Raw genomic sequence first — 57,671 nt, 5'->3', positions numbered from 1 at the left:
CGCGACGGCGCTGCTATTTATTTCTTCTGTTGGAAAGCCTTTCCATTGAATGGAATTATATGAACACCGATCAGTGTCCCCCTGGTGAGAGCGTACCCAGCGAGGGACATCCGATTCCAGATTTGGATGGGTCCGATCTGCCCACCTTTGTCGTGCGTGATGGCGCGACATTCTTGCTCTGCGCGATCACTGCGCAAGGGCGGCGCAGTTTTCCCCACACGGCTGGCGCACAGCACGCCGAGGTCGGTCCTGAAGGCGTCCTTTACAGCTTCTCGACAGTCCATGTGTCCTCTTCGCAGTCCGTGCCGTACACGATCGGCTATGTAGATTTTCCCGGAGATGTCCGTGTCTTGGCAAAGGTGCGGGGCTCCCATCACGCATTGGGCTGTGACTGTGCCGTTCGCCTTGCCAGCGAGGGTTCCGAATGGTTCGTCGAGCCTGTCGCGGGGGAAGGCCAGTGAGCCGCGCCTTCATCGTGAGCGGCGCGATGATCCCGATGGGGAAACATCGTAATTCAAGCTACGGCGGATTGGCGGTGCCGCCGGTCCGCAAGGCAATGCGAGACGCTGGTCTCGAAGCGAGCGAAATCGACGCCGTGTATTGCGGTCATGCCTTCGGCGGAATGCTTACGGGCCAACGCATCGTCAAGGAGGTGGGGATCGGCGGCGTTCCGATCTTCAACATCGACAATGCGTGTTCGGGCGGTGCCAGCGCCTTGCATCTCGCCTGGAAGAGCGTGTGCAGCGGGGAACATGCTGCGGCGCTCGTAATCGGGGTCGATAAGCTCACCCAGTTCGGTGGGGGCACCTTGCCGCTGGTCGCGGAAGATATCGAAGTGCAGAGCGGCATGGTCATGCCCGCTTTGTATGCGATGCGGGCCCGGCGATACCTGTACGAACGGGGCGTGTCGACCGACGTGCTGGCGCAGGTTAGCGTAAAGGCGCGGCGCCATGGCGCGATGAATCCTTTCGCACAGCTGCGCAAACCGACCAGCGTCGAAGAGGTTCTCGCGTCTCGGATGATTTCCGACCCGCTTACACTGCTGCAATGCTGCCCGACTGGCGACGGCGCGGCCGCGGTCATCGTGGTGAACAACGACATTCGCAAGCGGCTAGCGTTGCCGACGGTGGAAATTAGCGGATCTGTGCTCCACTCCGGAACGCCGACATCGGGCTTCCGCAACATGTTGCAACCGGAGATTACCCGGCACTCCGCGAGCGATGCCTTCGAGCAGGCGGGAATTGGGCCGCAGGACCTGGATGTCGTCGAACTCCACGACGCATTCTCGATAGCAGAGCTTGTATATTATGAAGCGCTAGGGCTCTGCGAAGCCGGTGAATCCGCATCCTTTCTGACCTCGGGCCAGAGCAGTTTCGGCGGCGCCGTCGTCGTCAATCCCAGCGGCGGGCTGCTTTCGAAAGGGCATCCTGTTGGCTGCAGCGGTGTCGCGCAAATTGTCGAACTCTACTGGCAACTGACGGGTCAGGCGGGCGCACGACAGGTGCCGAATGCGCGCGTCGGCATGACGCACGTCACCGGCGGTGGCATAGCTCGCCTCGATCATGGCGCATGTGCCATCCACATCTTGAATGCACTGGACAGAATATGACGGGGAACAGCGACGAAGGACCGGGCACGAGCAGCATCAGCCGCGCCCTCTACCTGTTGGCGCACTTGGCCGACGCGCCGGGCCCGGTAACGGTCAAGCAGGTCAGCGCCGATCTGAAGGTGCCGCCATCTACCGCCCACCGGCTGCTCAACGCGCTCGCCGCTGAAGGGTTTGTAGCCGCGTCGGGCAGCGGCATCTATCGCATCGGGCCGCGCTTCTACCGGATCTCGGCGCGCGTGATCCAGGGCATGTCCCAGGTCACTATCGCCCAGCCCATCGTGGATGCACTGGCCGCAAAGTATAATGAGACGGTTCTGCTTGGACGGTATGTCGCCGCTGATCGGGCGATGAACTTTGTCTACCGTGCTGACGGTAGCCAGATGCTGACCTACCAGATCGATCTTCACCGGCCGCTGTCGTTATATTGGGGAGCGTCTGGCAAGGCGATCCTCGCATTCTTGCCGGAGAATGAAATCGAGCAAATCCTGCTTCGCGAGGCCGCCCCGTCGGTGTCGGGAGAGAAGCCGCCGTCCTTGCGTGCGAGAATGGCGGAACTACGCGAAGTGCGCGAGCGGGGATACGCGATCAGCGAAGGGCAAAAACTGCGCGGTGCGCGAGGCGTCGCCGCTCCGGTCTTCGACGCAAAAGGCGTTTTCGGCTGCCTCTGCATGACCTCTCCACAGGAGCGCATGCCCCACGCCAGTATCGATGCCATCGTTAAGGATATCATGGAAAAGAGCGACGAGATCTCGCGGTTTCTCGGAGCGGCCAGATGAGTTCGCCCGGCCAGCCGCTACATGGTGTACGCGTCCTCGATCTCACCACATTTCTTTCCGGACCTTTTTGCACGCAGATTCTTGCGGACCTTGGTGCCGAGGTGATCAAGGTCGAATCGCCCGACGGCGATTCCAGCCGACACATCCCCCCTCATTTCCTGGACGGGGAAAGCCTGTACTTTCTCGGGATCAACCGAAACAAGCAAAGCGTCTCGCTCGACTTGAAGAAGGATCGCGGGCGGCAGTTGCTGCTGGATCTCGTCGCGAAAGCAGATGTCGTGGTCGAGAACTTCCGGCCCGGCGTCGCGCGCAAGATCGGACTGGACATCGAGACGATCGCGGCCAGCCATCCGCGGTTGATTTGGGCGTCGATCAGCGGCTTCGGTCAGGCCGGGCCGGACAGCACAAAGCCCGCCTACGACATGATCGTGCAGGCGCTGTCGGGCGTGATGAGCATTACCGGGGAGCCGGGCCGACCCGCGGTCAGGCTTGGCATCCCGGCTGGTGACACGGTGGCGGGTCTCTATGCCTGCATCGCCATTTGCGCAGCCCTGCATCGCCGAAATTCTACGGAACGCGCTGAGATTATCGATGTCGCAATGCTCGATTGCCAGCTCGCGATGCTCTCGTATCAAGGTACCTATTCGCTTGTCGCAGGAACGGATCCGGGCCCTCAGGGCGCGGGGCACGATTCGATCCCGACCTATCGAACGTTCAAGGCCCGGGATGGCCGCGAACTGGTCGTGACGGCGAACACCGAAAAGATGTGGCAGGGGCTGTGCAGATCGCTCGATCTGTCAGAGTTGGCGGGTGATGCGCGTTTCGCGACCGCCTCCGACCGACTGAAGAATCGTGTGGAACTGTGGGAGTTGCTGGAGGCGGCATTCCTTGAAAAGGATGCAGTCGAGCATGTCGACAACCTCCAGAGCAACGACGTCCCCGCCGCGCTGATCAAGCGCGTTCCGGAGGCCCTTGACGATGCGCGTGCCGCAAATCGCGGCATGATCGTCGAGATGCAAACGCCCAAGGGGAAGCGGATCGAGGTGGTGGGCAATCCCATCAAGTTCGCCAGTGGCAGGGGCCCGGAGCCGACCTATCCGCCCACCCTCGGCCAGGACAATGTTTCCGTCTTGTCGGCGTGGCTGGATATACCGCGATCCGTCGCGGACGACCTGCTGGCCGACGGTGTGCTGGGGAATGGCTCGGCATGAATGGCCGGGCGCGGCCAGCGATCCCTGTGATCGCGTTCCACGCGCTTGGCCTCGACGGCCATTCGTTCGAGCCGCTTCGGGGAAGCCTGTCGGACGATCGGCCCCTGATTGCGGTCGATCTTCTGGGCCATGGAACGATGCGCGATCGTGCGAGCGATCGCCTTGAGGATCATGTCACCCACGCCGCAGAGCGTATCCGGCAGGTAGCGGACGGCCCGGTCCATCTGTTGGGACATTCGTTCGGCGGCGCGGTCGCGGCACTCGCCTGCCAGCGGCTTCGCGGGGATGGCCATGATATCGCGTCGCTCGCGCTTCTTGCCACGCCTTCGGCGGGAGGAAAACTCTATGCCGATCGCGCCGATGCTACCCGCCTCAACGGTGTCGAAGCGTTCAGGGAAGCCACCCTCGCCCGCTGGTTCGGCGATGCGCCGCCGCCGCACTGGCAGCCGCATATCGACTATGCATCGCGCTCGCTGACCTCCCTGCCCGCCGACGCCATCGCATCGACCTGGCTGGCACTCGCCGCTTTCGGCGATTTCTCCAGTCTGGATTCTCCGCCGGCAACTCTGTGCATCGCCTCTGCGGACGACCTGTCGACGCCGCCCTCGGTGATGTCGGGGATCGTGGATGCGATCAATGGCAACGCGACCGGGGCGGGTGCCGGACTCGAGACGCTGCTGACGGGCGGGCACCTCTTTCCCCTGACCATGGCACCCGATGCCGCTCGATTGCTCGAGGCGCATTGGGTCGCCGTTGAAGGCGCAGACATCGTGCCAGCGGGGGCGCGCGCATGAGCCGGTACAAGGACGGCACCATCCTTGTGGGCGGGCGAAGCATGATCGTGCGCAGGTCGGGAACGCCTGAGGGACAGGCCATATTGCTCCTGCACGCGCTGGGTCTGGACCGGCGCGCATTCGATCCGCTTCGCGATGCGCTTGGCGGATCGCTGGACGTCATTTCCTATGACCATTGCGGCCATGGCAGCCGTGCAGGCGACACGGGCTTCACGCTTCAGGCGCTGGTCGACGATGCGCTGGCCATGATCCGCTGGGTCGACCGGCCGGTTCACCTGCTGGGCCACGCCCTTGGCGGTGTTGTCGCCACGCTTGCGGCAGTGTCCCTGCGCAGTGACGTGCAAAGCCTCACGCTCGTTGCCACCCCGCTCGAATCCATGCCGAGCTTTGCCGAACGGGCACGACAGATCGAAGCTGGTGGCATGGCGGACACCGTCGAACAATCGCTGAAACGGTGGTTCGCCGGCCTTGAAGACCTACCCGCCTACCACAGCGCATTCGCCTATGGGCGCGACGCGATCTCGGCGGTTTCCGCCACAGGATATGCTGATGGCTGGCGGTCGCTAGCAGGGTTCGGACGCCTCCCGCTGGAAGCTACGGAGCTGCCGCCGACGCTCTGCATCGCTGCCGCCGACGATGCCTCGGTCCCGGTCTCGTCGTTCGACGGCGTACTTGCCGGAGGCGCGAAGGCGCGTGACGGGCTTCAGCTCGAAGTGCTGCCGCGTGGCGGGCACATGCTGCCGCTGACCGATCCGGATCGGCTCGCGCGGCAGCTCATGCAATATTGGAAGGTGCCCCAGCAATGAGCGTCACAGCCACCGCGTCGTCCGGATCTCTGCCGCGCGGCCTGCGCGTCGCGGTGACGGGCGGCAGCGCCGGAATCGGGCATGCGATCTGCACCCTGCTGAATGTTCAGGGCGCCACGGTTTTCAATCTCGACCTGAAACAGGGATCGGCGGGCGGCGCGGAAGCCTTTATCCACACCGACCTCCGCTCGTCGGACAGCGTTCGCCAGGCGTTCGAGAAGATCGGGCAGGCTGCGGGAGGTCTCGACGCGCTGGTGAACAACGCCGGTGTCGCGTTCGTTGGCGGCGTCGAAGATGGCAGCGACGAACAATGGCTCGAGCTGCTGAACGTGAACCTGATGGGGTACCGGCGCGCCACCGTCTGTGCATTGCCGCTGCTGCGAACCTCGCGCTCGCCCGCGATCGTCAACATCTCGTCATGCTCGGCCACGTCCGGCATCACCCAACGCGCAGCCTATTCGGCGTCCAAAGGTGCGATTCACAGCATGACGCTTAGTATCGCGGCCGACCTGGTACACGAAGGCATTCGCGTGAACGGCGTCGTCCCCGGCACCGTCGAAACGCCCTTCATGCACGCGCTGATCGACGCGGCGAGCGACCCTGCCGCGCAGCGCCGCGAATATGAGCAGCGACAACCTACGGCAAAGATGGTCGATCCGACCGAGGTCGCGCACGCCGTGTCCTTCCTGATCAACCCCGCATGTAGCTCCGTCACCGGATCGTTCGTCGTGGTGGATGGCGGCCTGGCCTCATTGCGGACGTTACGCAGCTAACAGACTAATTCAAAACGATAAAAGCGAGAGGACCAAGATGACAACCCACCCATTCACCCTGAACCGAACCGGTTCCCGCCGCCACCGGATCGCCCTGATCGACGGGCCGAACATGTCCAGCCTGGGCGCCCGCAGCAAACAGGTTTACGGGACGATCCGGTCGCTGGACGACCTCAAGGCCTTTGTCGTGTCCGCGGGTTCGGATATCGGCGTGGAGGTCGAGACCTTCTCGTCCAACCACATGGGCGAGATTCTTGAATATATCCACGGATCGGCCAATCGGGTCGACGGCTATATCATCAACCCGGCGGGTCTGACGACGATGGGCGAGGCCGTCCGTCACGCGCTTGAGGATACGACCAAACCGGCCATCGAGGTGCATTTCGCGAACATCTCCGGCGCACCGGGAACCCCGCGCGGTCTGGCCAGCGGCAAGTTGATCTCGACCTTCACGCACACCGCGACCGGCCTCTGCATGGGGTTGCGCCAATATAGCTACATCGCCGCTTTGGTGGGCCTGGTGATGGCACTCGACGACAAGGGTTTTCTCGGCGGCGAACTCGCGGACCCGGAGACGGCCTGAGTCCTGCGCATAAGCAGTCCGACGCCGGCCCATGGCTCCGACAGAGAGCTTCGACCGGAACAGCCACAATGCTCGAAGGGTAGGGGGTATCTGAACTATGGGACGGCGACATTTCCTGTTGGTGGGGACGTTCCTCCTCACCATGCTGCTGTACGTGGACCGCGTCGTGATCTCCGCCGCGAAGGAGCAGATCACGGGCGACCTCCAACTGAGCGACACCCAGTTCGGCTGGGTGATCTCCGCGTTCGCGCTCGGTTACGCATTGTTTCAGGTACCCTCCGGCCAGCTTGCCGATCGCATCGGGCCGCGCAAGACGCTGGCTGCGATCGTCGTCCTCTGGTCCGGGTTCACCGCGCTGACCGGGGCAGCCTGGGGCTTTCTCTCCCTGCTGGTGTTCCGCTTTTTGTTCGGCGCGGCGGAAGCCGGCGCGATGCCGGCCTGTGCCAAGGCTGTGTACAGCTGGCTTCCCACCGCCGAACGCGGCATTGCCAACGGCATCAACCTATCGGGTACGCGCGTCGGCGCTGCGCTGGCGCTTCCCGGCCTCGCCTGGATGCTTTCGACCTTTGGGTGGCGGCAAACCTTTGTCATCATGGGCGCAGCCGGCCTGTTATGGGTCTTCGCTTGGTACGTGCTGTTCAGGGATCGGCCTGAAGACCATTTCGGAATGCCCGAAGCGGAAGTCCAGCAGATCGTCGCGGGGCGAACACTTGCCACGCCGCACGCCGATCCGAGCAGGCACGGGTCCGCGTCGCATCAGGGCGGCCTGTGGCTCGTCGTCACGCAGTATTTCGCGTCGTGTTTCACCTTCTTCTTCGCGCTGTCCTGGCTGTTCCCATATCTGCAGAAGACCTACGGTCTGACCACGGTCGAAACCGGCGTCATGACCGCCATCCCTCTGGCGGCCGGCGCGGCAGGCAACTGGCTGGGCGGAGTGGGATCCGATTTCGCGGTACGAAGGACAGGCAGCATCGCATCGCTGCGTTATGTGGCTATCACTGGTTTCGTCCTGGCGGCGATCGGGCTTGTCGGAAGCCTCAATGCCGAAACGGCAATAGTGGCAGTGGCTTTTCTAAGCCTTACCGTGTTCGGTGCCGACATGACCCTCCCGCCATCCTGGGCATTCTGCATCGATGTTGGCGGTGAAAGGGCGGGAACGGTCACCGGTCAGATGAACATGGTCGGTGCATTCGGTGCCTTCGCAACCGGACTTGCCTTTCCCTACTTGTACAGCGCCTTCAATTCAGTGACCCCGTTCTTCCTCACCGCCGTTGCGCTGAACCTCACCGCAGCGATGCTTTGGATGTTCATACGGTCCAGGCGGTCCGGACCCGAAGCTTCCACCAGTTCAGCGTAGAACAGGCATATCACCGGGCAAACGTCGCATCGCGCTCTTGGGTTCTCATCTCCGGGACACGCAGCTCAGCGCCGCAGGGATGGTTGTACATGGACGACGACAGGAAGCTGGAACTCTCGCGGCGGGGACTGCTCGTCGGCAGCGCCGCGGCGGCGGCGGCCACCGCAGTGCCGAGTGCTGGTACTCAAGCGACGCCGCTGCGGCCGAACCCCGCCACGATGCCGGTCTCGTTCGAGGTCAATGGAACGCGTTACGATCTGGACCTGGATACCCGCACGACGCTCCTCGATGCGTTACGCGAGCATTTGAAGCTCACCGGCACGAAGAAGGGATGCGACCATGGCCAGTGCGGTGCCTGCACCGTCCTGGTGAACGGCGAGCGGATAAACGCCTGCCTCAGCCTGGCGGTCCAGCATAGCGGCGACGCGGTGACCACGATCGAGGGGCTGGGCACGATCGAACAGCTGCATCCGATGCAGGCCGCCTTCATCAAACACGATAGCTACCAGTGCGGTTACTGCACCCCTGGGCAGATCTGCTCGGCAGTAGCGGTGCTGGACGAGATCAAGCGCGGCGTTCCGAGCCATGCGCAGGTCGATATCGCGGCCCGGCCAGACCCGAGCGACGCTGAGCTGCGCGAGCGCATGAGCGGCAACATCTGCCGGTGCGGCGCCTATTCCAACATTGTCGAGGCAATGGCGGAAGTCGCTGGTGCACGCACATGAAGGCTTTCACCTACGAGCGGGCCAAGTCGCCGTCGGAGGCTGCCGCAGCCGTCGCCGGCACGCCGGGCGCCAAGTTCCTCGCTGGCGGCACGAACCTGCTCGACCTGATGAAGTTGCAGATCGAGATCCCGACGCATCTGGTCGACCTGCAAGATCTTGGGCTGGACCGGATCGAAAAGACGCCGGAGGGAGGCATGCGGGTCGGTGCGCTCGTGACAAACACCGCGCTGGCTTCGGACCCTCGTGTCCGCCGCGACTATGCGGTGCTCGCACGCGCAATCGTCTCTGGCGCATCCGGTCAGCTCCGCAACAGGGCAACGACTGCTGGCAACCTGCTCCAGCGGACCCGCTGCCCCTATTTCTATGACCCCAACCAGCCGTGCAACAAGCGGCAGCCCGGTTCCGGGTGCGCGGCGATCGGTGGCTTCTCGCGCCAGCTCGGCGTGATCGGCACGTCCGACGCTTGCATCGCGACATATCCTGGCGACATGGCCGTAGCTCTTCGCGTGCTCGATGCGACCATCGAGACGGTCGATCCGCAGGGCGCAACCCGTGCGATTCCGATCGCCGATTTTCACCGGCTATGGGGCGACACGCCCCACATCGAGACCGAGCTGAAACCCGGCGAGCTGATCACTTCGGTCACCCTGCCGCGTCCGCTCGGCGGCCGGCATATATACCAAAAGGTGCGCGATCGGGCGTCCTACGCCTTCGCGCTCATCTCCGTTGCCGCTGTCCTACAGCGGGGCGGAACCGGGCGCGTTGCCGTTGGCGGCGTCGCCCCGAAGCCCTGGCGCGTTCCCGCGGCCGATGCCGCCATCCCGCAGGGGTCCGGCACCGTTGCCGCCAGGCTGATGGCGGGCGCGCGACCGACCGAGGACAACGCATTCAAGGTTCCGCTGGTCGAGCGCACGCTCGCCGCGGTTATGACCAAAGCGAGCGCAGCATGAAGTTCGACGCGCCATCCGGCCCCAACCCGATCGACCGCATGAAGGTGGTTGGCCGCACCACCAGCCGGATCGACGGTCCCGTGAAGACCACGGGCGCTGCGCCGTATGCTTACGAGCGGCACGACGTCGTGGCGAACCAGGCCTATGGCTATATGCTGGGATCCGCGATCGCCAAGGGCCGGATCAAGCGCATCGATACGGCCGATGCCGAGCGGGCGCCGGGCGTGCTTAAGATCGTCACCGCCGCCAATGCCGGACCGTTCGCGACGTCGCGGCACAACACCGCCAGGCTGCTCGCCGGCCCCGAGATCCAGCACTACGACCAGGCAATCGCCCTGATCGTAGCGGAAACCTTCGAGCAGGCACGGGCGGCCGCGACGCTGATCCGTGTCGACTATGCCCGTGTTCAGGGCCGCTACGACCTGGCGGCGCAGAAGGATACGGCGCCTTTGGTGGGCGGGAGCAGCGGCGAGGGAAGCGCAGCAGCAGCTCTGCGCACCGGGGATTTCGAGGCGGCGTTCGCCGCCGCCCCGGTCAAGCTGGACGCCACCTACTCGACCCCAGACCAGAGCCACCAGATGATGGAGCCACACGCCTCCATCGCGGCATGGTCTGGCGACGAGCTTACCGTTTGGACATCCACCCAGATGGTCGCCTGGGCGGTGCAAGACCTCTCGCATACCTTCCTGATCCCGCAGGAGAAAATCCGCGTGCTATCGCCCTATGTGGGCGGGGGATTCGGAGCGAAGCTCCGCATCCGAGCCGACGTCGTGCTCGCGGCGCTGGGCGCGCGTGCGGTCGGGCGTCCGGTGAAGGTCGCGATCACCCGTCCGCAGACGATGAACAACACGGTGCACCGTGCAGCGACGATCCAGCGCATTCGGCTCGGCTGCGACCGAGAGGGGCGGATCGGCGCGATCGCCCATGAGAGCCTTTCGGGCAATCTGGAGGGTGGAAGGCCGGTAACAGCCACCGCACAGACGCGCCTTCTCTATGCAGGACTCAATCGGCTCACGTCGATGCGCCAGGCGGTACTCGACCTGCCCGAGGGCAACTCAATGCGCGCACCCGGAGCGGCGCCTGGCATGATGGCGCTCGAGATCGCCATGGACGAGATGGCCGAGAAGCTGGGGCTCGATCCGGTCGAGTTCCGTATTCGCAACGACACGCAGGTGGATCCCGAGAAGCCGGACAAGCGCTTCTCCGAGCGCCAGCTGGTGCGCTGTCTCCGCGACGGTGCGGCGAAGTTCGGGTGGAGCCGGCGCCCGATGCGACCCGCCCAGCGGCGCGATGGCAGCTGGTGGGTCGGTCTCGGTGTATCCTCGGCCTTCCACAACAGCCCGGCGATGAAGTCGGCCGCACGCGTGCGGCTGGAACCGTCGGGCCGCATCCTGGTCGAGACCGACATGACCGACATCGGCACGGGCAGCTATACTATCATCGCACAGACCGCCGCGGAGATGATGGGCGTGCCGCTCGACATGGTGGAGGTGCGGCTCGGGGACTCGCACTTCCCGGCGGCGGCAGGGTCCGGCGGGCAGTTCGGTGCGTCGAACTCGACCTCTGGCGTGTACGCGGCGTGCGTGAAGCTGCGTGAAGCCGTGGCCCGACAGCTGAACATGGAGCCCGATCGAGCCGTGTTCGAGAGCGGGCATGTCGTTGCCGACCGGCGCCGGGTAAGTCTCGCCGACGTGGCTAGGGGTGGCGCACTCACCGGCGAGGACGCCATCGAATATGGCGACATGAGCAGAAGTGTACATCTCTCCACGTTTGGTGCCCACTTCGTGGAGGCTGCGGTTCATGCTTACACAGGCGAGGTTCGGGTGCGGCGTATGCTTGCGGTGTGCGCGGCGGGACGGATCCTCAACCCGATATCGGCGCGCAGCCAGATGATCGGCGCGATGACGATGGGCGTGGGCGCGGCTCTGATGGAAGAGATGGTCGTCGATAAGCGGTTCGGCTTCTTCGTGAACCACGATCTCGCCAGTTACGAGGTGCCGGTGCATGCCGACATTCAGGAACAGGAAGTCCTCTTTCTTGATGAGGCGGACGAGATGGCCAACCCGATGAAGGCGAAGGGGCTAGGCGAGCTCGCCATCACCGGTGTGGCTGCTGCGGTTGCCAATGCGATCTACAACGCGTGCGGCGTGCGGGTACGCGATTACCCACTCACGCTCGACAAGCTTTTGGACCGGTTGCCCCGCATCGCCTGACCAGCGGACATTTACCCAGTGGATGTGAACAAGGCCGCTGACCCCGGCTTTCGTGCCGGCCCAGGCACCAAATGTGTCACATCAGATTGCGGTGAGGCGAGCGCGCGCTCGCCTCACCCAAGAGTCTAATCGGCAATCCTGCGAACCAGCGCGACCCAATCGTCGGATCCGCCGGACGGCGGCGTCCCGAGCGGGGCGAAGCGCGAATTGCGGACGGACCGGCTGGCCCCCGATTCCAGCGAAGCGGGTCCGCCGGAGATCTCCTTCACGCTGCCCTTGCGCAACGGGCCGCCCGCGACGGCGTCGTACCAATCGACGCTGTAGCGCCCGCTTTCGCCGAGCAGCGACAGAGCAGCGGGCGTGCCGGCGCGGGTATAGACGATGTAGGTCTTGCCGTGATCGGCGAAGACATATTCCGTCCTGGTGATGGTCAGATCGTCATCCGCAACCATCCCGAGGGCACGCTCACCGACATGTTCGTTGAAGAACGCGATTGCGTTTCTGCCATCGCTGAACTTCAGCGCGCGCGTGCGGTCGTTCTCGCATCCCAGGTCGTGGCACTTATTCGTCCAGCCATAGTACATTTCCATCCCCGCCGCCCCGGCGAGCAGCGCATTCCAGATGGAGTGCCGGCGGTAGGTCTCCCGCGTCGGGGCAATTTCGGGCTGAAACTTCGGCGGTGCTCCCGCCAGTGCATCTTTGGACAACATCGGCTCCGCGCCCGGCTGGCCGGGGGGGATGTCGCCCGGACTGAACGACAGGACGCCCTTGGTAGGCAGTGTGTCCAGGTCGAATCCGGCATCGATGGGCGCACCCGGGCCCGCCGTGCCGGATTCGTCATAGCCGATCACGACGCGGCGCCCCGCCTTGATGGAGGCGTTGGTCCATTTCACGATATCGGGACGCATGTCGGAAAAGTCTATTGTTGCCCCCTGCATCGCCAGTCCGTTCATGGACGATCCGCTGGAGAGGTGAGGCCGGAAGCGCTCTTTCTGGCGCGGATAGGTCGCCATAACGAGCGGGTGGTCATAGGGATCGAGGGAATCGATGTACTTCGCCTGCGCCCGAACAACATCCGGCTCCTGCGTATTCTCCTCGCCCATGTTCCAGGACACGGCGAGGAAATGATTGAAGCGTGCGACCATCTCCCTGATGTAGATCTTCCGCTCGCGGCCCAGCTTGCCGCCGTCCATGAAAAAGTTGTTCTCGACCTCCTGCATCTTGAAATGCACCTGGAGTCCAAGCTCGTCGGCATACGAAAGCGCACGCTGCCACTGGGCCAGCTTCACAACGTCGTAGCGGTCGTGCTCCACGCCCTTAGCCCACTGATCGGCGGTCGAGAGTTTTGCATAGCTGTCCACGGACACGCGCATGACCTGAGGAATGACATTCTGATCGTCGCCGCCGACGTTGAACAAGAGCATGCTGACACTGTTGACCCCGGCCCCTTGCAGATAGGCGAAGCGGCCCAGCAATCCCTTGCCGCGTTCGTTGCCCCAGGTGAACGACTTGGCCCGGACGTCATAATCCCGAACGTGAGGCTGCCAGTCGTGCCGCATACCCCTCGCGTTCGGCGTGCGATCGAAATCGACGTAAGCCAGCATGTTTTCCGGTGAATCCACCCCGAGCTTGAAGAATGGGCGGCCAGTGCCGGACCAGCGATAATATTGCTCTCCGCGATATTGCAGCAGCCCGCGGGCACGGACATTGTTTCGGGGCGTGGCGGATACCGCGAAACCGCCGGTCGTCCCATCAATCCCAACAACGGCTTCGCCACGCTCGTCGTTTGCCACAACATCTTTGCCGGTCCGGAAGCTGACCCGATAGGTCCATTCGCCCGCTTCCATGGGCACAAAATGCGCGCGCCACAGCTTCCCGTTCGTGCAACCGCGATCGGCAGCCTCGGCGCACGCCGCGAAATAGCCCGGCACCGAGTATTCGCGACCGGAACGACTAAACGTGACATCGAGCCTGTAGTCAGCGAAGGGGTTGGGACCGGCTGCCTGATCGAGCTCAGGTCCTTCCACGTCGATCGTAACCGGGTCGTAGATCCCCCCGGCATCGCGCGCAGTGACGGTGGGCTGTGCCGCCAGCGGTGTGCCAAAGGCTAAGGCGAGGAGGGTCAACCACCGCAATGGACGACCCAACAACAAGGTTCCGATATAATTCACGCCATTCCCTCCCGCGTTGTGCGATGCCACCTTCCCCATCGGGGGACTCGCTATTGATCCTTCAACTTCGCTGCCAGAAACCGCAGCACATCGGCCTCGGTCGCGGCCTTCGCCGCCGCGTTGGCTGTGATCGATTGCCGGGATTGGGCGGGGGTGTCGTAGCTGTGGGTGGCACCTTCGAACATGCGGATCGCGATGTCGTTGCCCGCCGCCCTGCTGCGTTCGACCAAGGTTTCGCAAACCTTGGGCGAGACCTTCTCGTCCGCCGTGCCCATGAACACGCGGACGGGGTTATAGGGCTTGTAACCGTCCTTCTCGAACCGCTTGTTGAGGACGCAGCCGGGGTAGATTGCGACCCCCACCGTAAAGCCGAGTGTGCGCATGTCGCCGGGCTTGTCGTCGGCCATCCCGGCGAGTGTGGTGATCGCGCCGTGAGACCAGCCGAACAGCGCGACGCGATTTGCGATGACGTCGGCACGCGACCGGAGGAAATCGAGCGCGCCATAGGCATGCAGCGGGCGGAAATCGACAGGGTCGATGGCGGCAGGGCGACCGGCAGACGTGCCGGCGAACCCAGCGGGGAAGCCGATCGAGCCGAAATCATCGACCATGAGGGCAGCATAGCCGTTGCGCGCCAACAGCATGGCCCACGCCTTGTGGCGGCTGGACAATGTGGAGGCGTCATACTTGCCCTTCGCCGATGACGCGTATGCGCCGGCGCCACCGTGCATCATCACGACAGCGGGGAGTTTGGCACGGGCTTTGGCCGGCTTGAACAAATAGCCCTTAACTTGGGTCTTTCCGTCGCGGCTGGGGAAGGTCACGGTTTCCACCTTCACCTCCTGTGCCACGGCGGGGGCGGCGATTGTCACGAGGGTAGCGGCAATCAGATAGCGCATCGCGTTTCCTTTCTTGACCGGGTCGATCTCACACTTCGGGCGCCTCGCGCTTCGTTGGTGAAGTCGATGCTGGCGGTGGTGATGCCGAGGGAGGCGAGCGCCGCCCGACTAATCATCGTCGTCATGCGCGACGCTCCATCCGGAAGGTGGCATAAGGCTTGAGCGAGGCGATCACTTCGATCGGCTCGGGCGGACGCCAGTTGAACTGACGCACCTCGATGTGGCCCGGCGTGACATCGAATAGTGTGAAGCCGTTTTTCTCCTGGGTTTCCGCCGTGTCGGTGCCCATCAGTTTGCCCGGAGTGCTCGGAAACATTCCGCGTCCGTGGCTAGGCCAGCCGGTGGCCGTGCCGATCGTGCCCGCAAGGACCGCCTCGAGCGGATTGGCCGTAAGATCGATGTTGCCGCTGCGCGTGAAATGCTTGGCGCCACTCGCGTGGATATCGCCGGATATGGTAATCGCAGGGCGCTCCCGCTGTTCGGTCAGCGCCTTGATCAGCCGCTGGTGCTGGTCGAACCAGCTCGTCCGCCAGAATTCCTTGTCGCTGTCCCTAGTGCCTGCTGGCGGTGGGTCCTCGTACCAATCGCCAAGCTTGCCCGCAGTCCAGCCGAACGGGACCGACGGGACGTGAATGTAATGACGGGCCTCCGATCGGCGCAGCCGTTCAATCAGGAATCGTTCGACGTCCGGAAACAGCATGCCGTTAGCGGTCCTGGTATCCAATCCGCGGCGACAATCGAACAATGCCAGCTCGGCGAGCTTTCCAATTCTGACCGTCTCGACCGTTTCGGATGTCAAGGCCCCACCGGGCAATTGCGGACGACCCAGGGCGAAGGGATAGGCGATTGCCGATGCGCGGCGTTGCAGATTGAGGGTGAAGGCACGCGGCGGGAAGGTGTACCCCCACGTGCCACCATTGTCGTTTTCAAAATAGTCGTGGTCGTCGCTGATGAAGACCAGCGGCACCGAGGCGAACCGGTCCTCATAAATCGACGCGATCTGCCGTCCGATCACCGTGTTGAGCGAACGGCGGTTGGTCTCGGAATCGAATCTCAGATCCTGGTCGATCCACGCGATCCTGCGATAGATTTCTTCGTTGCGCGCCCGGCTCCGGGCACTTCCGCGGATTTTCAGTGCGGTGTCGAGGTCCCAGTAGATGTGATCGCCATTCGCCACCGCCAGATCGGGCGAGAAGCTCAACGCACGATCGAACAGCGCGCGCCGCACGTTCACCGCCAGCGCGCTCTTGGCCTCGTCGCCACCCGCACAGGTGAAGAACAGAATCCGGAACCGCTCGGGCCGGTCGTCCAAGTCGGGCAGCGTCTTGAGCCGCCACGGTGCGCGCAGCGCGGCACCATATTCATCGGTCAGGGTCAGCTCGTGCGTGGTGCCGCCTTTGAGGCCTCTCTGAACGAAGCCCCAGGAATAGCCGTCCACATCCATTTGTTGCGCCGTGACCCGTCGCCCGTCGATCGTCAGCACCGGCGCTGCGGACGGCGGCGTGTCGAGCAGCACTTTAACCGCCAGCGTGTCATGGCTCGCCGAAGGCAGCAACGCTCTGACGGTGCGGGTTTCGGCGGTGCTCGCACGCGACCAGGAGACACCGCCGAATAATACCCCGCCGAGGCTCGCAGCAGCGGCACGGTGCAGGACGGTTCGTCTGCTATGCATGATGACCTCCTTCTCGTGGCTGTCGTCCGCCTGCACGCCAATCCAATGGGAGATCCCTCACCGCGCGTAGCGGTGAGGGCTAGCCCGGCATGTCTACAGTTCAGACTTAGAATTCCGCACTGAAGCCCAGCGACACGGTCCGTCCGTACGGGTTCGATACATAACGGTTGATGCCATGCGTCCGGCCCAGTGTGCCGCTATAGAATGGCGGAGCCTTATCGAACACGTTGTTGACGTTCAGGAACAGCCTGGCGTCAGCGGTCTTACCGAATTTCAGCCGGTATGCGACGTTCAGATCCAGCCTCGTATCCGATTCGACCACGTCGCCTCCCCCGATGGGCCGGTTGTTCGCATCGAGGATCAGCGGCGTAACGGCATCATTGTCCCAGTTCCTGTAGGAGCCGGTATGAGTCACGAACCCGTCGACCGAAAGCCCGCCCAGATCCCAGCCAAGCTGGAACCGTAAGCGAGTCTGGATCGAGGGGAAGCCGGAGTTGAAGCCCGAGGTGTTGAGAATACTGAACGGCTCGCCGCCGGTATTCTGGTCAAAGCGCGTATAATATGTGCCCGTGGCGCCGAACGTGAATTTGCCGATATTCTTGGTTCTAAATTGATATTTGAGGTCGGCATCGATTCCCTGGACGAACAGGTTGAGCACATTGGCCATATCGTTGTTGATCATGAAATAGGTTACGGCCGGCGGCGTCACGTCGATCGAGCCGCCATTGGCGACATTGCCAAACTCGTTTATTTGGGTCGTCGTGCAACCTGTTGGGCAGATTGTCAGGCGGTCCCGCATCGTGGTGGAATAAAACTGTTGCGTGACCTCAAGCCGGTTTACGCCGCCGAAGAACTTATTGCTCCAGAATGTCACCGATGTTCGAAGGCCGGGGACCTGCGCCGGCGCGAAGTCGACGCCGATGGACCAGCTGTTACCCGTCTGCGGCTCGGCGTCAGGCCCGATGCCATAGTCGCGGGTCAGGCCCGGATTAACGGAAGTGCCGATCTGGCACACGACGACCGCAGTCGCGCAACCGGGCAACAGCTTAACAGCCGGATAAATTTCAACCGGAACGTAGAAGGCCTGGGAGTTCGTCACTCCGACTGCTCTCCGCCGATAGCCGAGTTCCGGAATCCCGATCGTAGCCATAGGCGGCGCGACAAACGCGGTTGCATAGTTACCGCGCAGCCTCAGCCCCTTGGCCACCTCCCAAGTGGCCGCGATCTTGGGATTGGTGGTGTCTCTGACGTCGCTGAATCGGTCATATCGAGCCGAGAGGCTCAGGTCGAGCCGCCGCACGAGCGGTATTCCCATGGCCTCCGAGACGAGCGGAACCGCAACCTCGGCATAGCCCGAGAGGACATTCCGGTCGAGGTTGAAGGCAACTTCTCCGGCCGCATCGACATCCAGGACTCTCTGTTCGGCCCAATAATATTCGCCGCCAAACGCAAGACGCACGTCGCCGGCCGGCAGTGCGAACAGCACGCCTTGCGCCTCCAGCTTTGTCTGGTTGAATCTGTTGATATGCCGGGTGTAGCCTTGGTTGACGTAGAGGCTATTCAGAACCGCAGCCGAGGTCCTGCCGGCATTGGGCTGCCAGACGTCCAGTGCGTTCTCCGTCGTCAACGGGATGGCTGGATTAGCGGCACTGACACTACCGTTCGCGGCCGTGGTGCCGTTCAGCGCCCGCCGTACGCAGGCGGTGCAGATCGTATCCCTTTCGCGCGTGAAGCTGGTGCTATCCCCGTACGCATTGCTGAGTGTTACACTCCAGCTATCGGACAGCTTGTATTCGGCGTTACCGTAGAGATACACTGATTCGTTCTCTAGGTCTTGCGTGCCGTAATAATTGTCGGGTTTGATCGCGGCAAAGGATACGATCTGCTGCGTCACATTGGGCTCGCCTGCCGGCGCCACATAGAATGGATTGCGCTGGGTGACGCGAGTCGACCCGGGACCGAAGACAGTCACGTTGTTGACGTTCGCGGGACCGAAGTCGTAACTGTTCTCCTGCACATTGTAATTGGCGGTGGCAGTCACCGTCAGCCGGTCACCGAAGGACTGGTTTAAGCGTATCAACCCATTGGTGCGCTCCATGCTTCCAAGCGCACCCGCATAGATCGAATTGTTGCAAGGCGCGTTTTCCGTAATCAGTTCTGTGGGTGTCGTCGCCGAGGGTGACAGATAGGCCCGCGTCGTCCCGGTCGCGGTCGTACGAATCGTGGCCGGCATGCAGTTGAACGTGTTGGTATTGCGGCCGCCGAGCGGACGGTAATCGCCCATGGCCAGGATTTCCCGATCCTTCTTCCACAGCGGAGAGGCATACATATGCTGGACCGCGAAATAGATGCCGCCGGTGGCCCATTTCGTTCCCACGATGCCGTTGACGTCGATGCTGTGCCACTTGTCCGCGAGCCGAACTCGGGCGGTTAATTTGGCTCCGCTGTACGATGGCCGGGTGATGTAGTTCACCACACCCGCGACAGCATCGGAGCCATAGATGGACGACGCTCCGTCCGCCAGCACCTCGACCCGCTGGATCGCGCTGACCGGAAGGATGTTGGGATCCGATTGGCCATAGCGTATGCCGGCGCCGGGGACGCGCATACCGTCAATCACAACCAGAGTCGTGTTGCTCGCGCTCCCCGACAGGCTGTGGATTTGCGGCGAGAAATAGGAAAATACGTTCTCACCGATCCCTTCCGCGCCCGCCGTGGTTATTGCCGGCACGGTGTTGATCAGCTCGCTCAGGTTGGTTGCGCCCGTTTTTGCAATAGCTTCCTGGTCCAGCGTGACGAGGTTCGATCCAATTGGAGCGACGCCGCGAATCGCGGTGCCCGTGACGACGATTTCCTCAGCGGGTGTCTCGCCCTCCTCGGTTTTCTGTACGGTTACCCGGTCCCCCGCGGCTTCCTGCGCAAACGCGGGCGCGATCCCGAGAGACGAGGCGGCCAACATTATGGCGATAGTCGAACCCGATCCGTTCAGCCGAATAGTCATAACCCTCTCCTCCCAACATTCATTTTCTCGTTTCAATTCGCACCACCCGCTGCGCCATCTTTCCTCACGAAAGGCCCTAGGCGGCTACCGCGACGTACTCCTAACTTGCTCTACAAAATTCCGTTGATCGGAACGTCATTCTATCTAAGGAAATCCTCTAACAGATGGGTTCCGGCTTTTCAACCCTTGGCCGGCGATGGCGTGCTCGCCTCGCATCGCTATTCTGTGGTGGCTCACCTAAGTCGTGAGGTGGCGCATTAATCCCGAGTTCGCCGCCCACGGCCTGTGGATCACGCCGTCGGACGGCGCGGGGCTCGCGATCAGAGCGGCACGGGCGGTGCGCGGTGAGCGCGGCGTTTTCAGGCGCGGCTCGATCTCGTCGATCTCCTCGCCATAGCCGCGAATAACCTTAGCTTCGCTGTGGACAGGCCAGATTGTTACGTTGATGAAGCCACGACGTCCAAATTGGGCATTCAGGGCGTGAACCTTGCCGAGGATGGCGCCCGTAGGGCTGTGCGCGGTGCTTGGGGCGTTGGCTTCAGGCCTTAGTGAGTTGCGCCCATTCGAGCCCGAACTTCGCCAGATATTTGCGCAGTCGGTCGGCGTCATTGGCGGAAGTCCGGCGCGCGCGCGAAGCAGCGAAGAGCGCCCGGCCGGCTTCGGACAGCGAACGGCTCCTGCGGCGCCCCGGCCTCGCCGCCGATCCCACCCCGCTGCCCGAACGCGAGATCGTACCGGTCGCCGAAGCCGTCATCGCCGCGAGCGGGATCCAATTCCCGCATCGGCGGTTGCCAAGCCTTCTACGTCCCCGCCCACGACTTCGTGCAGCCTGTCCAACATGTCTCGGGGGGAGGACCACTCAAGGCAAGCGATGCAGGTGATATCAATGCTGACCGACACTCCTGACCGTATCCTCCGGATCAAGACCGTTCTCGAACGCACCGGCCTTAGCCGCTCAACCATGTATCGGAAGATTCAGAACGGCACCTTCCCGAAGAACGTGCAGATCAGCACCCGCTGCGCGGGCTGGCGGGGATCCGCCATCAATGCCTGGCTGCACAATCCGATGTTCTACTCCGTCGAAGCGGGCCGGTAGCACTCCCGCCAGCCCCCTTTCCGTCCAGCTTGATTTTTTACGGGGGGTAGACCCGCCCATCCGTCGTCGTGCTCTGGCCAAATAGGAGGCTTGGAATGATTGCTACGACACTACGCTTGGATCGGACCGCTTATGGCAAAGAGGCGACCGACAATTCTTTCGATGCACACAATCGATCATCCCTCGAACCCATAACGGTGCGCATTCCCGAGGCGACGAGATTGCTCGGGATTAGTCGGTCGAGGGTGTATGAGTTGATCACATCAGGAGACATTGAGGTCATCAAGCTCGGCCGCACGACACTCGTTCCTGTCGCCCGCCTGCACGCGTTGGTGCAACGCCTCAGAGAGCAGCAGATAGGCTAATGGTGCTCGCACTTCGGCGTCCTGCTCCCGTCGGGCGACCGCTAGCGTCGGACGCCGAAGTGTCTATTCTCAACCAATGGCTTTCGGCGTTTTCATCCACCGATCCGACTCAATCTATGATGATAGCCCCGCCGAGCGGTATCAATTTCCTGCGCAGTATCTGAGCCGCGCCCAGCCAACCGAGGGCGACTGGATCATTTACTACGAGCCACGCAAGGTCCCCGGCACGCGGGGCTATTTCGCGGTCGCTAAGGTGGAGCGCATCACCCCTGACCCTTCAACATCCGGTATGTATCTCGCGCTGATCGAACCGGGCTCCTACCTCGATTTCGCCAATCCCGTGCCCTTTGCTGGGCCGCAAGGGCCGATTGAAACTGGCGTGCTGAACGAAGAGGGACGTATTTCCGGGCGCGCGCAATCTGCCGTGCGCCCGATCTCCGCAGCGGATTTTAATCGCATCATCAACATTGGGCTGAGTGACGACGCGCCGCTGCTGCCGCGAACCGACGCAATTGCAGAGGGCGACAGACTGCGGGAGCAGCCGGTGCCTTTCATCTTCGAACAAGACCGTATCCGCGTTCCGGTGCTGACCTCCCGGCTAGTCAGGGACCGGATCTTCCGACGCACCGTCCTGCGTGCTTACGATCAACGGTGCGCGATCACCGGTCTCAAGCTGATCAACGGCGGCGGACGCGCCGAGGTCGAGGCCGCCCACATTAAACCGGTCGAAGCGAACGGCCCTGATATCGTCAGCAACGGATTGGCGCTTTCCGGTATTGCGCATTGGATGTTCGACCGGGGCTTGATCAGCCTTGGCGACGATCTGGAGATCTTGATCTCGCGCCAAGCCAACGACCCCGACAGCATACGCGGCGTCATCAACAAAGGCGGTTACGCTCTCCAGCCAGATCGCCTGATCGAGCGGCCCCATCCACATTTCCTAGAATGGCACCGCAAGCATTGCTTCAAGCGGTGAAGGCCCCTTCGCCGACCGCGTGCGCGCAGACAATCGAGCCGTGGCGGTATGCAGAATTGCAGATTGGAAAGGGCGCCGGTCCCCGACGCCCTTACTACGTTGTCACTATCCTGGGTTATCTAACCCTCTCGCTCTTTTTTTCGGGACGATCTCGCGGCGATGCTCCGGATGCTGTCTCGGCAAGGGGTCGGAGCGACAGCAATATGTCCTCCTGCCGGCCCGTCGCGTAGCTCATCGAGATAATCGCTCCACCATTGGTGCATCGCGACACGCTCGTGCCAATAGGCGCCGCGATTATATGTGCCGCGAACTGCATCCTTGTCCGCGTGCGCCAGCGAGCGCTCGATCGCGTCCGGGTTCCACTTTCCGCTTTCGTTGAGCAGGGTAGATGCGGTGGTCCGCAGGCCATGCGCGGTAACCTCCCCGGCCGCATAGCCCATGCGGCGAAACGCCTGGTTGACCGTGTTCTCGCTAAGCGGCCGTCGAGAGGTGTGAAACGCCGGGAAGATATAGCCGTCGGGACCGGTCAGTTCGTGGAGCTCCGACAAATAAGCCTTCACCTGCCTATACAGCGGGACCGAATGCGGTCGCCGCATTTTCATCCTCGTAGCCGGGATGCGCCAGACCGAATTGTCGAAGTCGATCTCGGGCCATACCGCCTGCCTTAGTTCACCCGGTCGGGCCATCACATGTGGCGATATCTGCGCCGCGAGCCGGGTGATCCGATGGCCAGGATAGGCGTCGATTGCGCGCAACAGTTCCCGAACGCCGCGGGATCGAGGATCGCAGCGCGGTGCGTCGTCTTCGGGGTGATCAACGCGCCACGCAGGAGTGAGATTGGATCGCCTCTGCCCGGCCAGTCGCCACGCCATAGCGAAACACGCGACCGGCGAATGATCGACAGCGCCGGGCCGTCTCGAGCTTCCCCTTAGCTTCGAGCCGCTTCAGCGCTGCTAAGACGTCGATCGGCTTGAGGTCCGCGATTGGCTGGCTGCAAAGCGGCCGAAGCTGCTCGAGCAGCCACCCGGCCTTCGCCGTCGCCGTATCGGCTCGCCCCTCGGCGATCATCTTTTCGATATATTCCTGGGCCACATCGCCGAAGGTATTCGCCGCTTTATAGTGGGCCATGAGCTTCTCGCGCTTGCGTTCTGCAAGCGGGTCGATGCCATCACGCAGCTTCTGCCGGGCCTCGTCGCGCTTCTGTCTTGCCTCCGCGAGAGTGACCTCCGGGTAGCGGCCGAATGCCAGGCGCTTGTCCTTGCCAAGATAGCCGTACTTGAAGCGCCAGAGCTTCGAGCCGCTCGGATGCACCTCGATATAGAGCCCGCGCTCGTCGGCCTTTTTGTAGATGCGTTCCTTCGGCTGAAGGGCGCGTATTTCCAGATCTTTCAAAGCCATAACCCAAACTCCCGATTCGATCGGTTCTGTTCGGATGGCGCCCATTTTTCCGGTCGAAATGGCCCACCGGGCCATCGTTTTTCCGGGGCCATTTTAGGCCCCGTTCGTGGCCCAATATGGCCCTGGGATCGACTGGAACCTGCTCGGACATTTTCGCACAGAACCGAGCAAAAGTGGCAGATTTCTGCCGTTTTTGTCGATGTGCTGGGATGCCCTGACACAGGGAAATGGTGCCCAGAAGAGGACTCGAACCTCCACGCCCTTGCGAGCGCCAGCACCTGAAGCTGGTGCGTCTACCAATTCCGCCATCTGGGCACGGGGTAGGCGGTGGCCACTACGGGCGGCGGGTGGGGCTGTCAACCGGTCTTGGCGATGTTGCGGCGCGAAGTTTGAAATAGTGCGCAGGGCACGCGCGAGCCCCCCTTCCCTCGCGCGTGCCCTTATCGGCCCCAGCCCCCGCCCAATGCGCGGAACAGATCGATCTGCGCGGCCCCGATCGCGCCATCGGCTGCGGCGAGCTGGGCTTCGGCATCGGCGAAGGTGCGCTCGGCATCGAGCAACTCCAGCGAATCGATCTGGCCTTCGCGCTGGCGGGCGCGGGTGATCGTAACGGCGGCCTCAGCATCGTTGCGCGCCGCCTGCAATGCGGTCCGCCGATCGAGCGCGCGGGCATAATTGGAAAGCGCCGTCTCGGTTTCCTCGATCGCGCGAAGCACCGCGCCGTCGAATGTTGCGAGCGCGGCCTGGCTATCTGCCTCCGCCGCCTGGATGCGCGCGCGCGCCGGGCCCTGGTTCACCGTCCAGTTGAGCAGCCCGCCCACCAGCCAGCGAAGCGGCCCGCCGCCGAAGATGTCGTCAAAGCCCGCGCCGCTCGATCCCGCCGATCCCCCCAGCGTGATGCGCGGATAAAGGTCCGCCGTCGCCACGCCGATCCGCGCGGAGGCCGCCGCCAGGCGCCGCTCGGCCGCACGCACATCGGGCCGCCGCGCCAGCAAGGCCGCCCCGTCGCCCACCGGAATAGGCTGGGAAAGCCGAAGCGAGCTCGTGCGGCGGCCGGCTTCTGCGGGCAGATCCTGCGGAGTGCGCCCCGTCAGCGTCGCGAGACGGAACAGCGCCGCCTGTCGCTCGGCGCGCAGCGCGGGCACTTCTGCCTGGCGCTGGTTGCGAAGCGCACCGATGCGCGCGGTATCCAATCGCGTGGCTAGCCCCACCTCCTGCCGCCGTCCGGTTAGCACGATCGACTTGTCGAGCAGGGCGACAATGCGCTCCGCCACCTCCAGCCGCTCGGCGGCGGAAGCGGCGTCGAAATAGGCGCGCGCCGTCTCCGCAGCAATCGCCACGCGCACCGCATCGGCATCGGCCTCGCTCGCTGCGAGATCTCCCCGCGCTGCTTCGACACCGCGTGCAGCGCGCCCGAACAGATCGACTTCGTACGCGACGTCGAGTCCCACATCGACCTGCCAATCCTCAGGCGGCGCACCGGGCGCGCGCTGGCCGGCGGGCAAGCGACCATAGTCGGCCGATGCCCCTGCCCCCAGCTTGGGCGCGCGGTCTGCACGCACTTCGCGGAGCGCTGCACGTGCACGCGCGATCCGCGCCACCGCCACCCGGATATCGGTGTTGGCGGTCAGCGCGTCGGCGACAAGCCCGTCGAGCACCGGATCGTCATAGAGCCGCCACCAATCGCCCTGCACCGGCGCAGGCGTGGCGACCGCCGGATCCTGGGCCGAGACGAACGGGCCGTTCGCGGCGGCGGGAGGCAGCGGCGCCAGGTGATCCGGCCCCACCGCGCAGGCGGAAAGCGCCAGGGCGGATGCGGAAAGCAGCAGGAAGCGATGCATGGAATTGCTCCTTATTCGGCGGGCTGGAGCGGCGCTGTGCCGCTCCGGCTCTGCGGCCGCAGCCGGGCGAGACGATCGCCCAGCGCGCGGCACACGACGTAGAAAGTCGGGGTGAAGATCAGGCCGAAGCCGGTGACGCCCAGCATTCCGAAGAACACGGCGGTGCCCAGCGCCTGGCGGAGCTCGGCCCCTGCCCCGCTCGCCATCAGCAGCGGCACCGCGCCGAGCACGAAGGCGAACGAAGTCATCAGGATCGGCCGCAGACGATCACCCGCCGCGCGCACCGCCGCCTCGATCGGCGAGAGGCCGCCCTCGGCCTCTGCCTGCCGCGCGAACTCGACCACGAGGATCGCATTCTTCGCCGCCAGCGCGATCAGCACGACCAGCCCGATCTGCGTCAGGACATTATTGTCCATCCCCCGCAGGTTCACGCCCGCCATTGCCGCGAGCAAACACATCGGCACGATCATGATGATCGACAGCGGCAGCGTTACGCTCTCATATTGCGCGGCGAGCACAAGGAAGACGAAGACCACAGCTAGCGCGAAGACGATCGCCGCCGTGTTGCCGGCCAGCTCCTGCTGGAAGGCAATGTCGGTCCATTCGGTGCCGTAATCGGCGGGCAGCGTCTCGCTCGCCAGTTTCTCCATCGTGCGCAGCGATTGCGTCGACGAGAAGCCCGGCGCGGTATTGCCGTCCACTTCGACCGCGGGGAACATGTTGTAGCGCACCACGCGATAGGGTCCGGTCTTGTCCTCGAAGGTCGCGACCGATCCGATCGGCACCATCGCGCCGGAGTTCGACCGCGTCTTGAGGTTGGCGATATCCGCCTCGGTCGCGCGGAACGGGGCGTCAGCCTGTGCGGTCACGCGATAGGTGCGCCCCAGCAGGTTGAAGTCGTTGACGAAGGCGGAGCCCAGATAGACGTTGAGCGCTTCGAACACCCTCTCCGGCGGCACGCCCAGCATATCGGCCTTGCGCCGGTCGATATCGGCGAAGACGCGCGGCGTTGCCGTGTCGAAGAAGGTATAGGCTCCGGCCAGCCCGGGCGCCTGATTGGCCTTGCCGATCAGGCCATAGGCCTGCTGCGCCAGCGCCTCATAGCCATGCCCGCCGCGATCCTGGATCATCATCCGGAAGCCGCCGGCCGCGCCGATCCCCTGGATCACTGGCGGCGGCACGATCATCAGCCGCGCCTCGGTAATGTCCGCGGTCGCCTTCTGCGCCTCGGCCATGATCTGGTTGACGTGGATTCCCTTGCGGTCCTTGAAGTCCTTGAGCGGGATATAGGCCGCCGCCGCATTGGGAGCGAGCGTCTGCGAGGGGCCGTCAAACCCGGCAAGCATCACCGCGCCCTTCACGCCCTCCAGCGGCAGGATCCGATCGGCGACCTTGCGCATCACCGCATCGGTGCGCTCCACCGAGGAGCCCGGCGGCAGCTGGATCACGGTCAGGAAATAGCCCTGATCCTGTTGCGGGATGAAGCCGGTGGGCGTCGCCCAGAGAATTCCAAAGGTTGCCGCGATCAGGCCCGCATAGGTGACCATCACCCTTCTAGGCCGCGTCACCAGCGCCCGCGTCAGGCGGCTATAGCCCGCGCTCATCCGCTCGAAGCCGCGGTTGAACCAGTCGCCCGCGCGGCGAAGGGTGAGCATGAAGCGGTTGGTGATCGGCCTGTCCTCGGCATGTCCCTTGAGCAGCAGTGCGGCCAGCGCCGGAGAAAGCGTCAGCGACACGATCAACGAGATCACCGTCGCGGTCGAGATCGTCGCGGCGAACTGTTGGTAGAACGCCCCCGAGATGCCGTTCATGAACAGGGTCGGGATGAACACGGCGCACAGCACCGCGACGATCGCCACCAGCGCCCCGGCCACCTCGTCCATGGAGGTGAAGGCCGATTGCAGCGGCGTCATGCCTTTGGCCAGATTGCGCTCGACATTCTCGACCACGACGATCGCGTCGTCGACGACGATGCCGATCGCGAGCACCAGTCCGAACAGCGAGAGATTGTTGAGCGAATAGCCGACCGCGAGCAGCACCGCGAAGGTGCCGATCAGCGACACCGGAATCGCGACCACCGGAATGATCGCAGCGCGCCAGCGCTGGAGGAAGACGATGATCACCAGCACGACGAGCACGATCGCCTCGGCCAGCGTCTTCATCACCTCGTCGATCGATTGCGCGATGAACTCGGTGGGGTTGTAGATCACCTCATAAGCCAGCCCCTTGGGGAAGGTCTTCTGAAGCGTCTGCATCTCCGTCTCGATCGCCTGTGCGGCGGCGAGCGCGTTCGAGCCCGGGCGCTGGAAGACGCCGAGCAGCACGGTCGGTTCGCCCGAAAGGTAGGTGTTGGTGGAATAGTCCGCCGCACCCAGCTCGACGCGCGCCACATCGGACACGCGCACCTGGCGACCATCGGGGTCGGTGCGGATCACGACGTTCGCGAACTGCTGTGGCTCGGTCAGCCGGCCCTGCGTCTCGATGTTGAGCTGGAACGCGTTGCCCTGATTATAAGGCGGCTGGCCGAGCGTACCGGCCGCGACCTGCACGTTCTGCGCGCGTAACGCCGCGACGACATCGCCTGCGGTCAGGTTCAGCGCCGCCGCCCGGCCCGGATCGATCCAGACCCGCATCGAATAATCGCGCGCGCCGAACAATTGCACATCGCCCACGCCGTCGATCCGCGCGAGGCGATCCTTCACCCGGGTCAGCGCATAGTTGGAGAGATAGGTGCGATCGAGCGACTTGTCGGGGGAGACAAGGTTGACGACCATCAGGAAGTCGGGGCTCGTCTTCTTGGTAACGATGCCGAGCCGCTGTACCTCCTGCGGCAGGCGCGGCACCGCGATGGCCACGCGGTTCTGCACCAGCACCTGCGCCGCATCCAGATCGGTGCCCGGCTTGAACGTGACGGTGATCGTCACCCGCCCGTCGCCGGTCGATTGCGACGATTGATAGAGCATGCCGTCCGCGCCGTTGATTTCCTGTTCGATCGGCGCGGCGACGGTCTCAGCGACCGTCTCGGCCGACGCGCCCGGATAGGCGGCGGTGACCGTCACCGTGGGCGGCACGATGTTGGGATATTGCGAAACGGGAAGGCCCAGATAGGCAAGCCCGCCGACGATCGTGATGACGATCGCGATTACGGCCGCGAAGATCGGGCGCGTGATGAAGAACCGCGAGAGGCGCATGGACCTTCTCCGTGTGAGGAATCCTGGGAAACTGGATGCGCCGGGCGGGTTAGGGGCTCCCGCCCGGCACAAGCTTGGTTCAGCGCGCCAGCGTGGCTTCGCCGGTCGTCGGTGCCCTGGTTACGGGTGCGGGCGGCGCTTCGACGGGGACGATCTTTCCGGCCTTGGTCTGCACCTTGGCGCCCGGCATCGCCATCTGCGTGCCGCTGATGATCACGCGATCCTGCGCGGTGATGCCGCTACGGACGATGCGGAGGCCATTGACGACGGGCCCCAGCACCACTTCCTTCGGCGCGACCGTTCCGTCCGGCCCGACGACCAGCAGCAGCTTGCGCGCCTGATCGGTCTGGATTGCCGCATCGGGCACCATCAGCGCGCTTTCGGTGCCGCCGCTCGACAACCGCATATTGCCAAACATGCCGGGGGTGAGGAACAGCCCCGGATTACGCAGCACGGCGCGGCCGCGCATCGTTCCCGATCGCGGATCGAGCGTGTTGTCGGTGAAGTCGAGCGCCCCCTTCCAGCGATAATCGGTCTCGTCCTGAAGGCGGACCTCTACCGGCGATGCGGTCGCGCCCGCCTGCTTCGCCCGCTTGTTCTTCAGGAACAGCGCCTCTGAACCGTCAAAGGTGAAGTAGATCGGATCGAGCGCGTTGATCGTCGTCAGCAGCGTGCTGCCCGCGCCTTCGCCGGCGGCGACGAGATTGCCGGCATCGACACGGCGGTCCGAGATCTGCCCGGCAATCGGCGCGCGGACCTGGGTGAATTCCATGTCGAGCGCGCGAGCGCGGACGCGCGCCTGCGCAGCGGCAACCGCCGCACTCGCCGCGCGAACGCGTGCCTGCAGCCGGTCGACATCGCTCTTCGACACCGCTTCCACATCGAGCAGACGGTTGGCGCGGCCCAGATCGGCATTGGCCAGCGCCAGCTCGCTCTGTGCAGAGGCCAGCCCCGCGCGGGCTTCGGCAAGCGCCGCCGCGAAGGGGCGCGAATCGATCGTGAAGAGCAGCTGGCCCTTCGCTACCACCGCGCCATCCGTGAAGTGGACCGCCGTCACCGCACCGGAAACGCGCGGACGCACCTCCACCGATCGGCTGGCTTCGAAGCGGCCGACATAATCGTCCCATTCATTGACCTGGCCGGCGAGCGGCTGGGCAACCGTCACGGTCGGCGGCGGCGGGGCAGCGGCTGCGGGCGCATCGTTCTTGGCGAGCGTCACCCCCGCCACCAGCAGCGCCACGGGCGTGGCGAGCAACCCGCCCTTTTGCCAGCGGCTCAGCTTCCGGAAGCGCGCGCCGACGCTGAATGGTGTTGCCCCTTCAGGGGCCTCGATCTTGCTGATCATGTTCATGAGAATGCCTTTCGCTTGGCGGCGACGCGGCCGGCACCGATGCTGCCCAGCAGCGTTTCGAGCTGGTCTTCGGAATAGCCTGCGGCGTAGAATGCCTCGATCTGCGACTGGGGCAGCGCGAACCCGCGATGCCAGGCGAGGACCGAGATGCGGCGCAGCACTTCCAGCGCCGGATTGGCGAGCTCCGGATTGATCCGCTTCATGCCGAACACGGCATCCATCGCCAGCGTCAGCCGGCTCGGGGCGTGGAGCGTCGAAAGGCTGTCGCGCTGCGCAAGCGCGATCACCTGCCATTCGAGCGCGGAGAAGCCGGTACGATGCGCGGCGGGCGCTTCGCCGTAAACGCCGGCTGCGCCCTCCGGTCCGCCCTGGATTTCGGCAAAGTTCACATAGGCCATGGTTCGGCTCCCTTTTCTGGTCTCGACTGGGTCGGACATGCGTTTCCCCTTTCCGGAAGCGCGTGCGCGCACCCCGGCCAGGCGTTCGGTTTTGTCGATTCCCCTATCGAAGGCGCGCGGCCTCATCCGGCGGCATCATGGCCGCAGGTGCGCGATCGCTATCGATGGAGGAACATAGGGTCTGGGCGTAATTCGCCCGGAGGGTCAGTGACTACAGCGCATCATCTATTCCCCTTGGTTGGGGGACGGCGCTCGAATCGGGCGCCTTCCATTTCATACCAAGCGGTATATAAGTCGGGGAAGGCTCGCGTCAACAGCTTTTTATACCGACCGTTATATTTCGCCAAATGATTTCTGGCGGCAGACGGTCAGTTGCTCGGCCACACCATCAGGCTGGTCTCGATCAGGCGCTCCAGATCCTCGCGGCTCACGCCCGCGCCCGCCTGCACGGCCATCCCCTGGATGATCGCGAACAGATATCCGGTCAGCCCCTCGACATCGACATGCGCGGGAATATCGCCTTCCGCCTTGGCCCGCTCGAAACGTGCGATCAGAGCGCTCTTCGCCGTCTTGCCGCGTTCAAGAACCTCGGCGCGGATCGATTCGGCCTCCGCCCCGCACGCGACCGAGCTGATCACGCCGAGACAGCCATGCGGCTCATCCTGGGCCATCTGGTTCTCGAGCGCACCGCGCAGTAGCGCTTCCGCGACGGCGCGTGCCGTCGGTTCATCCAGCGCGGTGCTGATATAATCGAGCTTCTCGCGCTCATAGAGATCGAGCGCCTTGCGGAAGAGCGATTCCTTGTTGCCGAACGCCGCATAGAGGCTGGGACGGGTGATCCCCATTGCCTCGGTCAGGTCGGTCATCGACGCGCCTTCATAACCCTTGCTCCAGAACACGCGCAGCGCGGAAGCGAGCGCGGCATCCGGACAAAACTCGCGCGGGCGGCCCCTGGCAGTGCAGACATCGGCTTTCATAACGAGCGATACATAATGTGCTTTGCTGAAAATACCAGCCGCAAAAGTCGCTTAGCTACGGTTGCCCCGTGCTCCCCGCGCGCCGCACGCAAAAAGGAGTTGGCGAAGCTTGGAGCCCCACCGCCGCGGCGCATGCATCGCGGCGATGGAGTCCCAATCAGTCGCCAACCCAGGGGAGGCCGGTGAAGAGCGATCAGAACTTCAGGCGAACACCCAGGCGATAGGTGCGGCCCAGCGTGTCATAGAGCGCCGGATTGACGTCGAGCCCGGTATTGGTCTGTGGCGACGGCGTCGGATCATGGTCGAAGAGATTGTCGATCTTGAAATAAGAGGTGATGTTGCCGGTCAGGTTCACCGTTCCGCCGACGTCGAAATAGAAGGCGCCCTTCATCTTGTTAAAGTCGACCGTCGGATGGTTGCCGGTCGATGCCGGGCAGCCGGTCTGGCAGACGACATATTGGTTGCCGAACACGCCGTCGCTGAACCAGCGCTGCTGGAGCGTCAGGCTGAATCTGTCATTGCTGTAGGTCTGCATCGCCAGCCACTTCCAGTCGGGCGTGTTGCCGGTGTTCGCGCCGGCCTGATCGACCACATCGACGCCCTTGACACCCGCATCGACCAGGAACTCCTTCACATGCGTGCCCAGCGCGCGGACGGTGAAGCTGCCGGGCAGGCCCAGCGGACGCTGCCACTGATAGCTGGCCTCGATGTCGAAACCGCTGGTCTTCCACGATGCCAGGTTGAACGGCTGGACGTTGATGAAATTGCCGCCCTGCACGGGGCTGTCGAGCACGAAGCCGCCGCAGAAGGTCTGGTTGCCGTCCTTACAGAACTGGACGATCTGCGCCGCCGACAGGCTCGATACCACCCCATCGAGCTTGATGTTGTAATAGTCGACCGAGATGCTGAGCCCCGGCAGCCAGGACGGTCGGGAAAGCACGATGCCGATTTCGGTGTTGCGGGCGATTTCGGGCTTCAGATTGGCATTGCCGATCGTGTTCTGGAACGCCTGCACCGCAACGTTGCGGAACGGATCGTTGAAGCTCGGCAGCGTCGTCACCGTCGGGGCGGCGAACAGCTCCGACAGGTTCGGCGCGCGCACGTCGCGCGAGGTGACTGCGCGCAGACGGAAGCCGTCGAGCGGCAGATCCCAGGTGCCGCCAATCTTCCAGGCCCAGATGGTGCCGGAGGTGCTGTAGCGGGTCACGCGCGCCGCGCCGTTGATATTGGCCTTGCCCGCGCCTTCGCTGTTGATCAGCGGCAGATTGACCTCGGCAAAGCCTTCGACGACGTCATATTTGCCGCTGCCATTCTTGTAATTGCCGGCCGCCCAGTTCGATCCCTGCGCCGAATTGAGCAGCGCGTCGGCCGGATAGGCAGAACTGTTCGGGCTCAGCGCCGAGACCCCGGCACCATAGGGGTCGGCCGTCACCTCATAATATTCCTTGCGGTATTCGCCGCCGAACGCGAACGAGAGCGGCCCCGCCCACAGATCCAGCGGCTCGCCCGAGAAGTTGATGCTGGCGACGTCCTGGGTGATCCGGCTGTGCTGGAACGGCCCATTGCCCGGCATCACATATTCGAGCGCGCCGGCAGAGGGACGCGTGGCGCCGGCGAAGACGTTGATCGGCTGGCAACCCAGCGCCCGCGCGCCTGCATCGGCGCAGGCCGGCACGCCGTTCAGCAGCACCACGTTGGTCGCGGCGACATAGCGGTTCTGGAGCACGATCGTGTCGACATCGATGTGCGAGATGGTCGTGCCGCGCTGGTAATAGGCGTCATAATGCCAGTTGGTGCCGCCAAGATCGAACTGGCCCTTCACGCCGCCGACGAAGCGATATTGCTTGCGGTCGGTGGAAACCAGCGGCGAGGGGAAGGCGCCGTTGCTCGATCCGAAGCCGAACGAGGTGATGCCCGCCGTGGTGCAGCGATCCTTGATCAGTTGCGGCACATAGGGGTTGGCGCACTGCACGGTCAGGCTGGCGCGGTTATAGCCGGGGCTCGGCTGGTTGCTGGTCAGCACCTGCGCGATGTTGACCGTGGCATAGACTTCGTTGTTCGGCGCGAAATCGAAACCGATCCGGCCAAAGCCGTTGATGCGCTCCAGCGAGGATTTGAGCGATGCGCCCGAACCCACCGCGCCCGACAAATCGCCGCCGACGCAGAAGGCGTTGCCCGGGAAGCAATTGGTGACGCCGCCCGTTCCGTTCGGAACGCCGCCCGAGCCATAGTTGAAATTATAGGGCTGGCCGTTGCGGTCAAAGGCGATGCCCTGGAGCGGGCCGTTGTTGATCAGGCCGTACAGCGCATATTGATAGGGCTGGGCATAGTCGCGGTAGCGGAATTGCGGCGTGCCGTTGTTCGCCTGGCCGGTATTCACCAGCGTCGAGGCGCGGTGCCAGTCGCGGTCGCCGGCCAGGTCGATGCCGAAATTGCCGGGGCCCACGCCCTCTTCATTGTCATATTCGCCGCTCAGCACGACATGGAGACGATCGTCGAACAGCGACGTGCCATAGGCGGCCTGGACCAGCCCGGTCTTGTCGTCGCCATAGCGGGTGATGCTGCCGAGCACGTTCGCCTTGAACCCCTTGAAGCGCGTGTCGGTGATGAAGTTGACCACGCCGCCAACCGCGTCCGAGCCGTAGGAGGCCGATGCGCCGCCATTCACCACATCGACGCGCGTCACCAGCAGCTGCGGGAACATGCTGATGTCGGGAACGCCGGTCACGTTCGCGCCGACGACGCGCTGGCCGTCGAGCAGGGTCAGCGTGCGGATCGGGCCCAGCCCGCGCAGCGAGAAGGAGCTGAGGCCCTGCTGGCCGCTCGACGTGCTGAACGTGCCCGTCGCCGCGCCGGTCGAGCCCTGGAGCGACGGCAGCTGGATCACGGTGTTGAAGATGTTGGGCTGCGCCGTCCGCTCAAGCTCCTCGGTGCCGATCACGGTGGTCGGGGTCGGCGCGTTGAACCCGCTCGAGATGATGCGCGTGCCGGTGACGACGATCCCCGGATCCTGCCGTTCCGCGTCGTCGCTGCTCGCGGCCGGAACATCCTGCGCGGCGGGCGCGGTCTGCGCCGCCGCGGGGGCCGAAGCCAGCGCCGCCGCGAGCGCGACAAGACTGGTAGCGGTACCACGAAGGGCCGTCAGTGTGCGGCGATCAAGTGAAAATGCGATCATCATCCATCCCCTGTGCTTGTTTTCTGAGCGCCGCCGCTTCGACAGGCTATGCGCCATTGCGATCACTCATTAACGCATCGGAGAACGCCCAACATCTACGACCATGGTCGCAGAGTATTGGGTGCCTGCGGATCAGGGATGCGCCGAGTAAAGCCCGTGATGAGTCAGAATGAACAGCGTCCGTCCCGAAGCACCGCCGAACAGTAATTGCAGCGGACGCTCGGGCACATCGATTCGTCCCGCCTCGCGGCCGCCCGCGTCATAGATGAACACCTGCCCGTTCGCGACATAGACCCGGCCATCGGGGTCCACCGCCACACTTTCGCCGCCGCGCGGCGCAAACGGCGTGAGATCGGTCACCGCCCCGCCCGCGCCCAATAGCCCCGAATAGGTGCGGTTCTCCGAACCGTTGGCGATATAGATCCGCTCGCCCACCCTGCCGGTCACCCAGCCATAGGTGTCGAGCGTGTCGGAGAAGCGCCAGCCGAGATGGTTGGGCGGCCCCTGCTGAAACACGCGGAAGGCGGGCAGCGCCAGGCTGCCATCGGGCGACACATATTCGCGCGCCTTGGGCAGCGCCATGTCTCGCGCGAACATCTCGGCCAGCGTGGTGAAATGGTCGGCCGCCGCGTCATATTGGTCGCGGAACTCGCCATTGTTCCAGAAGCTGCCGGGCAGCGCGACGCGTGCGGCGGCCGAGGCCCCGGCCGGTGTCGGCGCGATGACCTTCACGTCGCGGGGCGCGGCCGGATCGAGGCTGTACACCGTCGCTTCGGGGCCGTCGGACGACAGCACCAGCAGCTTGCCCGATTTGTCGATCGCCAGGTTGATCGGGTCGAGCGGCGCATCCGCCAGGATCGACAACCCCTCTTTCTCCGCCCAGCCATGGATGCGGTGAAACTGGCGGTCGATGAAATAGAGTTTGCCGTTCGCATCCACCGCGCCGCCGCCCGCCGAATAAAAGCCGCCCGCCAGCTTCTCCGCCACCGCCACGGGCGCGGATATCGGTACCGGCGCGTCGTTCACGTCGAGCACCGCGAACTCGCGTTCGCGCACTTCCATCCCGCGCGTCACGTCGTGGATCGCATTCTCATAGGGATATTTGCTCGCGCGCAAATAGGTGCCGCAGCCATTGGCGTCGCAGGTCGCGAAGCCGCTTTCGGCGTTCACATGCACGTTGCGGAACCGGATATCCGTCGATCCGAACAGCTTCACGGCAGCCGGCGCCGGCTGGAGCGAGCGGGTGACGCGATAGCCGTGGAAATTGGCGAACAGGATGTTGCGCGAATTGCGCACTTCGAGCGCGACCGTGTTGCGGCTCTCGCCCGCCTCCTCCTCGGTCTGCGGTGCCAGGAATTCCCAGTTGCGGACATTGTCGAGCACGATCTCGGCGCGGACATGATGCTCGGCCGACATTTCGTACACATAGCCCGGTGTGCTGGTGTCGGTGACGTGCATGCCCGATTGGGCATAGGTGTTGGGCGTCCACAGCCCGTTGAACGTGCCGCCGCCACCATCGGTCACCCACAGGCTCGAATATTGGCCGTCCCAGCGCTTCTTCGGATCCGCGTCGGCTGTGTGATTGGCGTTGTAGGGATCGAAGCGGCTGCCATCGGCGAGCGTGGTTCCGTGCCCGCCCTGGAACTTCACATCGTCCACCAGCGATTTCTCGCCCGCGCGCCAGATGATCCCCGCCGCGCGCGGATTGATCCCGCCGGTGAAAAGCCCCAGCCCGGTGACGATCGCATCCCCGCCCTTCGCGCTTTCGATCAGCCCCTTGGCCGGGCCCACGCCGCGAAAGCCCGGGCTATCGTCTGCAAGCACGATCTGGGTAAGGCCCGGATGCAGGCCGATCAGCACGCTGTCCGGTCGGAGCTTCAGCGTATCGGTGACGCGGTAGAAGCCGGTGGGAAAATAGACCACGCGCTGCGTATCGATCGCGCGCTGGATCGCGGCGGTATCGTCGGTCGCATTGTCGCCCTTCGCGCCCAGCGCGCGGACATTCTTCCATGCGGTGACCATCGGGAATGCACGGATCGCAGGCGCGCGGCGCGCGGGCAGTGAGGCGAGCGGCGCGGCGTGCATCCGCGTCTGATAGCTGCCGGGCTGGCCCAGCCCGACGAGCGTCAGGCCATAAGTGAACTCCTTGACCCGGTAGCGCGGCCCCGGCCCCGCCACTGTCTTCCCGCTGTCGCGAAACTGCGCGAACACCGGCGTACCGCTGGCAACGGCATTGTCGAAGCCGATCTGGGTATAGGCATTGCCTTCGTTGCTGATGATGATCCCTGCTTTCGAGACATTCTCGAAGCGCAGATCCTTGCCCCACAGCCAGTCGCCATAGCCCTTGTCGATCTCGATCCCGACAGGCGTGTCGCGGATCGCGACATTGACCATGGTCAGCCCCGCCTCATGCTCGCGGATCGCCGCGTCGCGCTGCCCCTCGAAGGAGGAATCGAGCAATGTGTACTGCCATGCGGGCGACGTCTTCTCGGCCAGGATCCCATAGCGCCCGCCGAAGAAACGCAGGTTCATGCCCAGATTGCCGACCTGATAAATCCCCGCCAGCGCGGATCCGAGCCGGAAATCCATATGCGCGAGATAGGAGTGCTGCGCGGTGTGCATCCGCACCGCCGTCGCCGCCGGATTGCCCGCGCCGATCTCGAAATCCAGATTGGCCATGGCGGGATAGAAGGTGCCCGAATTGGCATCGGCGATGTTGGGGTCGAATGGCACGCTGGTCGGCGGCGGCACCGGCACCTTGCCGCGCATCACCGCGCCGTTCGCGCCTGTCACCGTCACATGCGGATTGTTGCCGGTGAAGAACACCATGCTGCCCACGCCCTTCTGGAAACCCGGCGTGCTGGGCGCCAGCACGAACACCGGCCGCGTCTTGCCCACGCCGAACAGTCGGACGCCCGGCCACATGAACACGGTGCGCGTGATCCGGTACCGGCCCGTGGGCAGGAACACGATGCCGCCGCCCGGCTTGATCGAAGCCGCATCGATCGCCGCCTGGATTGCCGGCGTATCGTCGGCCACGCCGTCGCCCTTCGCCTTCACGGTCACCGCGGCGGGGTCGCTTGGCGCGGTGGTATAGACGGAAACCGAACGGGCCGGCTGGGCCTGCGCGCCGGCGACCTGCATCGCGGCGGCAACCATCCAGATCGCGAGCCTGCGCATCGCCGTGCGGGTCATGCCGTCTCTCCCAGTCGCTGTTCGCCCACGGATACGCCCGATACGCATGCCCGGTGCACCCGGCGACCGCGACAAAGGTCGCAATGGTCAAAGCGGCCGCCGAATAACATTAGCGTGGCAGCCGAAGCTTTGAGGAACGACGTGCACGCACAGCGCAAAACCACCGGACTGCCCCGCTGCGCCATCGTCGCGATGGGCGTCAGCGGTTGCGGCAAGTCCACCCTGGTCGCGCATCTTGCGGGGCATCTCGGCGTCCCGGCGTTCGAAGGGGACGCGTTCCACTCGCCCGAAAGCGTCGCCAAGATGCGCGCAGGCCAGCCCCTCGAAGACGCAGACCGCTGGCCCTGGCTCGACCGGCTGGGCGCGGCGATCGGCGTGGCCGTGCGCGGGGAAGGCGTGGCGGTCGCCGCCTGCTCGGCGCTCAAGCGCAGCTATCGCGAGCGCCTGGCAAAGGCCGCCGGCGTGCCGCTGGTATTCGTCCTGCTCGACGGCGAACGCGACGAGATCGCCCCCCACCTCGCCTCGCGCGAGGGGCATTACATGGCACCCAGCCTGCTCGACAGCCAGTTCGCCACGCTCGAGCGCCCCGCGCCCGACGAGCGCGCGCTGGTGCTCCACTGCTACCAGCCGATCGAGGATCTTCGCCGCGAAGTGCTGGCATGGACGCAGGATCAGGTCCCCGCCTGACGCAACCCAACCGCCACGGCTCTTCGTCATCCCCGCTCTTCGTCATCCCCGCGAAAGCGGGGACCCAGGGTCGTTCGGGAAACCGCTCTCGGCTTCAGGTTCCCTCTGTCGCGGGATAGGGCAGCCACCGATCAGCCCATCGCCCGGTTGCGCCCGCCAACAACCCTGCCTTCGCAGGGCAGCGAGGGCCCCTTATGGCATCAGCCGCTTGCGCCCTTGCGACAGATGCCAGCGCATCGCCAGCGCCGCGCCGTCGCCGTCCTGTGCGCGGATCGCGTCGACGATGGCATCATGCTCGTCCATCATCGCGCCGATCACCTCGGGCGGGCGCGAGCGCGAAATATCCACGCCGGCGCGCAGGATGGGGATCACTTCCTGCTGCAGATGATCGAATATCTCGACAAAGGCGGTGTTGCCCGTCGCCTCGGCGATTGCGCGGTGGAGCAGCCAATCCTCGTCATGCGCGGGCGCGCTCGATAGCAGCGACGAGCGCAAGCCCTCCAGCGCTTCCTCGATAGCATCCATCTGCTCGTTCGAGCGGCGTAGCGCGGCAAGGCGCGCGGCTTCGGCCTCCAGGACGAAGCGGACCTCATAGGTGCCAAGCGTCGCCGCAAGTTCGTCCATCGGCACGTGCGAGCCGAGCCGCGAAGACGGCCGCCGCTTCACATAGGAACCCGCGCCGCGCCGCGCCTCGGTGATCCCGTCCGCCGCCAGACGCACCAGCGCCTCGCGCACGATGGTGCGCGACATGCCGAACAATTCCGCCAGCTTCGATTCGGACGGAAGCCGGTCGCCCGTCGCCAGATCGTCCTCGTTGATGATCTCGACGATCGCCGTATAGGCGCGATCCGCCAGCCTGCCTTCTTTCACGGCAACCCCCTATATGCCGCTATGCGGACCCTCTCCCGCTGTTGACCCAGTGTAACCAAGAGCCGCCGCGCTGGCCAGTCCGGTCCCCGCGAACGGTCCCCCATGCCTTTTCCGGTCACCCGGTTTCGCCCGCTTTGGCGCGAGCGCCCGATTCCCCCTGACATCGCTGTCTCCCGCGGATTTCCTCACTTTATTCACTTGACCGTGAAGCTTGCTGGTATCTGTTGGACAGATTTCTGCGATCCGGCAATAAAAAAGGCTTGCTACAGTGGTTGCTTGAAGAACATACTAAAACCTGTCCAACTGATTCCACGCGATGGAACAGGGATCTTTGGGAGAGGATCGATGAAGGCGACCGTCCAGGAAGCGACCCAGAAGGGCACCGTATCCGTGTCGATACCGGGCGCGGAAAATGGCGTGCGGCTCACGCCTACCCAGATCAAGGTCATGCGCGGGGTCCATTCGGGCCAGCTCAACAAGCAGATCGCCTATGAGCTCGGCATCGCCGAAGCCACGGTGAAGGCGCACATGACCGCGCTGATGCGCAAGCTCAACGTGCGCAACCGCACCCAGGTCGCGATCGCGGCGCAAAGCCTGGCGCACCTGTCCTGAATCCGGGCGGCGGCGCGCCGCCCGCCAGCCGCATATCTTCGGGAGAGGTACGCATGATGGCCTTCCGCCTGCTGTTCGCGGCGCTGTTGCTGCTGAGCCCCCTCTCCGCCTTCGCGGGCTCCAATTCGGTCTATAAAAGCCAGCCCAATGATCCGCGCGCGATCACCGTGAAGGGGGTCGGCGATGGCCGGGCCGATGACAGCGATGCGCTCCAGTCCGCGATCGATCGCGCCGCCAATCCCTCGGCCGGGCAGTTCAAGGGCGGCATCGTCTTCCTGCCCGAGGGCCGCTACCGGATCAGCCGCACGATCTTCCTGCGCTCGGGCGTGCGCGTGTTCGGCGTGGGGAAAAGCCGGCCGGTGATCGTGCTGGACGACAACACGCCCGGCTATGGCGCCGGAATAGCCGCGATGATCGCGTTCACGGGCGAGGATCAGTACCGATCGGGGCGTGTACCTGTTCCACCTCCCACCAGCGTACCTGCAACCGAAAAGGAATTCGATGCAACATCGACGACCTTTTATTCCACGCTCTCCAACGTGGATTTCGAGATCGGCAAGGGCAATGGCGGCGCGGTCGCGGTGCGTTTCCGCGTCGCGCAGCACGGCTTCCTCAGGCACATCGACTTTCACCTCGGTTCCGGACTGGCGGGCATCTATCAGGCCGGCAATGAGTGTGAGAATCTGCGCTTCTACGGCGGCCGCTATGGCATCCTCACCGAGAAGACATCGCCCGCCTGGCAGTTCACGCTGATCGATTCCGAATTTGACGGCCAGCGCGAAGCCGCGATCCGCGAGCATGAGGTTCGCCTCACGCTGGTCAACGTGCTGATGAAGAACACGCCGGTCGGCGTCGAGATCGATCGCGGCTATTCGGATTCGCTGTGGGGCAAGCATGTCCGCTTCGAAAATATATCCAAGGCCGCGGTGCTGATCTCGAACGAAGACAGCGTCTTCACCCAGATCGGCTTCGAGGAAGTGCTCGCCACCAACACCCCGGTCTTCGCCCGCTTCCGGGACAGTGGCAAAACGGTCGATGGAAAGGGCCGCAACTATCGCGTCGCCGATTTTTCCTATGGCCTCCAATTATCCGGCCTCGGCACCCCGGGCAGCTTCGGCACGATCGCGAAGATCGATGCGCTGGCAAAGCTGCCGCCGCGCCGCAGTCCGGCCATCCCCGCACTGCCGCCGGTGAGCGAATGGACCAACGCCCATGATCTAGGCGTGAAGGGCGATGACGCGACCGACGACACCGCAGCGCTGCAAAAGGCGATCGACACGCACCGCGTCGTCTATCTCCCCATGGGCCGCTACCGCGTGACCGACACGATCCGACTGCGGCCCGACAGCGTGCTGATCGCGCTCCACCCCAATCACACTCAGTTGGTCCTGCCCGACGACACGCCCGCTTTTCGCGGCGTCGGCAGCGCATATCCGCTGCTGGCCAGCGCCAAGGGCGGCAACGCGATCGTCCTCAGCGTCGGCCTCAACACCGGCAACACCAATCCGCGCGCCACGGCCCTGCTGTGGAAGGCCGGCGAAGCATCGATGGTCAACGATGTGCGGATCACCGGGCATAACGGCTCGATCCCCACAGCGCGGCAGGACGGCCAGCATCCGAGCATCTGGGTGACCGATGGCGGCGGCGGCACCTTCGCCGCGATCTGGTCGCCAAACACGCTGATGTCGGCGGGCTTCTATGTCTCGGACACCAAGACCCCCGGCTATGTCTATGAGCTGTCGGCCGAGCATCATTACCGTGCCGAGGTCGTGCTGGAGAATGTTGAGAATTGGGAATTCCACGCGCCGCAGACCGAACAGGAGGTACGCGATGGCGTGAACGCGGTCTCCACCGAATTCCGCAATTCGAAGAACATCCTGTTCGCCAATTATCACGGCTATCGCGTCACCCGAACCGCCAAGCCGATGGACGCAGCGGTGAAGCTCTACAACTCCAGCCATATCCGCTTCCGCAACGTCCATGTGAACGCCGAAAGCGCCTTTGCGAGCTGCGATTCCAAGGGCTGCGGCACCTTTCTGCGCGCCAGCAAATATCCGTTCCAGAATGCGATTCGGGACATGACCGGCGGCCAGGAAGTGCGCGAGCGCGAGTTCGCGCGGTTCGATCTCGGCCCTGTGCCTCCGGGCAAGACGGCGCTTCCGGTCACCCCCGGCGTCGAGAAGCTGGCCGACGGCTTTTATTCGATCGCCGGCGGCGCGGTGGATGCGAGCGGCAAGCTCTATTTCATCGACCGCTTCTTCCATCGCATCCATGGCTGGTCGGAGAAGGAAGGGCTTTCGATCCTCGCCGACGCGCCGCTCGATCCGGTCAACCTCGCGGTCGATCGTTCGGGGCGCCTGCTGGTCCTGTCGTCAGCCGGGCATGACGCGAGCGTATACAGCATCGATCCCGCAAAGCCCGCCGAGGTTCAGGTGATCGCGCCGACCGACGCGAAGCCGCGTCCCGATGCGCTGACAGCCTTCCCGGTCAACATGTGGGCCAATGGCGAATTCGCCGACCGCATCGATCGGAAGACATATGAATATCCGCCGATCTCGGAGTTCTTCACCCGCGCGATGGCGACGCCCAAGCCGCGCGAATATGTCTCGCCCGATGGCAGCCTCGTCCTCCCCGCCTTCCGCGTCTGGAACCAGGGCCCCGATGATCATCTCGGCTGGCGCTGGTCCGATACGCTCGACACCTACGGCTTCGTCACCGGCCGCCCGGGCGAGCGCGTCGTGCTGACCAATTCTTCCGAGAACCGCACCTATAGCGGGATCGTCGGCGCGAACGGCACGCTTACCGATCTCAAGGTCGTCGCCGATCGCGGCGGGGAGAGCGTCGCGCGCGCGACCGACGGCACGCTCTATGTCGCGAACGGGCAGGTGTTCGTCTATGACGCGGCCGGCAAGCCGATCCGCCGCATCGACGTGCCCGAACGCCCGCTGCAACTGGTGATCGGCGGGCGGGATGGGCGAACCCTGTTCATCCTCACCCACCACGCTTTGTACCGGGTCGCGATCTAGAACGAGGCCCCACACTGAATCGTCATCCCCGCGAAAGCGGGGACCCAGGACGACAGGGGATGCCGCTCCCGGCTCCGGCTCCCCGCTTCGACCTGGATGACGGCTATTCAATCCGGATGGATCAAGCTCTAATCCCCCGCAAACCCAAACGGCGTAACCCCGCTCTCGCGTTCGGCCACGATCAGCGCGCGTCCGGCAGGCGGCGCGGATCGTTGCGGGCAATCGACCCGCGTGCATGCCCGGCAGCCCAGCCCGATCGGCGTGGCGCGCCCGGCCAGATCCAGCCCGCGTGCCGCCGCCAGCCCGTGTGCATCGCCCGATTCCAGCCCGAGGATCACCGCGAAGCGCGCATGCATCTGCCCCGCACCCTGCGGCGTCACGCTGCGCGCCAGCGTGAACCAGCGGCTGCCATCCTCCGTCTCGACCAGATCGGTCACCGTCATGTCCGCCCGCGCGAACGCGGCGAACGCATCCCATAGCGGGCAGATTCCCGGCCCTTCGGCCAGGGGCGATCCGCTCGCCCCGCCATAGCGTTTCGAAATCTGCCCCGCGCGATCCACCCGCAGCATGAAGAAGGGCAGCCCGCGTGCCCCCACGCGCTGCAGCGTGGTCAACCGGTGCGCCACCTGGCTGAAACTCGCGCCAAAGCGCCGCTGGAGTATATCCAGGTCATAGCCCGTCGCCTCGCACGCCCGAAGGAAACGCGCATAGGGCATCATCACCGCCGCCGCGAAATAGCCGGTCAGATGCCGCCGGAACAGCCGCTCGCCCAGCCGGTCGAGTCCCGCCCCGCGCACCAGCGCGTCGATCTGCTCACGTGCTTCCCACGCCAGCTGCTCTGCAACCGCAAAGCTGCGCGCGCTTGCGTCGAGCATCTCGGAAAGCTGCAACTGCCGCGCATGCATGTCGAGCCGCTTGAGCGTACCACCCAGCACGTCGGCCGGCAGGATGCGCACCGATAGTTGATGTTTCACCCGCAGCCGCTCGGTCACCGCGCCATACAGGTCGCCGCGCATCCGCAATTCGTCCGCCAGCGCTTCCGCCGCCGCATCCAGATCGGCGAAGTGGTTGCGCCAGCGCTCGATCGCCTGGCGCACCTGTCCCGCCGCATCGGGGCCCGAACCCTCCGCTGCGCCGCCCTGCCCCATCCGGTCATAGGCACGCGCAAAGGCCTCCGCTCCGCCCGGCGCGCCTGCCAGCCACTCCTCCATCTGGTGCCGATCGATCTCCAGATCGGCGAAGATCGGATCGGCCAGCCGCCGCCGGATCGCCTCCGCGCCCCCGCCCGGCTCGCTCGCGGAAAGCGTGCGGAGGTCGAAATCATAGGTCTCTGCCAGCCGCAGCATCAGCACCGCAGACACCGGCCGCTGGTTGCGCTCGACCAGATTGAGATAGCTTGGGGACACCCCCAGCGCTTCCGCCATCGCGGCCTGGGTAAGCCCCATCTGCCGCCGCAGCCGCCGTATCGGATGCCCCGCGAAAAGCTTGCCCTCGGCCATTCAAACGCTCCTGCCAGGCTCGTCGCGAACACGCGCCGCCCAATACCCTTCACCGTCACCCCGGACCTGTTCCGGGGTCCACCCAACCGCACGCGCGAAACTAGAGCCTCTAGCCAAACCGCCCGCCGCACCGTGGCCCCCGGAACAAGTCCGGGGTGACGATACTGCCTTGTAAATTATTTACATCACGACATGCAACCATCGCCGCACCCCGACAACAAAACCCCAAACCCCTGCGCGAATCGCTGCCCACGCCGCCAATCCGCGTTACGTAACGGTCAGTTCAGTCAAGGAAACGACAAACATGACCACGTTCGAAGATCTGATCCCCGCTCCCGCTGGCCGCTTTGACGGCATCGTCCGTCCGTACAGCGCCGATGACGTGGCAAAGCTTCGCGGGTCTGTTGCGGTCGAGCACACGCTGGCACGCAAGGGTGCGCTCAAGCTTTGGGAACTGCTCAAGTCAGAGCCCTATATCAATTCGCTGGGGGCCATGTCGGGCAATCAGGCGATGCAGCAGGTCCGCGCCGGGCTTCAGGCGATCTATCTCTCGGGCTGGCAGGTTGCCGCCGACGCCAACACCGCCGGTGCGATGTACCCCGATCAGTCGCTCTACCCCGCCAACGCTGGGCCGGAGCTGTGCAAGCGGATCAACAACGCGTTGCAGCGCGCCGATCAGATCGAGCATTCGGAAGGCGGCGCCACGCGCGATTGGTTCGCGCCGATCGTCGCCGATGCCGAGGCCGGCTTTGGCGGCCCGCTCAACTGCTTCGAGATCATGAAGGCCTATATCGCTGCGGGTGCCGCGGGTGTGCATTATGAGGACCAGCTCGCTTCGGAAAAGAAGTGCGGCCATCTGGGCGGCAAGGTTCTGATCCCGACGCAAGCGCATATCCGTAATCTCGACAGCGCGCGCCTCGCGGCGGACGTCTGCGGCGTGCCGACGATCATCTGCGCTCGCACCGATGCCGAGAGCGCCAAGCTGATCACCTCGGACATCGACGAGCGCGACCATGAATTCCTGACCGGCGAGCGCACCGCCGAGGGCTTTTACCGCCTCAAGGAAGGCACTGGCGTCGATCACTGCATCAAGCGCGGCCTCAGCTTCGCCCAGCATGCCGATCTGCTCTGGTGGGAGACCAGCTATCCCAATCTGGAAGACGCGCGGCGCTTCGCCGAGGCGATCAAGAAGGAATATCCGGACAAGATGCTGGCGTATAATTGCTCGCCCAGCTTCAACTGGGAGGCCAAGCTGGACAAGGACGATATCGCCCGCTTCCAGCGTGAGATCGGCGCGATGGGATACAAGTTCCAGTTCGTCACCCTCGCTGGCTTTCACCAGCTCAATTACGGCATGTTCGAACTGGCGCGCGGCTACAAGGATCGCGGCATGGCGGCCTATTCGGAGCTCCAGCAGGCCGAATTCGCAGCGGAGGCCAATGGCTACACCGCGACCAAGCATCAGCGCGAAGTCGGCACCGGCTATTTCGATCTGATCGCCCAGGCCGTGGCCGGCGGCGAGAGCTCGACTACCGCTTATTCCGAATCCACCGAAGCCGATCAGTTCCACAGTCAAGCAGCGTAAGGAGTATTTGCGATGACCAATGAACCCCAGCGCAGCCGCGCTGTCTTCTCCACCGAAGACTTCCGCCTGATCCGCGAGGCCGTCGGCACGCATCTTCAGGCGATCAAGGATCAGCCGGAATCGGTGAAATTCGCCAATCTCTATCACCGTCTCGGCCGCGTCGGCGGCTGACGGAACCGACTTTCCTGGGGAGGAAAGGATGCCCGCCGGGAGCTCAGGCCCCGGCGGGCATTACCGTTCGAGCAGATTGGAAAGAACGCCCATCAGCGCTTTGCCAGCGCCGCAACCCGCGCATCATGCTCCGCCTTGCCGAAGGGGAAGCGGCGGTAGAAATAGGCCGCCAGCCAGCCCAGCGCGATATAGGCCAGGATGAAATACAGCGTCAGCCGGTCGATCGAGGCTGTCGGGACCGTCCCCACCTTCGCGCCATCGGGGAAGGCAGCGAAATGCATGATCAGGCTCGCGCCAAAGATGCCCAGCCCGCCGCAACATTTCTGGATGAAGAACGCGCCCGAAAAGAACACGCCTTCGGATCGCCGCCCTGTCTTGGCTTCTGAATCCTCCACCACATCGGCCATCATCGATGCGCCCAGCAGCGTGGTCGAAACCGCGCACGCGGTGTTGATGCAAAAGATCACCAGCAGCAACGGCAGCATCACCGGATCTCCGGGCTCTGGGAACATTCCGACCAGCCGCAGCGCATAGGGCGAAGAGATCATCACGGTCGCGCCGATCATGAACCCCATCGCCGCTGCGCGCTTGCCCAGCCGCGCCGCTACGCGCGGGGCGAAGATGAACGCCAGCGCCGCCCCCAGAAACAGGCTGGGCGCAAGCAGCGTGAACGCCCCCGTGTCAAAGCGCCAGACGTGCAGATAGAGCAAATTGGCCAGCGCAAAGGACACGCCCTGCGCGGTGTAATAGCAAAGCCCGGCAAGCATCAGCACGGCAAACGCCCGGTTCTGCACGGTCTGCCACAGGTCCCGGAAATGATGGCCCAGCGATTGCCGCGCTAGTTCGGGCTTTGGGAGCCTCCCGATTTCGCCGTGCGTGCCGATGGCGGAAACCAGGATCGCCAACACCATCGCCCCCGCGCCGAAAAGTGCGAAAGCCGGGTAATTTGCCGGATTCAGCTGGTCCGGCTTCCCGCCCGGGCCCGCCATCAGCCAGGCATAGGTGACGAACAGCGTCACCATCCCGCCCATCCATCCGAACAGGTATCGATAGGCGGTCAGCCGGGTCCGCTCGTCATAATCGGCCGATAGTTCGGGGGTCAGCGCCTGCGATGGCACTTCATAAGCGGAGATTGCGCTGCGCACGATCACCGAGGTCGCGAACACCCAGAGCAATTGCATGCTCTCCGACACTGCGGGCGGGTTCCACAGCAACAGCCACCCCAGCCCGATCGGCAGCGCGGCGGCGTACATCCACGGATGCCGCCTGCCCCATCGGCTGCGGGTATTGTCGGAAAGCAGCCCGATCAGCGGATCCAGAAACGCGTCGAGGATCAGCGCGCACATGATCGCGAAGCCCACCTTCGCGGCGGGCAGGCCCAGCACCTGACTGTAAAATAGCAGCAGGAAGGTCGAAAAACCGAAATCCTTCACGCCATAGGCAACTGCGCCAAAGCCATAAGCCAGCGTCGAACGGCGCCCGACTTGTCGGATCGGCGGCACGCCGGGGCCATCGGTCATCATCTTCTCCAAACGCTTGTCCGGGCTACCATAAGTGCGGGCGAAGGCGCGTCAATCGCGCTTATTGGAAGATCGGGTATGGCTTGCTCGATCCCTTGTCCGCGTGATAGCCGCTGGGCTTCGAACTCAAAGCACGGTGTATCCATGGCGCTAGATCCTGAGATCTTCGACACGCTGATCGGGACGATCTGCCGCTTCGTCGCCGAGCGGCTCCGTCCGCTTGAGGGTGAAGTGGAGGAGGCCGATGCCGTCCCGGCGCACATCATCGAGGAGATGAAGGCGCTCGGCCTGTTCGGCCTTTCGATCGCCGAGGAATATGGCGGGCTGGGCCTGACGATGCTCGAGGAATCCAAGGTCGCGGTCGAACTGGGCCGCACCACGCCAGCATTCCGCTCGGCCTTTGGCACGAATATCGGCATCGGCTCCCAGGCGCTCGTCATGGCGGGCACGCCCGAACAACGGGCCGATTGGCTGCCGCGCATCGCCAGCGGCGAAGTGATCGCCAGCTTCGCACTGACTGAGCCCGATGTCGGGTCGGACAGTGGCGCGGTGAAGACGCGGGCGATCAGGGACGGCGATGCCTATCGCCTCACCGGCACCAAGCGCTTCATCACCAATGCCGACAGGGCGCATGTCTTCACCGTAATGGCGCGCACCGGGGATGAGCCCGGCGCACGCGGCGTCTCCGCCTTTCTCGTGCCGCGCGATCTTCCCGGGGTCAGCGTCGGGGAACCCGAAAGGAAGATGGGGCAAAAGGGCGCAAAGGTTGCCGATGTCGTGTTCGATGACACGCCGGTCCCCGCTTCGCTCCGCCTCGGCGCGGAGGGTGAAGGGTTCAAGATCGCGATGCGCGTGCTCGATCGCGGGCGGCTCCACATCTCGGCGGTCTGCGTCGGCATCGCGGAGCGGCTGATCGCCGATTCCGTCGCTTATGCATCGACACGCAATCAGTTCGGCAAGCCCATTGCCGAGCATCAGCTCATCCAGGCGATGATCGCGGACAGCAAGACCGAGGTGTTGGCCGCTAAGGCGCTCGTCATGGAAACCGCCGCGCGCAAGGATGCGGGAGAGAACACCACGATGGAGGCCGCCGCCACCAAATATTTCGCCAGCGAGATGGTCGGCCGCGTCGCCGATCGCGCGGTGCAGATCTTCGGCGGCGCGGGCTATATCGCCGATTACGGCATCGAGCGGTTCTACCGCGACGTGCGCCTGTTCCGGATCTACGAAGGCACCAGCCAGATCCAGCAACTCATCATCGCCCGCGAAACGATCAAGCGGGGAGGCTGAAGCCAAAGCCCGTCATGCCAGCGAAAGCTGGCATCTCAAGCGGGATTGAATGTCTATGTCGCGCACGCGGCACAAGATCCCGGCTTTCGCCGGGAAGACGAGATCAGATCACCGCCCGGCCAGCTCGGGCGCAGTTAGGAGAGCATCATGGACACCAGCAAACTCTTCCGCCTCGACGGTCGCGTCGCGCTTGTCACCGGCGGGTCGCGCGGGATCGGCCGGATGATTGCCGACGGCTTCATCCAACAGGGGGCCAAGGTCTATATTTCGGCGCGCAAGGCCGACGCCTGCAACGCCACCGCCGAAGCGCTCGGCCCAAATTGCATCTCGCTCCCCATGGACGTCTCGACGGTCGAAGGCTGCCGCGCGCTCGCCGCCGCCATTGCCGAGCGCGAACCCAGGCTCGACATCCTCGTCAACAATGCCGGCGCGGCATGGGGCGTGCCGTTCGACGAATTCCCGGAAAGCGGCTGGGACAAGGTGATGGACCTCAACGTGAAGTCGCCCTTCTTCCTCACCCAGGCACTCCACGCCCTGCTCAAGGCCGCCGCCAGCGAGGCCCAGCCCGCCAAGGTGATCAACATCACCTCGATCGACGGCCAGCGCGTCAATCCGTGGGAGACCTATAGCTATCAGGCGTCGAAGGCTGCGCTGATCCACCTCACCCGTCGCCTCGCCGCGCGCCTCATCAGCGATCGCATCGTCGTCTCCTCGCTCGCCCCCGGCGCTTTCCCCAGCGACATGAACAAGGCCGCCCGCGATCATGCCGATGGCGTCGCCAAGCGCATCCCCTCTGGCCGCATCGGTGTCGATGAAGACATGGCCGGTGCCGCAATCTATCTGGCGTCGCGCGCAGGCGATTACGTCGTCGGCGAAACCCTCACCGTCGACGGCGGCATCGTCAACGCCAGCCTGAGCGGCAGCATCGACGGGTAGAATTTGGTCCGATCCGGCCGGTCTCCCGGTTCCGCTGTTGACGCGCCCCGGTTTTCCCCCACGCTAAGCGAAGGGATTGGGGGCAATGCAATGGAAAGCGAGACGCAGGCCGCGACGCGGCCGGTAGCCAGTCGAATGGCCGATTTTTTTGATCGGGCCGAGGAGGTCTATCTGCGTGTGCTGCGGGCGACCGTGCTGATCATCGCCACGCTGTTGATCCTCTACACATTCTATCTCGCGGTAGCGGGATTATACCGGATCGCTCAATCGCCTGCATCGGTGAAGGAGGCAGTTGCGAATGTGACGGCCAGCGAGATCGTCGATGCGGAAGACGTTAGTACGAAAGCCGCAGAGGGCGATGGGTCCCCCGCCGTGGATGCCGCGCGCCAAAAATACTACGCCGATTTCGTTAAGCGCTATTATGCGCTGTTTCGCACGAAGTTCGAGCCCTTCCGCCAACCCGAGGACAAGACGCTCAGCAGCGACGAATTCGACGATAACTTCGTGAAGTCGGCCCAGCGTCTGCGGGCGGTGACCAGTGGCGAACTCGACTTCGAAAAGGATCAAAGCGATCTGGAGGCACTCTTGGCCACGATGTCTACGGCTTCGGGCGAGCCCAAAGCCGCCGAGCGGCTGCGGCGATATAGAAGCGCGAAAAAGGTGGCAGTGCAGCGCGAAGTGCGCCGGACGAGAACCGAGTATCGGCGCGGCTGGAACACCTACAGCACAGCTTGCGAAGGCTGGTATTATTCGCCGATGGGATGCGCCGAAAACCGGGCGGTTGAGGTCCCCTATACAGACACCGTCACGGCAATGGAGTTCCCCAAGGGCACCCAATCACACTCACAGATATTCCGTGCGATGCAGGACAGATATTTCACCCTGCTGGAAGAACGCCGCCGCAGCAACGCAGCCGACGCAGAGCTGAAGCGGATGCAAATCATGGACGGCAATGTGCAGGGCCATGTCGATCTAGCCACAGCGCTACGCATCTTCGGCGGCTTCCTGGCGCTGATGTTCTTCTTCCTCCTCATCGCGATCGAACGGCACCAGCGGCGCATTGCCGCCGTGCTACCCGTCACCGATGAGGATGAAGGGACGCCGCCAGCCTAAATCAGCGCGCGATCCCACCCGCCGCGAGCACCGCCAGCATCACCAGCTCGCTTGCGCTTGCGGTCATCGGCGCGATCTGCACGGATTTCTCCATGCCCATAAGGATCGGGCCGATGATCGAATCGCCGCCCAGCTCGCGCAGCAGCTTCGCCGAGATGTTGGCCGATTGCAGGCCCGGCATGATCAGCACGTTTGCCGGACCCGATAGCCGCGCGAAGGGATAATTGGCGAGCTGCTTGGGGTTGAGCGCCACGTCGGGCGACATCTCGCCTTCATATTCGAACTCGACCCCGCGCCCGTCGAGCACCTTGATCGCGCCGCGCAGGTTTTCCAGCCAGCGCCCCTCGGGGTTCCCGAAGTTGGAATAGCTCAGGAACGCGACGCGCGGCTCGTGCCCCATGCGGCGCGCGACCAGGGCTGCGCCCTCGGCAATGTCCGCCAGTTCGTCGGCGCTGGGCCGCTCGTTGACGGTGGTATCCGCCATGAACACGGTGTGCGACTGGCCGACCAGGATGTGCATGCCAAACGGCGTCTGCCCCTGCTGGGGATCGATCACCCGCTTCACCTGGCGCATCGATTCGGCCCAGGTGCGCGTCACGCCGGTGATCATCGCATCGGCCTTGTCCATCTGGAGCAGCAGCCCGCCAAAGATGTTGCGGTCGCGATTGACCATGCGCTCGGCGTCGCGGCGCAGATAGCCGCGGCGCTGCAGCCGCGTGTAGAGCAGATCGACCATCTCGGGCACGAGCGGCGAATTGACGCTGTTGTGCAGCTCGAAATCGTCTGGGTTGGCGCCTAGCGCGCGCAGCTTTTCGTGCACGCTCTCGCGCCCCACCAGCACCGGCGTGCCATAGCCCTCCGCCTTGAAGGCGATCGCCGCGCGCAGCACCACTTCTTCCTCGGCCTCGGCGAAGATCACGCGCTTGGGGTTCGCCCGTGCGCCTTCATCGGCCAGGCTCAGCACCGAGGTGGTCGGGTTGAGCCGTGCGCGCAGCGACTGGCGATACGCGGCAAAGTCGGTGATCGGCTTGGTCGCCACGCCCGAATCCATCGCCGCCTTGGCGACGGCGGCGGGCACGATCTCCATCAGCCGGGGGTCGAACGGCGCCGGAATGATATATTCGGGGCCGAACGAATGCTTCACGCCATAGGCCGCCGCCACTTCTTCGGGCACCTGCTGCCGCGCCAGTTCGGCGAGCGCGGTCGCCGCCGCGATCTTCATCTCGTCGTTGATCGTCGTCGCGCGCACGTCGAGCGCCCCGCGGAAGATGAAGGGGAAGCCCAGCACGTTGTTGACCTGGTTCGGATAGTCCGAACGCCCCGTGGCGATGATCGCATCGGGCCGCGCCGCGCGCGCTTCCGGCGGGGTGATCTCGGGATCGGGATTGGCCATCGCGAAGATGATCGGCTTGTCGGCCATGGTCTTGAGCAGCTCGGCCGGCAGCGCGCCCGCCGCCGACAGGCCCATGAAGACGTCCGCGCCCTTCAGCGCGTCGGCCAGGGTGCGGCGCTCGGTGGCCACGGCATGCGCCGATTGCCACTGGTTCACGCCTTCGCGCCCCTGATAGATCACGCCGGTGCGATCGAGCATCAGCAGATTGCCCGAAGGCAGCCCCATCGCCTTGATCAGCTCGGCACAGGCGATCGCCGCCGCGCCCGCGCCGTTCATCACCACCTGGGTATTCTTGATGTCGCGCCCGGTCAGGTGCAGCGCGTTGATCAGCCCCGCGGCAGCGATGATCGCGGTGCCGTGCTGGTCGTCATGGAACACCGGGATGTTCATGCGTTCGCGCAGGGTCTGCTCGATCACGAAGCATTCGGGGGACTTGATGTCCTCCAGATTGATGCCGCCAAAGCTCGGCTCCATCAGCTCGATCGCGTCGATGATCCGGTCGACATCCTCGGTCTTCAGCTCGATATCGATCGAATCGACATCGGCGAAGCGCTTGAAGAGCACCGCCTTGCCTTCCATCACAGGCTTGGAAGCCAGCGCGCCCAGATTGCCCAGCCCCAGGATAGCGGTACCATTTGAGATGACGGCGACAAGGTTTCCCTTTGCCGTGTAATCATAAGCGGTTGCCGGATCCTCGGCGATCGCGCGCACCGGCACGGCTACGCCCGGCGAATAGGCCAGCGCCAGATCGCGCTGCGTCGCCATCGGCGTCGACGCGACGATCTCGATTTTCCCCGGGCGGCCCTCACTGTGATAGAGCAGCGCCTCGCGCTCGGAAAACTGGACGCTGCTCGCTTCGGTCATTCTAACTTCCTTGGGGTCTTTGGCGCCTCTTAGAGGCGCGAAGGCGGATTGGGAACCGCCGCGCGCACCGCAAATAGCGTGCTGCCGCCGTTCGACCATATCGGAACGAGGCGCGGATCGGCAAAACCGGCGGGCAGGCGGGCGCCGATCAGCCACAGATAGTCGACGCGATCGATCGGCAGCCGCGCCATCGTCTCGGCCAGCATGTGCCGCGAACGCGCTTCAAAGGGCTTGGCCTTGTCCACGCAGCGATCGGGCCACACGAACTCGGACGGATCGGCATAATAAGCCGCTGAGGGGCGGTAGCGTATCTCCAGCAATTGCACGCCCGCCGCCGCCCAGTGCGAATTGACCCAGGCGTCGCGATAGACGCTCGCCAGGTTGGAGACATGGTCCAGCCGCGCCTCGCGCCATCCCGCCAGCCCGCATTCGACCTGGGTCAGCGCCAGCACCCGGCTTCCCCGCTCGATATGGTCCAGCGCGCGCATCTCGCTGGCATAGCTCGCGCCATAGCCGACAAAGGCCGTGGTCGTGACCGCCAGCCGCACCGCGAACAGCACCAGCCCCGCGATCATCACGCACAGCCGCAGCCGGGCTCTCACCATGCTCCAGTCGAGCAAGGCGAGCGCGAGCATCGCCAGCACGGGCACCAGTCGCGAATCGACATGCGCGACGCCAGACAGCAGCGCCGGGGCGGCGATGAAGAGCAATGCCATCGCGATCACCGCGCCCGGCTCGCGCATCCGCGCGCCTGCCCGCCACCCGGTCATCAAGACCGCGATGGTCAGCAGCACCGTGCCGATATCGAGCAGGATATATTGGTCGCGCACGGGCATCATCAGCCCGTCCAGCTTCCGCTCCAGCACCCATCGCGTCTCCCCGCCGCCCGCATTACCAAACAGCAGAAACGCAGCGGCAAAGGCGATGGCGGGCGCAAGCGGCCATGCCGCCAGCGCCAGCCGCCAGTCGCGCGCGCGCCACGCCCGCCAGGCCTCGCGCCCGCCGGCCATCACGATCAGCAGCCCGCCGCCCACCGCATGCACCACCAGCAGCATGGGCGCGAACGGCAGGATCAGCGCCGCGCGCAGCCTTTGCCGCTTGGCCAGATGCAGCCACCCCGCAAATCCCAGCAGCGACAATGCCATGCCCAGTGAGAAATTGACGAACCCGTGCCGGAACGCGAATCCGTGGACGAAGGGCAGCGCCCAGCTCAGCGCATAGGCGCCCTGGGGATTGCCCGCCCGCGCGATCAGGAACAGGCCCAGCACGGTCAGCGCCGTCGTCGCCGCGACCACCACCCACAGCGCCCCCGCCAGCCCGAATACATGCCGCAGCGCCTCGACCGCCAGATCCACGCCCAGATTCAGCGACAGCGCCCAGCGGAAATCGAAATAGCTGCGCAGCGGGCTCTCCGGCCCCGCCGCCTGGATCGCATAGCGGCCGAGATGGCCGGGCACGTCGATCAGCGGCGGGATCGCGGTAAAGAGCAGCGGCAGCACTGCGGCACAGGCGAACAGCGCGATCGCCGGCCAGCGCAAAAGCCACGGGCCTCCACCCGATCTGCCTGATGCGCCTGGCTGCCTGTCCATCCTTCGGCGTTATCGGTCCACAACCACGCTGTCACGCTCTCTTGGAATATCGGGCGCGGCTGGCTAGCGAAGGGCAGCATGTCCTCCGCCACCCCCACCCCGATGATGGCCCAATATCTGGCGCTCAAGGCCGAGGCCGAGGATTGCCTGCTCTTCTACCGGATGGGCGATTTCTTCGAACTGTTCTTCGAGGACGCGAAGATCGCCAGCGCCGCGCTCGATATCGCGCTGACGGCGCGCGGCGAGCATGCGGGTGAGCGCATCCCGATGTGCGGCGTGCCCGTCCATGCGATGGAGGGCTATCTCGCCCGGCTGATCAAGGCGGGGCACCGCGTCGCCATCGCCAACCAGACCGAGACGCCCGAGGAAGCGAAGAAGCGCGGTGGATCGAAGGCGCTCGTCGCCCGGGCCATCGTCCGCGTCGTCACCGCCGGCACGCTGACCGAGGAGACGTTGCTCGACAGCCGCGCGGCAAACTGGTGCGCCGCGATCGGCGAAGCGGGCGGCCAGGTCGCCATCGCCTGCGCCGATATTTCCACCGGCATCTTCCAAATCATCGAAACCGATGCCAGCCGCGCCGATGCCGAGCTCGCTCGCCTTTCCCCTGCCGAGATCATCGCCTCGGAAGCTTCCGACTTCGCCCAGCTGGCAACGGCGCTGCGCCCGCGCGTGGATTTCGACAGCGCCCAGGGCGAGGCGCGGCTCAAGCGCCTGTTCCAGGTCGCGACGCTCGATGGCTTCGGTCAATTCTCGCGCGCCGCGCTGGCGGCGGCGGGCGGCCTCGTCGCCTATCTCGATCACACGGCAAAGGGATCGCTCCCATTCCTGCGCCCCCCGCGCGTCACCCGCACCGAAGCCGCCATGGCGATCGACGCGGCCACGCGCGAAAGCCTCGAACTGTGCCAGACCGCTTCGGGCGCGCGCAAGGGCAGCCTGCTCGACGCGGTCGATCGCACGGTCACCGGCGCGGGCGCGCGCCTGCTCGGGCAGGATATCGCCGCGCCGCTGATGGATCGCGCCGCCATCGATGCGCGGCTCGATCTGGTCCAGCGCTTCCACGACGATGGCGGGCTGCGCGACATGGTGCGCGGCAATCTCCGCGCGCTCCCCGATATCGGCCGTGCGCTCGGACGCCTCGCCGCCGGGCGAGGATCACCCCGCGATCTCGGCCAGCTCCGCGATGGGCTCGATGGTGCATGGCGGCTGGGCGAACGGCTAGGCCGGATCGGCGACAGCCCGGCGTTGCTCGGCGAACTGGTCCCGCAACTGGGCGGGCACGGCGCGCTGATCGATCTGCTCTCCCGCGCGCTCGTCCCCGAGCCGCCGATCGACGCCGATAAGGGCGGCTACATCGCCGAGGGCTATGACGCCGCGCTCGACGATCTGCGCGATGCGGGCGCAGGGGGCCGCCGCGCCATCGCTGCGCTGGAGGCCGATTACCGCCAGCGCACCGGCATTTCGGGCCTCAAGATCAAGCATAATGGCGTGCTCGGCTATCATATCGAGGTCGCTGCAAAGAGTGCCGATCCGCTGATGGCGGCGGACAGCGGCTTCACCCACCGCCAGACGCTTGCCGGCGCCGTCCGCTTCAACGCCCCCGATCTCCACGAAGTCGCGATCAAGGTCACGCAGGCCGGCGCCCACGCGCTCGCCGCCGAAGCCGCGCATCTCGAAGACCTGACCGCGCAGGCGCTCGCCAATCGGGAGCAAATCGCCGCCACCGCCGATGCGCTTGCCCGGATCGACGTGTCCTCCGCACTTGCCGAGCGCGCCGCCGAGGGCGGCTGGGCACGCCCGTCGCTCGTCGATCACGCCTGTTTCGAAGTCGAGGGCGGTCGCCATCCGGTGGTCGAGGATGCGCTTGCCCGCTCGGGCGCGCGCTTCGTCGCCAATGATTGCGCGCTCTCCGAAAGCTCGCGACTCTGGCTCGTCACCGGCCCGAACATGGGCGGCAAATCCACCTTCCTGCGCCAGAACGCGCTGATCGCCGTACTCGCCCAGGCGGGCAGCTATGTCCCCGCCGCGCGCGCAACGCTGGGTCTCGTCGATCGCCTGTTCAGCCGCGTCGGCGCGTCGGACAATCTCGCGCGCGGCCGCTCGACCTTCATGGTCGAGATGGTCGAGACCGCCGCGATCCTCGCCCAGGCCACTCCGCGCAGCTTCGTCATCCTCGACGAGGTCGGGCGCGGCACCTCCACCTATGACGGGCTCGCCATCGCCTGGGCAGTGGTCGAGGCGATCCATGAGGATAATCGCTGCCGCTGCCTCTTCGCGACGCATTATCACGAGCTGACCCGCCTCGCCGAACGCTGCGACGCGCTAACCCTCCACCATGTTCGCGCGCGCGAATATAAGGGCGATCTCGTCCTGCTCCACGAAGTCGCCGAAGGCCCCGCCGATCGCAGTTTCGGCATCGCCGTCGCCCGCCTCGCCGGCATGCCCCCCGCCGCGCTCAAGCGCGCCAAGGCGGTGCTCGACAAGCTTGAGGCCGGCCGCGCCAAGACGGGTGGCCTCGCAGCCGGGCTCGACGATCTCCCCCTCTTCGCCGCCGCCGCCGAGGCCGAGGAGGAAGCGATCGACACGCTCCGCACCGAACTCGCCGCAATCGACGTCGACGCCCTTTCCCCCCGCGAGGCGCTCGACGCGCTCTACCGGCTCAAGGGGCTGGCGGCGGAAGCATGACCGATCGCGACCTGATCGATCTGTTCGTCAAATCGCTGATCCGCGAATTCGGCAAGAACCGCCGCCATTGGCGCGCGGTGCTGGGCGAGGTTCGCCTCTACAGCGTCGAGACCCATCCCCATTGCAACTGGTCGATCACGCCCGACGGCGACCATTACGAAAACGCCGCCGTCGAACGCCTCGCCGATCGCCTCCGCGGCGAACATCCGATCATCAGCGCATAGCGCGACTTCCAAATCCTCCCCCGGAGGGGGAGGGGGACCAGCGAAGCTGGTGGAGGGGTATTCGCCCCAAGCGAGACGGTATCGCTGGTGGAGGCTACCCCCCCCCC

Annotated in this window: 43 protein-coding genes, 1 tRNA gene and 1 pseudogene; 26 read left to right on the top strand and 19 right to left on the bottom strand. The window is 64.6% G+C overall.

The window, feature by feature from the left end; genetic code table 11:
- Window positions 1-59 precede the first annotated feature (59 nt).
- The 12 genes from SSO01S_RS17290 to paoC all read left to right on the top strand — a co-directional run bounded on the left by SSO01S_RS17290 (window position 60) and on the right by paoC (window position 11,797).
- Window positions 60-461 (top strand): OB-fold domain-containing protein, encoded by a 402-nt coding sequence (locus SSO01S_RS17290; RefSeq protein ID WP_083943050.1) that lies wholly within the window; start codon window positions 60-62, stop codon window positions 459-461.
- Window positions 458-1,609, top strand: coding sequence for a thiolase family protein (locus tag SSO01S_RS13325; RefSeq protein WP_066799519.1), 1,152 nt, complete (start codon window positions 458-460; stop codon window positions 1,607-1,609). Before SSO01S_RS17290 ends, SSO01S_RS13325 begins: the two co-directional genes overlap by 4 nt.
- The gene (locus tag SSO01S_RS13320; protein WP_066799517.1) at window positions 1,606-2,385 is read left to right on the top strand and encodes an IclR family transcriptional regulator; all 780 of its coding nucleotides are present in this window, start codon (window positions 1,606-1,608) and stop codon (window positions 2,383-2,385) included. The genes SSO01S_RS13325 and SSO01S_RS13320 overlap by 4 nt, the downstream gene beginning before the upstream one ends.
- Entirely contained in the window at window positions 2,382-3,596 is a 1,215-nt protein-coding gene (locus tag SSO01S_RS13315; protein WP_066799515.1) for a CaiB/BaiF CoA transferase family protein, read from the top strand. The genes SSO01S_RS13320 and SSO01S_RS13315 overlap by 4 nt, the downstream gene beginning before the upstream one ends.
- 26 nt (window positions 3,597-3,622) lie before the next feature.
- Window positions 3,623-4,390: an alpha/beta fold hydrolase gene (locus SSO01S_RS13310; RefSeq protein ID WP_169798358.1), complete on the top strand. Its 768-nt coding sequence runs from the start codon at window positions 3,623-3,625 to the stop codon at window positions 4,388-4,390.
- Complete coding sequence (locus tag SSO01S_RS13305; protein WP_066799512.1) at window positions 4,387-5,196, top strand: alpha/beta fold hydrolase; 810 nt, start codon at window positions 4,387-4,389, stop codon at window positions 5,194-5,196. The genes SSO01S_RS13310 and SSO01S_RS13305 overlap by 4 nt, the downstream gene beginning before the upstream one ends.
- Window positions 5,193-5,969 (top strand): SDR family NAD(P)-dependent oxidoreductase, encoded by a 777-nt coding sequence (locus SSO01S_RS13300; RefSeq protein WP_066799510.1) that lies wholly within the window; start codon window positions 5,193-5,195, stop codon window positions 5,967-5,969. Before SSO01S_RS13305 ends, SSO01S_RS13300 begins: the two co-directional genes overlap by 4 nt.
- A 37-nt stretch (window positions 5,970-6,006) precedes the next feature.
- Window positions 6,007-6,552, top strand: a complete 546-nt coding sequence (locus SSO01S_RS13295) for a type II 3-dehydroquinate dehydratase (protein ID WP_066799508.1) — start codon at window positions 6,007-6,009, stop codon at window positions 6,550-6,552.
- Window positions 6,553-6,694: 142 nt separating this feature from the next.
- A complete protein-coding gene (locus SSO01S_RS13290; RefSeq protein WP_218000370.1) occupies window positions 6,695-7,909 on the top strand; it encodes an MFS transporter in 1,215 nt (404 codons plus the stop codon).
- An 89-nt stretch (window positions 7,910-7,998) separates the two neighbouring features.
- Window positions 7,999-8,634 carry an aldehyde dehydrogenase iron-sulfur subunit PaoA gene (gene paoA / locus SSO01S_RS13285; RefSeq protein ID WP_066799504.1) on the top strand — a complete coding sequence of 212 codons (636 nt, stop codon included), beginning with the start codon at window positions 7,999-8,001 and terminating at the stop codon, window positions 8,632-8,634.
- Window positions 8,631-9,584 (top strand): FAD binding domain-containing protein, encoded by a 954-nt coding sequence (locus SSO01S_RS13280; RefSeq protein WP_066799502.1) that lies wholly within the window; start codon window positions 8,631-8,633, stop codon window positions 9,582-9,584. The genes paoA and SSO01S_RS13280 overlap by 4 nt, the downstream gene beginning before the upstream one ends.
- Complete coding sequence (gene paoC / locus SSO01S_RS13275) at window positions 9,581-11,797, top strand: aldehyde oxidoreductase molybdenum-binding subunit PaoC (RefSeq protein ID WP_066799500.1); 2,217 nt, start codon at window positions 9,581-9,583, stop codon at window positions 11,795-11,797. The genes SSO01S_RS13280 and paoC overlap by 4 nt, the downstream gene beginning before the upstream one ends.
- Window positions 11,798-11,922: 125 nt before the next feature.
- Here the strand turns inward: paoC and SSO01S_RS13270 are convergent, their stop codons facing one another.
- The 4 genes from SSO01S_RS13270 to SSO01S_RS13255 form a co-directional block, all read right to left on the bottom strand.
- Window positions 11,923-13,968 (bottom strand): DUF5060 domain-containing protein, encoded by a 2,046-nt coding sequence (locus SSO01S_RS13270; protein ID WP_169798357.1) that lies wholly within the window; start codon window positions 13,966-13,968, stop codon window positions 11,923-11,925.
- Window positions 13,969-14,018: 50 nt separating this feature from the next.
- Window positions 14,019-14,867, bottom strand: a complete 849-nt coding sequence (locus tag SSO01S_RS13265) for a dienelactone hydrolase family protein (protein WP_066799496.1) — start codon at window positions 14,865-14,867, stop codon at window positions 14,019-14,021.
- A gap of 121 nt (window positions 14,868-14,988) precedes the next feature.
- Window positions 14,989-16,575, bottom strand: a complete 1,587-nt coding sequence (locus tag SSO01S_RS13260) for an alkaline phosphatase D family protein (RefSeq protein WP_066799494.1) — start codon at window positions 16,573-16,575, stop codon at window positions 14,989-14,991.
- A gap of 70 nt (window positions 16,576-16,645) precedes the next feature.
- Complete coding sequence (locus tag SSO01S_RS13255; protein WP_066799493.1) at window positions 16,646-19,540, bottom strand: TonB-dependent receptor plug domain-containing protein; 2,895 nt, start codon at window positions 19,538-19,540, stop codon at window positions 16,646-16,648.
- A 244-nt stretch (window positions 19,541-19,784) separates the two neighbouring features.
- Here SSO01S_RS13255 and SSO01S_RS18120 point away from each other — a divergent pair, with 244 nt between their 5' ends.
- Window positions 19,785-19,937, top strand: coding sequence for a hypothetical protein (locus SSO01S_RS18120; RefSeq protein WP_157073777.1), 153 nt, complete (start codon window positions 19,785-19,787; stop codon window positions 19,935-19,937).
- A 141-nt stretch (window positions 19,938-20,078) separates the two neighbouring features.
- Here the strand turns inward: SSO01S_RS18120 and SSO01S_RS13250 are convergent, their stop codons facing one another.
- On the bottom strand, window positions 20,079-20,294 hold the full coding sequence (locus tag SSO01S_RS13250; protein ID WP_066799492.1) for a hypothetical protein: 216 nt from the start codon (window positions 20,292-20,294) through the stop codon (window positions 20,079-20,081).
- Window positions 20,295-20,426: 132 nt separating this feature from the next.
- Between SSO01S_RS13250 and SSO01S_RS13245 the strand changes: the two genes are divergently transcribed.
- The 3 genes from SSO01S_RS13245 (at window position 20,427) to SSO01S_RS13235 (ending at window position 21,977) form a co-directional block, all read left to right on the top strand.
- Window positions 20,427-20,636: a helix-turn-helix transcriptional regulator gene (locus SSO01S_RS13245; RefSeq protein WP_066799491.1), complete on the top strand. Its 210-nt coding sequence runs from the start codon at window positions 20,427-20,429 to the stop codon at window positions 20,634-20,636.
- A gap of 95 nt (window positions 20,637-20,731) precedes the next feature.
- Window positions 20,732-21,001 (top strand): helix-turn-helix domain-containing protein, encoded by a 270-nt coding sequence (locus tag SSO01S_RS18090; protein WP_066799489.1) that lies wholly within the window; start codon window positions 20,732-20,734, stop codon window positions 20,999-21,001.
- Between the two features lie 76 nt (window positions 21,002-21,077).
- A complete protein-coding gene (locus tag SSO01S_RS13235; RefSeq protein ID WP_066799482.1) occupies window positions 21,078-21,977 on the top strand; it encodes an HNH endonuclease in 900 nt (299 codons plus the stop codon).
- Window positions 21,978-22,096: 119 nt separating this feature from the next.
- Here the strand turns inward: SSO01S_RS13235 and SSO01S_RS13230 are convergent.
- The 9 genes and pseudogenes from SSO01S_RS13230 to SSO01S_RS13190 form a co-directional block, all read right to left on the bottom strand.
- Window positions 22,097-23,375, bottom strand: a pseudogene (locus tag SSO01S_RS13230) (tyrosine-type recombinase/integrase).
- Between the two features lie 228 nt (window positions 23,376-23,603).
- A tRNA-Leu gene (locus SSO01S_RS13225) sits at window positions 23,604-23,690 on the bottom strand.
- 125 nt (window positions 23,691-23,815) lie between these two features.
- Window positions 23,816-25,216: an efflux transporter outer membrane subunit gene (locus SSO01S_RS13220; RefSeq protein WP_066799479.1), complete on the bottom strand. Its 1,401-nt coding sequence runs from the start codon at window positions 25,214-25,216 to the stop codon at window positions 23,816-23,818.
- Between the two features lie 11 nt (window positions 25,217-25,227).
- Window positions 25,228-28,407, bottom strand: coding sequence for an efflux RND transporter permease subunit (locus SSO01S_RS13215; RefSeq protein ID WP_066799477.1), 3,180 nt, complete (start codon window positions 28,405-28,407; stop codon window positions 25,228-25,230).
- A 79-nt stretch (window positions 28,408-28,486) separates the two neighbouring features.
- Window positions 28,487-29,758: an efflux RND transporter periplasmic adaptor subunit gene (locus tag SSO01S_RS13210; protein ID WP_066799475.1), complete on the bottom strand. Its 1,272-nt coding sequence runs from the start codon at window positions 29,756-29,758 to the stop codon at window positions 28,487-28,489.
- Window positions 29,755-30,156 (bottom strand): hypothetical protein, encoded by a 402-nt coding sequence (locus SSO01S_RS13205; protein WP_066799473.1) that lies wholly within the window; start codon window positions 30,154-30,156, stop codon window positions 29,755-29,757. The genes SSO01S_RS13210 and SSO01S_RS13205 overlap by 4 nt, the downstream gene beginning before the upstream one ends.
- 368 nt (window positions 30,157-30,524) lie before the next feature.
- On the bottom strand, window positions 30,525-31,133 hold the full coding sequence (locus tag SSO01S_RS13200; RefSeq protein WP_066799471.1) for a TetR/AcrR family transcriptional regulator: 609 nt from the start codon (window positions 31,131-31,133) through the stop codon (window positions 30,525-30,527).
- A 193-nt stretch (window positions 31,134-31,326) separates the two neighbouring features.
- Window positions 31,327-34,308: a TonB-dependent receptor plug domain-containing protein gene (locus tag SSO01S_RS13195; RefSeq protein WP_066799636.1), complete on the bottom strand. Its 2,982-nt coding sequence runs from the start codon at window positions 34,306-34,308 to the stop codon at window positions 31,327-31,329.
- A 132-nt stretch (window positions 34,309-34,440) separates the two neighbouring features.
- Window positions 34,441-37,503, bottom strand: a complete 3,063-nt coding sequence (locus SSO01S_RS13190; protein ID WP_439646568.1) for a glycosyl hydrolase family 28-related protein — start codon at window positions 37,501-37,503, stop codon at window positions 34,441-34,443.
- A 192-nt stretch (window positions 37,504-37,695) separates the two neighbouring features.
- Between SSO01S_RS13190 and SSO01S_RS13185 the strand changes: the two genes are divergently transcribed.
- Complete coding sequence (locus SSO01S_RS13185) at window positions 37,696-38,190, top strand: gluconokinase (RefSeq protein ID WP_083943076.1); 495 nt, start codon at window positions 37,696-37,698, stop codon at window positions 38,188-38,190.
- A gap of 192 nt (window positions 38,191-38,382) precedes the next feature.
- Here SSO01S_RS13185 and SSO01S_RS13180 read toward each other — a convergent pair whose 3' ends face one another.
- Window positions 38,383-39,060 carry a FadR/GntR family transcriptional regulator gene (locus SSO01S_RS13180; RefSeq protein ID WP_066799464.1) on the bottom strand — a complete coding sequence of 226 codons (678 nt, stop codon included), beginning with the start codon at window positions 39,058-39,060 and terminating at the stop codon, window positions 38,383-38,385.
- Window positions 39,061-39,405: 345 nt separating this feature from the next.
- Here SSO01S_RS13180 and SSO01S_RS13175 point away from each other — a divergent pair, with 345 nt between their 5' ends.
- Together SSO01S_RS13175 and SSO01S_RS13170 are read left to right on the top strand one after the other, a co-directional pair.
- Window positions 39,406-39,672, top strand: a complete 267-nt coding sequence (locus tag SSO01S_RS13175) for a response regulator transcription factor (RefSeq protein ID WP_066799462.1) — start codon at window positions 39,406-39,408, stop codon at window positions 39,670-39,672.
- A gap of 56 nt (window positions 39,673-39,728) precedes the next feature.
- Window positions 39,729-42,698, top strand: a complete 2,970-nt coding sequence (locus SSO01S_RS13170) for a glycosyl hydrolase family 28-related protein (RefSeq protein WP_066799632.1) — start codon at window positions 39,729-39,731, stop codon at window positions 42,696-42,698.
- A gap of 128 nt (window positions 42,699-42,826) precedes the next feature.
- Here the strand turns inward: SSO01S_RS13170 and SSO01S_RS13165 are convergent, their stop codons facing one another.
- On the bottom strand, window positions 42,827-44,197 hold the full coding sequence (locus SSO01S_RS13165; protein ID WP_066799460.1) for a helix-turn-helix domain-containing protein: 1,371 nt from the start codon (window positions 44,195-44,197) through the stop codon (window positions 42,827-42,829).
- Between the two features lie 304 nt (window positions 44,198-44,501).
- Here SSO01S_RS13165 and aceA point away from each other — a divergent pair, with 304 nt between their 5' ends.
- Both aceA and SSO01S_RS17765 read left to right on the top strand, forming a co-directional pair.
- Entirely contained in the window at window positions 44,502-45,782 is a 1,281-nt protein-coding gene (aceA, locus tag SSO01S_RS13160; RefSeq protein WP_066799458.1) for an isocitrate lyase, read from the top strand.
- 12 nt (window positions 45,783-45,794) lie between these two features.
- Window positions 45,795-45,953, top strand: a complete 159-nt coding sequence (locus SSO01S_RS17765; protein WP_169798356.1) for a hypothetical protein — start codon at window positions 45,795-45,797, stop codon at window positions 45,951-45,953.
- A 92-nt stretch (window positions 45,954-46,045) separates the two neighbouring features.
- On the opposite strand, the gene SSO01S_RS13155 is transcribed toward SSO01S_RS17765, so the two are convergent.
- Window positions 46,046-47,473, bottom strand: coding sequence for an MFS transporter (locus tag SSO01S_RS13155; RefSeq protein ID WP_066799629.1), 1,428 nt, complete (start codon window positions 47,471-47,473; stop codon window positions 46,046-46,048).
- A 144-nt stretch (window positions 47,474-47,617) separates the two neighbouring features.
- Between SSO01S_RS13155 and SSO01S_RS13150 the strand changes: the two genes are divergently transcribed.
- The 3 genes from SSO01S_RS13150 to SSO01S_RS13140 all read left to right on the top strand — a co-directional run bounded on the left by SSO01S_RS13150 (window position 47,618) and on the right by SSO01S_RS13140 (window position 50,812).
- Window positions 47,618-48,763 carry an acyl-CoA dehydrogenase family protein gene (locus tag SSO01S_RS13150; protein ID WP_066799456.1) on the top strand — a complete coding sequence of 382 codons (1,146 nt, stop codon included), beginning with the start codon at window positions 47,618-47,620 and terminating at the stop codon, window positions 48,761-48,763.
- A gap of 147 nt (window positions 48,764-48,910) precedes the next feature.
- Window positions 48,911-49,699 carry an SDR family oxidoreductase gene (locus SSO01S_RS13145; RefSeq protein ID WP_066799454.1) on the top strand — a complete coding sequence of 263 codons (789 nt, stop codon included), beginning with the start codon at window positions 48,911-48,913 and terminating at the stop codon, window positions 49,697-49,699.
- A 90-nt stretch (window positions 49,700-49,789) separates the two neighbouring features.
- Window positions 49,790-50,812 carry a hypothetical protein gene (locus SSO01S_RS13140; protein ID WP_066799452.1) on the top strand — a complete coding sequence of 341 codons (1,023 nt, stop codon included), beginning with the start codon at window positions 49,790-49,792 and terminating at the stop codon, window positions 50,810-50,812.
- Window position 50,813: 1 nt separating this feature from the next.
- Here the strand turns inward: SSO01S_RS13140 and SSO01S_RS13135 are convergent, their stop codons facing one another.
- Complete coding sequence (locus SSO01S_RS13135) at window positions 50,814-53,069, bottom strand: NADP-dependent malic enzyme (protein WP_066799450.1); 2,256 nt, start codon at window positions 53,067-53,069, stop codon at window positions 50,814-50,816.
- A gap of 29 nt (window positions 53,070-53,098) precedes the next feature.
- Entirely contained in the window at window positions 53,099-54,607 is a 1,509-nt protein-coding gene (locus SSO01S_RS13130; protein WP_066799448.1) for a hypothetical protein, read from the bottom strand.
- Window positions 54,608-54,760: 153 nt separating this feature from the next.
- On the opposite strand from SSO01S_RS13130, the gene mutS reads away from it, so the two are divergent.
- A complete protein-coding gene (gene mutS / locus SSO01S_RS13125) occupies window positions 54,761-57,340 on the top strand; it encodes a DNA mismatch repair protein MutS (RefSeq protein ID WP_066799446.1) in 2,580 nt (859 codons plus the stop codon).
- Window positions 57,337-57,564, top strand: coding sequence for a hypothetical protein (locus tag SSO01S_RS13120; protein ID WP_066799444.1), 228 nt, complete (start codon window positions 57,337-57,339; stop codon window positions 57,562-57,564). The genes mutS and SSO01S_RS13120 overlap by 4 nt, the downstream gene beginning before the upstream one ends.
- The last annotated feature ends 107 nt before the right edge of the window (window positions 57,565-57,671 follow it).

Origin of the sequence: Sphingomonas soli NBRC 100801, from assembly GCF_001591025.1 — a bacterium.
Taxonomy (GTDB): domain Bacteria; phylum Pseudomonadota; class Alphaproteobacteria; order Sphingomonadales; family Sphingomonadaceae; genus Sphingomonas; species Sphingomonas soli.
The sequence above is the reverse complement of the archived record's forward strand: the minus strand, read 5'-3'. Positions and strand labels throughout refer to the sequence as shown.

Excerpts from the sequence above, each read along its gene's own strand:
- SSO01S_RS13190 (WP_439646568.1), bottom strand. The coding sequence starts at position 37,503 with ATGACCCGCACGGCGATGCGCAGGCTCGCGATCTGGATGGTTGCCGCC.
- SSO01S_RS13165 (WP_066799460.1), bottom strand. The coding sequence starts at position 44,197 with ATGGCCGAGGGCAAGCTTTTCGCGGGGCATCCGATACGGCGGCTGCGG.
- SSO01S_RS13250 (WP_066799492.1), bottom strand. The coding sequence starts at position 20,294 with ATGACGGCTTCGGCGACCGGTACGATCTCGCGTTCGGGCAGCGGGGTG.
- SSO01S_RS13195 (WP_066799636.1), bottom strand. The coding sequence starts at position 34,308 with ATGATCGCATTTTCACTTGATCGCCGCACACTGACGGCCCTTCGTGGT.
- SSO01S_RS13220 (WP_066799479.1), bottom strand. The coding sequence starts at position 25,216 with ATGCATCGCTTCCTGCTGCTTTCCGCATCCGCCCTGGCGCTTTCCGCC.
- SSO01S_RS13170 (WP_066799632.1), top strand. The coding sequence starts at position 39,729 with ATGGCCTTCCGCCTGCTGTTCGCGGCGCTGTTGCTGCTGAGCCCCCTC.
- SSO01S_RS13235 (WP_066799482.1), top strand. The coding sequence starts at position 21,078 with ATGGCTTTCGGCGTTTTCATCCACCGATCCGACTCAATCTATGATGAT.
- SSO01S_RS13185 (WP_083943076.1), top strand. The coding sequence starts at position 37,696 with ATGGGCGTCAGCGGTTGCGGCAAGTCCACCCTGGTCGCGCATCTTGCG.
- SSO01S_RS13150 (WP_066799456.1), top strand. The coding sequence starts at position 47,618 with ATGGCGCTAGATCCTGAGATCTTCGACACGCTGATCGGGACGATCTGC.
- SSO01S_RS13290 (WP_218000370.1), top strand. The coding sequence starts at position 6,695 with ATGCTGCTGTACGTGGACCGCGTCGTGATCTCCGCCGCGAAGGAGCAG.
- SSO01S_RS13155 (WP_066799629.1), bottom strand. The coding sequence starts at position 47,473 with ATGACCGATGGCCCCGGCGTGCCGCCGATCCGACAAGTCGGGCGCCGT.
- SSO01S_RS13280 (WP_066799502.1), top strand. The coding sequence starts at position 8,631 with ATGAAGGCTTTCACCTACGAGCGGGCCAAGTCGCCGTCGGAGGCTGCC.
- SSO01S_RS17765 (WP_169798356.1), top strand. The coding sequence starts at position 45,795 with ATGACCAATGAACCCCAGCGCAGCCGCGCTGTCTTCTCCACCGAAGAC.
- SSO01S_RS13210 (WP_066799475.1), bottom strand. The coding sequence starts at position 29,758 with ATGAACATGATCAGCAAGATCGAGGCCCCTGAAGGGGCAACACCATTC.
- paoC (WP_066799500.1), top strand. The coding sequence starts at position 9,581 with ATGAAGTTCGACGCGCCATCCGGCCCCAACCCGATCGACCGCATGAAG.
- SSO01S_RS13205 (WP_066799473.1), bottom strand. The coding sequence starts at position 30,156 with ATGGCCTATGTGAACTTTGCCGAAATCCAGGGCGGACCGGAGGGCGCA.
- aceA (WP_066799458.1), top strand. The coding sequence starts at position 44,502 with ATGACCACGTTCGAAGATCTGATCCCCGCTCCCGCTGGCCGCTTTGAC.
- SSO01S_RS13215 (WP_066799477.1), bottom strand. The coding sequence starts at position 28,407 with ATGCGCCTCTCGCGGTTCTTCATCACGCGCCCGATCTTCGCGGCCGTA.
- SSO01S_RS13175 (WP_066799462.1), top strand. The coding sequence starts at position 39,406 with ATGAAGGCGACCGTCCAGGAAGCGACCCAGAAGGGCACCGTATCCGTG.
- SSO01S_RS13320 (WP_066799517.1), top strand. The coding sequence starts at position 1,606 with ATGACGGGGAACAGCGACGAAGGACCGGGCACGAGCAGCATCAGCCGC.
- SSO01S_RS13140 (WP_066799452.1), top strand. The coding sequence starts at position 49,790 with ATGGAAAGCGAGACGCAGGCCGCGACGCGGCCGGTAGCCAGTCGAATG.
- SSO01S_RS13245 (WP_066799491.1), top strand. The coding sequence starts at position 20,427 with ATGCTGACCGACACTCCTGACCGTATCCTCCGGATCAAGACCGTTCTC.
- SSO01S_RS13135 (WP_066799450.1), bottom strand. The coding sequence starts at position 53,069 with ATGACCGAAGCGAGCAGCGTCCAGTTTTCCGAGCGCGAGGCGCTGCTC.
- SSO01S_RS13145 (WP_066799454.1), top strand. The coding sequence starts at position 48,911 with ATGGACACCAGCAAACTCTTCCGCCTCGACGGTCGCGTCGCGCTTGTC.
- SSO01S_RS18090 (WP_066799489.1), top strand. The coding sequence starts at position 20,732 with ATGATTGCTACGACACTACGCTTGGATCGGACCGCTTATGGCAAAGAG.
- SSO01S_RS13265 (WP_066799496.1), bottom strand. The coding sequence starts at position 14,867 with ATGCGCTATCTGATTGCCGCTACCCTCGTGACAATCGCCGCCCCCGCC.
- mutS (WP_066799446.1), top strand. The coding sequence starts at position 54,761 with ATGATGGCCCAATATCTGGCGCTCAAGGCCGAGGCCGAGGATTGCCTG.
- SSO01S_RS13120 (WP_066799444.1), top strand. The coding sequence starts at position 57,337 with ATGACCGATCGCGACCTGATCGATCTGTTCGTCAAATCGCTGATCCGC.
- paoA (WP_066799504.1), top strand. The coding sequence starts at position 7,999 with ATGGACGACGACAGGAAGCTGGAACTCTCGCGGCGGGGACTGCTCGTC.
- SSO01S_RS13305 (WP_066799512.1), top strand. The coding sequence starts at position 4,387 with ATGAGCCGGTACAAGGACGGCACCATCCTTGTGGGCGGGCGAAGCATG.
- SSO01S_RS13295 (WP_066799508.1), top strand. The coding sequence starts at position 6,007 with ATGACAACCCACCCATTCACCCTGAACCGAACCGGTTCCCGCCGCCAC.
- SSO01S_RS13255 (WP_066799493.1), bottom strand. The coding sequence starts at position 19,540 with ATGACTATTCGGCTGAACGGATCGGGTTCGACTATCGCCATAATGTTG.
- SSO01S_RS13315 (WP_066799515.1), top strand. The coding sequence starts at position 2,382 with ATGAGTTCGCCCGGCCAGCCGCTACATGGTGTACGCGTCCTCGATCTC.
- SSO01S_RS13200 (WP_066799471.1), bottom strand. The coding sequence starts at position 31,133 with ATGAAAGCCGATGTCTGCACTGCCAGGGGCCGCCCGCGCGAGTTTTGT.
- SSO01S_RS17290 (WP_083943050.1), top strand. The coding sequence starts at position 60 with ATGAACACCGATCAGTGTCCCCCTGGTGAGAGCGTACCCAGCGAGGGA.
- SSO01S_RS13300 (WP_066799510.1), top strand. The coding sequence starts at position 5,193 with ATGAGCGTCACAGCCACCGCGTCGTCCGGATCTCTGCCGCGCGGCCTG.